Origin of the sequence: Microvirga sp. 2TAF3 (assembly GCF_052114965.1) — a bacterium.
Classification (GTDB): domain Bacteria; phylum Pseudomonadota; class Alphaproteobacteria; order Rhizobiales; family Beijerinckiaceae; genus Microvirga.
In genome coordinates this window covers 114,327-159,276 of record NZ_JBFRFT010000010.1, presented here as the reverse complement: position 1 = coordinate 159,276, position 44,950 = coordinate 114,327, and the positions used below count along the sequence as shown (strand labels likewise).

At 61.8% G+C, this 44,950-nt stretch carries 41 protein-coding genes and 4 pseudogenes (1 of these 45 running past the window's edge); 25 read left to right on the top strand and 20 right to left on the bottom strand.

Annotated features, from left to right (window positions below; all coding sequences use genetic code 11):
* Positions 1-437: 437 nt before the first annotated feature.
* Both repB and repA read right to left on the bottom strand, forming a co-directional pair.
* On the bottom strand, positions 438-1,445 hold the full coding sequence (repB, locus tag AB4Y97_RS12345) for a plasmid partitioning protein RepB (RefSeq protein WP_441999333.1): 1,008 nt from the start codon (positions 1,443-1,445) through the stop codon (positions 438-440).
* Positions 1,442-2,641: a plasmid partitioning protein RepA gene (repA, locus tag AB4Y97_RS12340; RefSeq protein ID WP_441999340.1), complete on the bottom strand. Its 1,200-nt coding sequence runs from the start codon at positions 2,639-2,641 to the stop codon at positions 1,442-1,444. Before repA ends, repB begins: the two co-directional genes overlap by 4 nt.
* A gap of 233 nt (positions 2,642-2,874) precedes the next feature.
* On the opposite strand from repA, the gene AB4Y97_RS12335 reads away from it, so the two are divergent.
* Both AB4Y97_RS12335 and AB4Y97_RS12330 read left to right on the top strand, forming a co-directional pair.
* Positions 2,875-3,132, top strand: a complete 258-nt coding sequence (locus AB4Y97_RS12335; protein WP_441999332.1) for a WGR domain-containing protein — start codon at positions 2,875-2,877, stop codon at positions 3,130-3,132.
* Between the two features lie 127 nt (positions 3,133-3,259).
* The gene (locus AB4Y97_RS12330; RefSeq protein ID WP_441999331.1) at positions 3,260-4,357 is read left to right on the top strand and encodes a P1 family peptidase; all 1,098 of its coding nucleotides are present in this window, start codon (positions 3,260-3,262) and stop codon (positions 4,355-4,357) included.
* Between the two features lie 147 nt (positions 4,358-4,504).
* On the opposite strand, the gene AB4Y97_RS12325 is transcribed toward AB4Y97_RS12330, so the two are convergent.
* Both AB4Y97_RS12325 and AB4Y97_RS12320 read right to left on the bottom strand, forming a co-directional pair.
* Entirely contained in the window at positions 4,505-5,425 is a 921-nt protein-coding gene (locus AB4Y97_RS12325) for a recombinase family protein (RefSeq protein ID WP_441999330.1), read from the bottom strand.
* 139 nt (positions 5,426-5,564) lie between these two features.
* The gene (locus AB4Y97_RS12320) at positions 5,565-5,789 is read right to left on the bottom strand and encodes a hypothetical protein (protein WP_441999329.1); all 225 of its coding nucleotides are present in this window, start codon (positions 5,787-5,789) and stop codon (positions 5,565-5,567) included.
* 1,072 nt (positions 5,790-6,861) lie between these two features.
* Between AB4Y97_RS12320 and AB4Y97_RS12315 the strand changes: the two genes are divergently transcribed.
* Together AB4Y97_RS12315 and AB4Y97_RS12310 are read left to right on the top strand one after the other, a co-directional pair.
* Positions 6,862-8,022 (top strand): RHE_PE00001 family protein, encoded by a 1,161-nt coding sequence (locus AB4Y97_RS12315; protein WP_441999328.1) that lies wholly within the window; start codon positions 6,862-6,864, stop codon positions 8,020-8,022.
* A gap of 184 nt (positions 8,023-8,206) precedes the next feature.
* The gene (locus AB4Y97_RS12310) at positions 8,207-9,883 is read left to right on the top strand and encodes an MFS transporter (protein WP_441999327.1); all 1,677 of its coding nucleotides are present in this window, start codon (positions 8,207-8,209) and stop codon (positions 9,881-9,883) included.
* A 77-nt stretch (positions 9,884-9,960) separates the two neighbouring features.
* Here AB4Y97_RS12310 and AB4Y97_RS12305 read toward each other — a convergent pair.
* The 3 genes and pseudogenes from AB4Y97_RS12305 to AB4Y97_RS12295 all read right to left on the bottom strand — a co-directional run.
* Positions 9,961-10,047, bottom strand: a pseudogene (locus tag AB4Y97_RS12305) (IS5/IS1182 family transposase); the annotation flags it as partial.
* A gap of 166 nt (positions 10,048-10,213) precedes the next feature.
* Complete coding sequence (locus AB4Y97_RS12300; RefSeq protein WP_441999326.1) at positions 10,214-11,947, bottom strand: diguanylate cyclase; 1,734 nt, start codon at positions 11,945-11,947, stop codon at positions 10,214-10,216.
* A gap of 968 nt (positions 11,948-12,915) precedes the next feature.
* Entirely contained in the window at positions 12,916-14,766 is a 1,851-nt protein-coding gene (locus AB4Y97_RS12295; protein WP_441999339.1) for a potassium transporter Kup, read from the bottom strand.
* A gap of 717 nt (positions 14,767-15,483) precedes the next feature.
* On the opposite strand from AB4Y97_RS12295, the gene AB4Y97_RS12290 reads away from it, so the two are divergent.
* The 7 genes from AB4Y97_RS12290 (at position 15,484) to AB4Y97_RS12260 (ending at position 20,411) form a co-directional block, all read left to right on the top strand.
* A complete protein-coding gene (locus AB4Y97_RS12290; protein ID WP_441999325.1) occupies positions 15,484-15,999 on the top strand; it encodes a PTS sugar transporter subunit IIA in 516 nt (171 codons plus the stop codon).
* A 602-nt stretch (positions 16,000-16,601) separates the two neighbouring features.
* Complete coding sequence (gene rnk / locus AB4Y97_RS12285) at positions 16,602-17,030, top strand: nucleoside diphosphate kinase regulator (RefSeq protein WP_441999324.1); 429 nt, start codon at positions 16,602-16,604, stop codon at positions 17,028-17,030.
* A gap of 171 nt (positions 17,031-17,201) precedes the next feature.
* The gene (gene speD / locus AB4Y97_RS12280) at positions 17,202-17,720 is read left to right on the top strand and encodes an adenosylmethionine decarboxylase (RefSeq protein ID WP_441999323.1); all 519 of its coding nucleotides are present in this window, start codon (positions 17,202-17,204) and stop codon (positions 17,718-17,720) included.
* On the top strand, positions 17,717-18,601 hold the full coding sequence (speE, locus tag AB4Y97_RS12275; RefSeq protein WP_441999322.1) for a polyamine aminopropyltransferase: 885 nt from the start codon (positions 17,717-17,719) through the stop codon (positions 18,599-18,601). Before speD ends, speE begins: the two co-directional genes overlap by 4 nt.
* Positions 18,602-18,718: 117 nt before the next feature.
* Positions 18,719-19,183 (top strand): RidA family protein, encoded by a 465-nt coding sequence (locus tag AB4Y97_RS12270; RefSeq protein ID WP_441999321.1) that lies wholly within the window; start codon positions 18,719-18,721, stop codon positions 19,181-19,183.
* 48 nt (positions 19,184-19,231) lie between these two features.
* Positions 19,232-19,687 carry a GreA/GreB family elongation factor gene (locus tag AB4Y97_RS12265; protein WP_441999320.1) on the top strand — a complete coding sequence of 152 codons (456 nt, stop codon included), beginning with the start codon at positions 19,232-19,234 and terminating at the stop codon, positions 19,685-19,687.
* Positions 19,671-20,411, top strand: coding sequence for a uroporphyrinogen-III synthase (locus AB4Y97_RS12260; protein WP_441999319.1), 741 nt, complete (start codon positions 19,671-19,673; stop codon positions 20,409-20,411). The genes AB4Y97_RS12265 and AB4Y97_RS12260 overlap by 17 nt, the downstream gene beginning before the upstream one ends.
* 7 nt (positions 20,412-20,418) lie before the next feature.
* Here AB4Y97_RS12260 and AB4Y97_RS12255 read toward each other — a convergent pair whose 3' ends face one another.
* The 8 genes and pseudogenes from AB4Y97_RS12255 to AB4Y97_RS12220 all read right to left on the bottom strand — a co-directional run bounded on the left by AB4Y97_RS12255 (position 20,419) and on the right by AB4Y97_RS12220 (position 29,499).
* Positions 20,419-20,634, bottom strand: a complete 216-nt coding sequence (locus AB4Y97_RS12255) for a GreA/GreB family elongation factor (RefSeq protein ID WP_441999318.1) — start codon at positions 20,632-20,634, stop codon at positions 20,419-20,421.
* A 145-nt stretch (positions 20,635-20,779) separates the two neighbouring features.
* Positions 20,780-21,571 (bottom strand): annotated as a pseudogene (purU, locus tag AB4Y97_RS12250) (formyltetrahydrofolate deformylase); the annotation flags it as partial.
* Between the two features lie 107 nt (positions 21,572-21,678).
* A pseudogene (gene glyA / locus AB4Y97_RS12245) lies at positions 21,679-22,914 on the bottom strand (serine hydroxymethyltransferase); the annotation flags it as partial.
* 74 nt (positions 22,915-22,988) lie between these two features.
* Complete coding sequence (locus tag AB4Y97_RS12240; RefSeq protein ID WP_441999317.1) at positions 22,989-24,347, bottom strand: L-serine ammonia-lyase; 1,359 nt, start codon at positions 24,345-24,347, stop codon at positions 22,989-22,991.
* A 17-nt stretch (positions 24,348-24,364) separates the two neighbouring features.
* Positions 24,365-24,961, bottom strand: a complete 597-nt coding sequence (locus AB4Y97_RS12235) for a sarcosine oxidase subunit gamma (protein WP_441999316.1) — start codon at positions 24,959-24,961, stop codon at positions 24,365-24,367.
* Entirely contained in the window at positions 24,954-27,941 is a 2,988-nt protein-coding gene (locus AB4Y97_RS12230; protein ID WP_441999315.1) for a sarcosine oxidase subunit alpha family protein, read from the bottom strand. The genes AB4Y97_RS12235 and AB4Y97_RS12230 overlap by 8 nt, the downstream gene beginning before the upstream one ends.
* Positions 27,941-28,237, bottom strand: coding sequence for a sarcosine oxidase subunit delta (locus AB4Y97_RS12225; protein WP_441999314.1), 297 nt, complete (start codon positions 28,235-28,237; stop codon positions 27,941-27,943). Before AB4Y97_RS12225 ends, AB4Y97_RS12230 begins: the two co-directional genes overlap by 1 nt.
* Before the next feature lie 8 nt (positions 28,238-28,245).
* The gene (locus AB4Y97_RS12220; RefSeq protein ID WP_441999313.1) at positions 28,246-29,499 is read right to left on the bottom strand and encodes a sarcosine oxidase subunit beta family protein; all 1,254 of its coding nucleotides are present in this window, start codon (positions 29,497-29,499) and stop codon (positions 28,246-28,248) included.
* A 104-nt stretch (positions 29,500-29,603) separates the two neighbouring features.
* Here AB4Y97_RS12220 and AB4Y97_RS12215 point away from each other — a divergent pair, with 104 nt between their 5' ends.
* A complete protein-coding gene (locus AB4Y97_RS12215) occupies positions 29,604-30,674 on the top strand; it encodes a GlxA family transcriptional regulator (RefSeq protein WP_441999312.1) in 1,071 nt (356 codons plus the stop codon).
* A 298-nt stretch (positions 30,675-30,972) separates the two neighbouring features.
* Here the strand turns inward: AB4Y97_RS12215 and AB4Y97_RS12210 are convergent, their stop codons facing one another.
* The 3 genes from AB4Y97_RS12210 to AB4Y97_RS12200 all read right to left on the bottom strand — a co-directional run bounded on the left by AB4Y97_RS12210 (position 30,973) and on the right by AB4Y97_RS12200 (position 33,430).
* A complete protein-coding gene (locus tag AB4Y97_RS12210; RefSeq protein ID WP_441999311.1) occupies positions 30,973-31,641 on the bottom strand; it encodes a trimeric intracellular cation channel family protein in 669 nt (222 codons plus the stop codon).
* A 53-nt stretch (positions 31,642-31,694) separates the two neighbouring features.
* The gene (locus AB4Y97_RS12205) at positions 31,695-32,978 is read right to left on the bottom strand and encodes a M20 family metallopeptidase (protein WP_441999310.1); all 1,284 of its coding nucleotides are present in this window, start codon (positions 32,976-32,978) and stop codon (positions 31,695-31,697) included.
* A gap of 137 nt (positions 32,979-33,115) precedes the next feature.
* Positions 33,116-33,430 carry a hypothetical protein gene (locus tag AB4Y97_RS12200; RefSeq protein WP_441999309.1) on the bottom strand — a complete coding sequence of 105 codons (315 nt, stop codon included), beginning with the start codon at positions 33,428-33,430 and terminating at the stop codon, positions 33,116-33,118.
* A gap of 166 nt (positions 33,431-33,596) precedes the next feature.
* Here AB4Y97_RS12200 and AB4Y97_RS12195 point away from each other — a divergent pair, with 166 nt between their 5' ends.
* The 8 genes from AB4Y97_RS12195 (at position 33,597) to AB4Y97_RS12160 (ending at position 40,084) form a co-directional block, all read left to right on the top strand.
* On the top strand, positions 33,597-34,952 hold the full coding sequence (locus tag AB4Y97_RS12195) for a PQQ-dependent sugar dehydrogenase (RefSeq protein WP_441999308.1): 1,356 nt from the start codon (positions 33,597-33,599) through the stop codon (positions 34,950-34,952).
* Between the two features lie 194 nt (positions 34,953-35,146).
* The gene (locus AB4Y97_RS12190; RefSeq protein ID WP_441999307.1) at positions 35,147-35,488 is read left to right on the top strand and encodes a hypothetical protein; all 342 of its coding nucleotides are present in this window, start codon (positions 35,147-35,149) and stop codon (positions 35,486-35,488) included.
* A gap of 242 nt (positions 35,489-35,730) precedes the next feature.
* The gene (locus tag AB4Y97_RS12185; protein ID WP_441999338.1) at positions 35,731-37,038 is read left to right on the top strand and encodes an MFS family transporter; all 1,308 of its coding nucleotides are present in this window, start codon (positions 35,731-35,733) and stop codon (positions 37,036-37,038) included.
* A gap of 649 nt (positions 37,039-37,687) precedes the next feature.
* Positions 37,688-38,245, top strand: coding sequence for a GreA/GreB family elongation factor (locus tag AB4Y97_RS12180; RefSeq protein WP_441999306.1), 558 nt, complete (start codon positions 37,688-37,690; stop codon positions 38,243-38,245).
* A complete protein-coding gene (locus AB4Y97_RS12175) occupies positions 38,181-38,459 on the top strand; it encodes a GreA/GreB family elongation factor (protein ID WP_441999305.1) in 279 nt (92 codons plus the stop codon). The genes AB4Y97_RS12180 and AB4Y97_RS12175 overlap by 65 nt, the downstream gene beginning before the upstream one ends.
* 58 nt (positions 38,460-38,517) lie before the next feature.
* Positions 38,518-38,670, top strand: a complete 153-nt coding sequence (locus AB4Y97_RS12170; RefSeq protein WP_441999304.1) for a hypothetical protein — start codon at positions 38,518-38,520, stop codon at positions 38,668-38,670.
* 40 nt (positions 38,671-38,710) lie between these two features.
* Positions 38,711-39,565: a universal stress protein gene (locus AB4Y97_RS12165; RefSeq protein WP_441999303.1), complete on the top strand. Its 855-nt coding sequence runs from the start codon at positions 38,711-38,713 to the stop codon at positions 39,563-39,565.
* Between the two features lie 300 nt (positions 39,566-39,865).
* Positions 39,866-40,084 carry a hypothetical protein gene (locus tag AB4Y97_RS12160; RefSeq protein ID WP_441999302.1) on the top strand — a complete coding sequence of 73 codons (219 nt, stop codon included), beginning with the start codon at positions 39,866-39,868 and terminating at the stop codon, positions 40,082-40,084.
* 89 nt (positions 40,085-40,173) lie between these two features.
* Here AB4Y97_RS12160 and AB4Y97_RS12155 read toward each other — a convergent pair whose 3' ends face one another.
* On the bottom strand, positions 40,174-40,749 hold the full coding sequence (locus AB4Y97_RS12155) for a hypothetical protein (RefSeq protein WP_441999301.1): 576 nt from the start codon (positions 40,747-40,749) through the stop codon (positions 40,174-40,176).
* Positions 40,750-40,797: 48 nt separating this feature from the next.
* Between AB4Y97_RS12155 and AB4Y97_RS12150 the strand changes: the two are divergent.
* Positions 40,798-41,142: pseudogene (locus tag AB4Y97_RS12150) on the top strand (DDE-type integrase/transposase/recombinase); the annotation flags it as partial.
* Here the strand turns inward: AB4Y97_RS12150 and AB4Y97_RS12145 are convergent.
* Positions 41,126-41,410, bottom strand: coding sequence for a DUF6665 family protein (locus AB4Y97_RS12145; RefSeq protein ID WP_441999300.1), 285 nt, complete (start codon positions 41,408-41,410; stop codon positions 41,126-41,128). The pseudogene AB4Y97_RS12150 and the gene AB4Y97_RS12145 overlap by 17 nt on opposite strands.
* Before the next feature lie 199 nt (positions 41,411-41,609).
* Here AB4Y97_RS12145 and AB4Y97_RS12140 point away from each other — a divergent pair, with 199 nt between their 5' ends.
* The 4 genes from AB4Y97_RS12140 to AB4Y97_RS12125 form a co-directional block, all read left to right on the top strand.
* Positions 41,610-42,245 (top strand): TetR/AcrR family transcriptional regulator, encoded by a 636-nt coding sequence (locus AB4Y97_RS12140; RefSeq protein WP_441999299.1) that lies wholly within the window; start codon positions 41,610-41,612, stop codon positions 42,243-42,245.
* Between the two features lie 85 nt (positions 42,246-42,330).
* On the top strand, positions 42,331-43,647 hold the full coding sequence (locus AB4Y97_RS12135; RefSeq protein WP_441999298.1) for an MFS transporter: 1,317 nt from the start codon (positions 42,331-42,333) through the stop codon (positions 43,645-43,647).
* A gap of 57 nt (positions 43,648-43,704) precedes the next feature.
* The gene (locus tag AB4Y97_RS12130; protein ID WP_441999297.1) at positions 43,705-44,742 is read left to right on the top strand and encodes a histone deacetylase family protein; all 1,038 of its coding nucleotides are present in this window, start codon (positions 43,705-43,707) and stop codon (positions 44,740-44,742) included.
* A gap of 7 nt (positions 44,743-44,749) precedes the next feature.
* Positions 44,750-44,950, top strand: partial view of a succinylglutamate desuccinylase/aspartoacylase family protein gene (locus tag AB4Y97_RS12125; RefSeq protein WP_441999296.1) — the beginning only. It continues 738 nt past the right edge of the window; the window shows 201 of its 939 coding nt (coding positions 1-201); its start codon is at positions 44,750-44,752; its stop codon lies beyond the right edge, outside the window.

Below are 44,950 nucleotides of genomic sequence, written 5' to 3'. Positions count from 1 at the left end.
AAGAGCGGCTCAAGGCGAGAGCTGCCCGCAGCCTCGAAGCCTTGGAAGCAGAACTCAAACCAGCCCTCGACGCCATCACTGCAAAAGATGCCCGAGGCTGGATCAGGCACGCCGGCTATGTCCTACACTGAAACCAAAAGCGCTTTAGGCGATCCGTTGTTTGTTTCTTTGTGCTGGGCTCTGAGTCTTCCATTGCCCGTTTTGTAGAAAGTTTCTTCAACGAGGCTCCTCAGGCCTTGCTAGTCCTGTGATAGCCTTGCAGGCAGGGTCGCTGTCGACCGCGCCGGCGTCCGCATCATTAGACCCTTGTAGCGACTTCCCTCTTCCGACCGTCGGGACAATCAACTGGAGATCGGGCGGCGGCTGAGAATGCGCCGGATCGCCCGCCCCGTGAGACCAGTGGCGCTCCGATGGCCTTTTGCTTTGCCGCAGCTACATCACGTAGCCCCCTCCTCTCTCGCTTTAGCAAATGCCTCTGCGAGACCTGGAAGTTGCTCGACAAGGAACGACGCGAACTCGACGCCGAATCCTGGGTCGACACTGATTTTCAGATCGCAGCCGGTCTTGCTGACCGTAGCGACCTTCTGACCTGAAGCCATGGCAATCATCTTTGCAGCTGGCTTTGCAATCTCTGAAGTCTTCGTCGATGCCGCTGCCAGCACGCGAGCAAACCGGCCGTCAGTATCGAGGCTTGCGAAGGCAGGATCAGTGATTGCTTTCTCAGCTGACTTCTTGGCCTGTGCAGTCTCAAGTGCTTCGACGAGAGCAAGCCAACGCGCCCTGCCCGCTTTTGGTGCCGGGCCAATGGCGGTCGCGATGTATTCCGGGATCGCCTTCGCTACCGCCAGATATCGACTCAGGTCGCTCTTCTCGGTCGATAGAGCCTGCATGATGACGGCACGGTCAAACTTGAGGCTCTCGAGGTGAAGCGCAAAAAATGCCTTCTCGATGAATGAGAGATCCCGGCGATCCAGGTTTTCCTTGCCCTGCGCGACGACAAGTTCCTGATCCGTTAGATTGCGAATGACAGCGCGGACTTTGATCCCGAGTCGCATCGCCGCTTTCACGCGGCGATGGCCGTAGGCGACCTGATAGCGCTTCTCGTCTTTTGGGCTCACTCTGACGAGAATTGGGACCTGCTGGCCGCTTTCACGGATGCTTTCCACCAAAGCGCCAATAGTCGTGTCCGAGGCATCGGCGATGCGGTCAGACACGAACGAGCTGTCGATCAAAGCCGGATCCAACTCGATGATTGCGGAGCCTGCCTCAACCTGGTCCGCGATCCTGGCGCTCTCTGTCAACTGCTGGAGTGACGCCCCCATGGCTGCAATTGCGCCACTGCGAAGCCGGGGCGGAACAACCGGCTGGGGGGAGGAGTTGGGAGTTCCCAACTTTTCAGAAGGCTTCGCCGAGAAGATGGCGTCCATTGCGGTCTTGCGGCTCATGCTGCACGCCCCCAAGAGTTGCGGACCATTGCTTCGAGTTCTCCGTTGACGGCATCCAGCGCTTCGATCGCACGGTCGTAGGTTTGCCGGTTCATCGTCTCTCGACCAACCTCATACAGGGTTTGCTTGGTCAGGCCGGCATCTGAAACGGCCGAGGACTTTACCATCGGGCTTGTAAGGACCGCCTCACCGAAGAGATTGCGGAGGAGCGCAGTGATGCGGGTTTGCGGCCCGTCTTGGGGTTCGTACCGGGTGATGAGGTAACGGAGAGCGTCATACCGAATCTGTCCACCGGCACCGCGCACGACCTCTAGCAGGTCATCCGTCATGGCAAGGAACTGCGACATCGACGCAATGTCGAGCATTTGTGGGTGAACAGTAATGAGAAGTGACGTCGCCGCGCAAAGGGCGGAAAGCGTCAGGAACCCGAGCTGCGGCGGGCAGTCAATGACAACCACATCATACTGGTCGGAGACGGTATCGAGGGCCTGTGCGACGCGGGTGAAGAACATCTGATCCCGTTGGCGGGACGCAAGGGCTTTCGGCGTTTCGTGCTCGAACTCCATAAGTTCGAGGTTGCCGGGCACGATGTCGAGGCCCGTGAAATAGGTGGGCCGAATGATGTCGGCTAGAGGACGACGGCTGGCATCATACCGGATCGCGCCATAGAGCGTATCCCCAGGGCCGACATCGATCTCGGGCTGGACACCGTGCAGGGCGGACAAGCTGGCCTGCGGGTCGAGGTCGACGGCCAGGACACGATAGCCTTTGAGAACTAGATATTGGGCGAGATGCGCCGATGTCGTTGTCTTTCCGCTACCGCCTTTGAAATTGACGACGGAAATAACCTGCAGGTGTTCGTCGGTTTGGCGACGGGGCAAAAATTTCCGGCCGGACTTAGTGGTCTCGTCGAAGTAAGCACGGAGCGCATGAATGTCGGCGAGAGAATATGACCGCCGCCCGTACTGGGTGATCTCTGGCTGTGGGCCATGTCCTTCGATTGATAGCTGCCGTAACCGGCTATCAGAAATTCCAAGCATCTTGGCTGCCTCACCGGATGAGAATCGGCGGAGGCTCTTTGCAGCACTTGGAGGATAGAAGGCAGCTGCCATTGCTTGCAGCTGCGAACGAAGGATCGCAGCGTGCTCGCCAATGGCAGAGCCGGATTCGGGAGACGGCATTGCAGCGTCAATCATTGCAGCGTGCTGGTTCACGGCAGCCCTTTCGTTTACGGCAAATCGACATATACACACCTATTGCCGTAAAGGTTAAGGGATTCTTCAACTCGGAGAATTTGTCGGCTCGGTTGGGAGCTCCCAACCCGATTCAATTGCTGAGAACCAGCACCCATCAATCGCATGAATCTGTTGCCATGAACCGATTCCTTATTTGAATTGGATCGGCTTACGCGCTTGCGCAACACTAAGGCATGCCGCAATCCAAGATCCAATATCTGGTCCTCGACCGCCGTGATCCTGACGCCAACATGGCCCGCTTCTACGCCCTCTCGCTCGAGGAAAGTCTCTTCGGCGACGTTGCCCTAATTCGCGAATGGGGCCGGATCGGTACCACGGGAAAGCGCAGGATCGAGTTGCACGAGAACGAGAGCAGGGCTGCCGAAGCTCTTGAGGTGTGGTTGCGCCGAAAGCAGAGGCGAGGGTACGTAACGCGGCCCGATCGAAGTTAGAACTTTACCTGGCGCCCTCGATCCCATCCAATCAACTCCTGTCCTTGGGTGCCGATCTTCCCTCGGTGCGTCATCCGTGGTGGAACGCTTAGGCGAAAGGCCCCCCAAACAAATTCATGAGGCCGCAATGAAACGTAGAACCTTCACCCGGTCCATGCTGGCCCTTTCCGCGGCTCCTCTCCTTGTCCATCGAACGAGCGCCCCTGCCGCTGCAGCTACTGAGCAAACTGATCCGCCCCTCATGGGTGGCAGCATCACGGACGTTCCTGGAATCAAGATCGGCCATCACACCCTTACCCGCCGGCCGACGGGCTGCACGGTCATTCTGTGTGAGGACGGCGCTGTGGGCGGCGTGGATGTGCGCGGCTCCGCCCCCGGCACCCGCGAGACCGACCTGCTCAATCCAACCAACGCCGTCCAGCAGGTCCAAGCTATCCTGCTCTCCGGTGGCAGTGCCTATGGGCTCGACGCCGCCACCGGGGTGATGCGCTATCTCGAGGAGCGCAAGCTCGGATTCAAGTTGCGCGCTGGCGTTGTCCCGATCGTCCCGGCGGCCATTCTGATGGACCTAGGCGTTGGCGACTTCACGATCCGCCCGGATGCCGAGGCTGGATACCAAGCCTGCCTCGCCGCCGCGTCAGGCCCAACCCCCGAGGGAAATGTCGGGGCAGGGGCGGGGGCAACGGTGGGCAAGATGTTCGGCTCTGCCTTCGCCATGAAGGGTGGCCTCGGCACCGCCAGCCACCACGTTCCTGGCACGGATATCGTCGTTGGCGCCATTGTCGCCGTGAATGCAGTCGGTGACGTCTATCATCCCGAAACACGCCAAATTCTTGCCGGAGCACGGAGCGAGAAGGGGCGGGGCTTCCGTGATGCCATGGCGGCGATCCTGGGCGGCTACCGAGTCGTCACGTCCACAGGCGGTAATACGACCATCGGGGCAGTTGCGACCAATGTCCCATTCAATAAGGCCGAGATGACCAAGATCGCCCAGATGGCCCATGACGGTTTCGCACGCAGCATTAACCCCGTGCACACCATGTCCGACGGCGATACGATCTTTGCGTTGTCCACGGGCAAGGCTTCGTCTGTCCGTGCCGATGTGTCTGCGATCGGCGCGATCGCCGCAACCGTGATGGCCCAGGCCGTGGCCCGTGCGGTGGTTCAAGCGGAGAGCCTGATGGAGCATCAACTCCCCGCCCATCGGGACTACGTAAAGGGTTGATGGAAATGCACAGCCCACCTCAGTAAGTGGGGAGGGGAGCCCATAGGGCGAGTTTCCAGCTCCAGGTGATTAGCTTTCCGGTCCGTCGACCGGGGTCGGCTCTCTGCCTCGGACCTGACCAGTGAATTCCATTGGCCCGCGAGGCTGCTAGACCGTGCTTTGCCGTGAGGCCGGCAAGGCCAGTCCGAGTTTCCTGGCACGATCGAGCTGCTGCTTCACAGACGAGGCTGACCATCTGACGCCACCTCGCGGCGTTCGCTCACGCATCCGTTCAAGCTGCGCGCCGATCTCGCGCAGGGACAATTCCGGATCGGCCATGGCGATGCCGGCAACCAGGGTCAACAGCCGATCGTCCGGGGTGCGACGAGGAGCGCGTCCGATCAGAGCCGGATCAACTATCCGCTCCTTGACCAGGCGACGCACGGACCGCCTCAGCCTCTCGACCGACCAGCGCTGGCCCTTGTTGTTGAGCACCTGCACGACGTCCTCCCAGCTGTGCTGGGGACGCATCTGCCGGACCGTGGGCAAGAAGGCGTTGGCTGTCGTCAGCAGGTCACTGAGATAGACCTTGTCGCGGGCGAGGGCGACCTTGCGGATGGCTTCAGGCCGACGCTCCCGCAGGCCTGGATTGCCGGACTTCTTGCCACGGGCATGGGCTGCCTTGATGCCAGCCTTGGTCCGCTCGGAAATGAGGGACCGCTCGAGCTGGGCGACAGCGCCGAGGACCTGCAGCGAGAACATGCCTTGCGGCGTGGACGTGTCGATTGGATCGCGGAGCGAACGGAAATGAGCTCCCTTGGCCTCAAGGGCCTCGATTACCTCGAGGAGATGGCTGACGGAGCGGGCAAGGCGATCAAGCCTAACGACCACCAGGACCTCATCCTTGCCGATATCCCGCAGCAGACCGGAGAGAACCGGCCGGGCGCGGGCCGCACCCGATCCGTGCTCCTGGTGGATGACCTCGCAGCCGGCCGCTTTGAGTTCGTCGAGCTGGGCCTCGGTTGCCTGGTCCTCCGTGGAGACGCGGGCGTAGCCGATGAGGCGTTTTTTGGAAGGGGAGGGGGCCACCTTGTGGGAATCCTGGTCCACAGACTTGGTCGAGTTAGACGCGCCTTCGGATTTACCCCAAGCACCCGCTGAATTCCATAATGCCCGTTCCGCGAAAAACTTAGGGCAGCTTCACACGGCACCCACAGACCTGAAACAGTTATCGATGGAATGGCAGATCCGATAGGCTGAACACGCCTCTATAGAGGAAGAATGCCCATCCCATTGCAATACCAATTGCCAGAATGGCCACGTACTGCAGAAGGTACTTGAATCTATCCGATAGACTTTTCGCCTTGATAACTTTGTCGAAGGCGAACTTCGCGAATACCATTAGAGCAAAGAAAGCAATAAATACCGCGAGTGCCCCATAATCCACGATCATATACTCTTCCCCGAGCTTTTTGGGTGAGCACGTAGGCCAGCCGTCCCGTCGCCAGCCCCCGGGGATTGGCTTCCTCAAGAAGCTGGATCTGCATGCAATTATCTTACGATTTTGACGCTACCAGACTGGATTTGTCTAGGAAGCATTGTTGAGTATTCGGGCTCCAGCCAAGAGCGTCCGCGGAGATGGTTAGACTGGCTCTTTACTCAATCTCAGCCCCGGCCGCTTTTTAATTCTTCCGAACACCTCAAAAAGACACCCTATCCGATTTCATAAAGGGCTTATCGGAAATTCGGAGCGATCTAATCACTCCCTGTTTACCGCCCATTATCCATCTCGATTGATCGACAAACCTGGCCGATCGGACATAAGGCGACATCAGCGGTTCTCACCCAGGCAGGACGACCCGTTTCTTGGAGTGCGCAGAAGCTCGAGTCTCGAACATAGCGGTCGTAGGTCGTCGGTCCTGTGTGCAACACGACCGCGCCCTGAGAGGTCACGATCCCTCTGGCGTGGGCACAGGTCATGCTCAGGGTCGTGGGTCCTGACTGAGCCATGGCACCGGCTGGGAGGCTCACAATGACAAGGAGCACAAAGATCGATTTCATGCGGAAGCTCTCCTCCGGCCGATCTCAGATCCCTAGCAACAAGCCCGGCTTTCTTCCGTTCCCTCAGTTTTCTCAAAACGGGGACATTGTAGCGCCAGCGCTTGCCCTAGAAGCTGGCACCCCAATGTCATGCAGAAAAGCATTTTGTACAAATATTGATGTTATTAATAAACGATCGTTTGATGACGTGGATTGAGGCTTTTGCTTAACCAGTCGGCCGGAGAGGGGCTTCCCTCCGGTACGCAAAAATGGCTTAAAACAGGGCTTTTCGGCTCATGCGGCGCCGTTGCTGAGCGCTGAAGCGCTGTCGAAAAGCGCGCGCTTGAGCATCGGTCTCGATCTCCGAGGATGCCGCTTTCCAAAGGTCTGATTTCTCTCATACCTCATGGTAGTCATGCCTTGCTTCACTTCCTCTTGCCACGCTATAGCTCGATACATCAACGGTTTAGCTTGAGGATCACAGCGTGGCTTTCGGCGGCAGGGCAGGGGAGTTTGACGACGAGCCGTTCCTGGTGCCGCGCACCTATGCTCTGCCCGAGCTGCCATGGGAGAGCATCGCCGGGCGGCTCGAGCAGATCACGATCCGCATCCTGCGCTTCGAGGCCCGGCTGGACGCTTCCGGGCTCTCGGCCGGCTGGCAGGCGCGCTGCGACATGACCGAGGCCGTGCGCGCCCTGATCCTCGACGGCCACTTGGTCGATGTCGGCGATCTCGTCCTGCACGATGCCGGCATGGACGTGCGCCACCCCACCCACGAGCTGACCCGGGCCGCCGCCGCCCTGCGGGCCAGGCGCATCGCCTTGGCCCGGAAGGCGCCCTGGCCGGTCTCCATCGACGGGCTCGCTGCCCTGCGCGGCATCGGTGGTGTGGCTGAGGCGGCGTCCGTCAGGTCGAAGGGCAGGAAGCCCGATCCCGACGATGACGCAGCCTACCCGCCCTATGCCACCGATGCCGATCCGTGGCAGGCGCACTTTGCCGCCATCGATGCCCTGCTCGACCGCACCAGCCAGGTGCTCGCCGGTGAGACCCCAATCCCGAAGAGCCGCTCACACCTGGTCTATGATCCTGATCAGGACGAGGGTGAGGCGGAAGACCTGTGGCTCGAGGTCGTCCAGCGCACCGGCCACTGGCCGGCCATTGCGGCCGCCGCCGTGGCGTGGAACGCGTGGCTCGACCTCAACCTGTACCCGCGCCTGCCCTGGCTCGGCCTGGTCCTGGCCGCCGCCCTCCTGCGGAGCAGGGGCCTGACCTCGCATCTGCTGCCGCTCGCCGCCGGGTTCAAGCAATCCAAGTTCCGGCCGCAGGGGAGGGAAGGGGCGCTGGAAAAGCTGCAGGGCTTCTGCACGGTGGTCGAGGAGGCGATTGCGCTCGGCGAAAAGGATCTCGACCGGCTCATCCTGGCGCGCGAGCTGATGAGCCGCGTGACGAACCAATGCCGCGCGAATTCCAGGCTGCCCGCGCTGGTCGAGCTGTTCCTGTCGCGCCCGCTGGTCACCGTGCCGCTCGCCGCCAAGCTGCTCAAGGTCACGCCCAAGGCGGTCGACCTGATGCTGGCCCAGCTCGGCGGCGCGCGACCGCGCGAACTCACCGGCCGCTCCCGCTACCGCGCCTGGGGTATCGTGTAAGGGCCGCCAGACCGCAGAGCTCATCGCCCCACACCATTACATCGCCGACGCCTCATTCGTCTGTTCCGCTACCCGTGCGCCCGTTTTTCCATTTCCCGTGTCGTGCGATGTCTCTGGTGCTCTGGTAGAAATCCGACCAGATCTAACCGACTTGTTGTCCAAATCCCGTGAGGACGAGCCGCCTATGCCGACAGAGCCGAAGACGTTGCACAAGGAAGGATCCCCGCTGTCGCCATTCCGGCATCGCATTTTCCTCGCTGTATGGGTCGCAAGCCTCGCGTCCAACTTAGGAGGATTGATCCAATCGGTTGGGGCCGCTTGGCTGATGGCCTCAATCAGCACATCGGCCGATCTGGTCGCGCTGGTGCAGGCATCAACCACGCTTCCAATCATGCTGTTCTCGCTTGCAGCGGGGGCCATTGCCGACAACTTCGACCGGCGCAAGCTGATGCTCGCGTCGCAGCTCTTTCTGCTGGGCGTGTCCATCGCCCTCACGATGTGCGCCTATTTCGGACTTATGACGCCCTGGCTTCTGCTTGCATTCACCTTCCTAGTCGGCTGCGGAACGGCCTTCAATGGACCGGCCTGGCAGTCGTTGGTCGGGGAGATGGTGCCGCGATCGGATCTCCCAGCCGCGATCGCCCTGAACAGCATGGGCTTCAATATCGCACGAAGTGTCGGACCCGCGATCGGCGGGATGATCGTCGCAACCATCGGCGCCTTCGCCGCCTTCGCCGTCAATGCCATCAGCTATATCGGGCTGATCCTTGTTCTGGTACGGTGGCGGCCCGCAATGCCGCCCAGGGTCCTGCCGCCGGAAACGCTCGGAACCGCGATGGCCGCGGGCATTCGCTATGTTGCGATGTCACCGCACATCGGGGTCGTGCTGTTGCGGGGCGCGGTCTTCGGACTCGCCGCAATCGCGGTTCAAGCCCTGATGCCGCTGATTGCACGCGACCTGATCCACGGCGGTCCTTTCACCTATGGTCTCCTGCTCGGTGCGTTCGGCGCCGGCGCGGTTGGCGGTGCTTTCCTGAGCACCCGCCTGCGGCAGGCTCTATCGCTCGAAGCGCTCGTGCGCCTGGCCTTCATCGGCTTCGCCATCTGCGCGACGGTAGCCGGGTTGAGTGCTTTTCCGCTCCTGACCATCGCCACGATGACCCTCGGGGGTGCGAGCTGGGTGCTGGCGCTCGCGAGCTTCAATGCGACCGTCCAGCTGTCCTCGCCGCGATGGGTCGTCGGTCGTGCCCTCGCGCTCTACCAGATGGCAACGTTCGGCGGGATGGCCGTTGGCAGTTGGATCTGGGGAGCCGCCGCCGAGCGTCTGGGAACGGCCGACGCTCTCCTGATATCCGCCGCCGTGCTGGTCGCAGGCGCAGCGCTCGGCCTGCGGTTTGCCTTGCCCGAGATGAAAACCCTGAACCTCGATCCACTCAATCGTTGGACTGAGCCTGACATCAAGGTCGACATTCGACCACGCAGCGGCCCGATCGTGATCACGATCGAGTACATCATCCGCGAACAGGATGTGGTGGCATTCTTCGCGATCATGGCTGAGCGGAAGCGGATCCGACGCCGCGACGGGGCGCGACACTGGACCCTGCTGCGTGATTTGGAGAATCCTGAGGTATGGATTGAACGCTATCATAGTCCGACTTGGCTGGAATACGTCCGGCACAACCAGCGCATGACACATGCCGACGCGATCGTCAGTGAAAGGCTGCGAGCCCTTCACCAAGGACCCGATCGGCCACGGGTGCGCCGCATGATCGAGCGTCAAACAGGGTGGCCGACCTCGGATATTGTGTCACCGGCGCACCACATTGCTGATCCCCTTACCGATCCGGTTCGGTCATCCTGACGCGGCACTCAGCGAAAGCGAGCGATCGGATCCCAAATCGGCATCGGCCAGGCGCTCGAGCAGGATGCGATGCAGGCGCGCCCACCCTTCGGCTTGGCGGGCGTAGGCGGAAGCAGTGGCCCAATGGTCGCCCAGAGGGTGTCAGGCACAAGAGCTTTGGCCATGCCCAACCAACCCTCATCCCGGTTCTGTTAGGCACCCTAAGGGCATGGCTGAGCGCCGCGCGCTGCTCAACTGGATTGCGAACATCAGCATCAGCAGCTCGACCACTGTGATGCCGCCCGAGAGCCAAGCAAAATGCTCGCTTGGAGTGCGCGAAAAGTCGAAAAGCTATTGCTTGACAAGCGCCATTCGCACGGGTGCGGACTCAACTCTGTTTCGGCCTTCTTGCTTGGCTTGGTACAGAGCCGCATCCGCCATCGTCAGGAGGTCGGCTGGGCTGGATGATGTCTGCGGGATCGAGGCTACGCCCAGCGACGCACTGATGGTAACCCCGTCAGAGGATGAGAGTTCGGAAATGCGCTTGCGGACCTCCTCTGCCTTCGTCTGCGCCGTAGCAAGGTCACTATCCGGCAGCAGGATGATCAGCTCTTCACCGCCGTAGCGGCACGCAATATCGCTTTTGCGTAACGATGCCAGGACGGCGCCCGCCACATCGCGTAGCACGGCGTCGCCTACGGCATGGCCATGTTGGTCGTTGAGTTGCTTGAAATGATCGAGATCGATCATGATGGCGGACATTGGTGAGTTCCGCCGCTCGGCCTGCACGGCAAAGCTCTCAAGCACCTCCTCCATGAAGCGGCGGTTGTAGAGGCCGGTCAGCGGATCGCGCAGGGCTTGATTGCGCAACCGCTCCCGGAGCGCAATGCTCGATAAGGCCAAGGACATGCTGTCAGCCAGAGCGACCGCCAAGGGACGAATGTCCTCCAGATCAGCCCCAGCCAAATCGCGGCTGAAAATCTGCAGGAGACCGTAGATCTCGCCGCGGGCCAGCATCGGGATTTCGAGCGTGCTCTGCCCGTCCAGCGCATGCCCGCATCGCAGGGCGCCGTATGTCCCCCGATTGATATGCGGCTTGCCCCGCTTGAGGGCCCAGCACTGGGATGGAGCGATCATCTGCGGTAATGCTGCACCTGCCTCGTCATGGCCCCAGGTCGTGGAAAGGTCGAGACGATCCCGGGAGTTGTTGAAGATGTAGAGTGCGCCGCTGAGCCCTGATAAAAGCCTCCCGGCTGTAGCGCGCAGCACTGCATTGGCATCCTCATACCCCATGGCGCTTTGCAGCATGTCAGCCATCGAAAGGAGATGCTCGACCTGCTCCCGGCTTTGAACCGCCTCGGCCATCGCCGCCGCCCGGGCCCGAGATTGACCGGCCAGTCCGCGGAAGGCCAGGACCAGCGCCGACAGGATCGCAGTTCCACTAATGATCTGAAGCGCCAGAAGGAGTGTCTGGAGGGCAGCGAGGCTGTCTTCCGTCTGGTTGGCTTTCACGGTCTTCGCAGCCAGGAACTGGTCGATATATTGCCGCAGCGTGTCCATAGCCGCCTTGGTGCCATCGAGATGAGCGCGCTGGATTGCTCCGCTGGCGCTCCCGGACTGCTCCGCCTCGATCATCTTGGCGATCTCGGACCGATAGTGGGCCACGAGGGCCGAGAAGGTTCGGGTTCCCGGTGTGCCGCCGGTCGCCCCAACCACGAATCGGTCCATCATGCCGAGCGTTTCTTTCTGATTGTCGAGAACCTCCAAGCCGACGCTGTAGGGCTGGAGGTACTCTGATCGCGACGAAAGGACGAACCCTCGCGCTCCCGTCTCAATATCGAGAAGCGCCAGTTGGACGATGCGAACGTTCCGGTTGTCGAGACGAAGTGCCAACAGACCCTGCTGCGTCTGAAAGGTATATAGAAACGCTGCGATCGTGGCCGCGATCGTGAGGATGATGACGGACGCAACGAGGATCGACAGCTTCACGGCTGTCGGGAGGCTTGCGTTCTCCGGAAGCCCGACGCTCCTTAAGAGCACCGCTTTCATGCTGGTGGGAACGGGCCTCGGACGTTTCTGTAACATTATTCGAACACTCGGGGAGAAAGGCTCGGCTGGGATGCCTGGCAGGCACCAGAGAGGGTGGTGAACCCAGTTGCTGTGAGAGCCTGTATATCCCACGATTGGGAATAATGGGAACTCGGCTTGTGCCCTTTGATGGGGAGGCAGGAAGTGTGGGGCGGCTGATACAGCCACTCGGCGCAGCGCGCATTCGTGCCGGAACAAACATCGTCCTGCGGCCATGGCCTGTTTCCTCACAGGTCCCAGCCACGGCATGTCCAACGGAAGTGAAGCGTGTGACGAAGCGGCCCTGTTGGATTAAGCAGCTATCTTTCCATGTGTGTCAGTGACCTGAAACAGATAGAAGCCGTTAAACCGTACCCCTGTCTGTGCGGCTCTCTCGTGGAAGCCTGGAGGCAGCATATCCAAAGGACGCAGAGGGCGATCAAAGGTCCATTGCTCGGGGCCAAGGAAGCCAGGGATCGGGTGGTCTTCCGGTACGGCGCAGAGAATTTCGGAGCGTTGCTTGTTCTTGAACAGATTGTAGACACAATTCCTCAGTCCCGGCTGAGCCGGACCTGATCCATGATTGAATTTCAAGATAGCCTCCAAGAGAGCCGGGGAACCCACCTGCATTGCAGCCATCATGGAGAAGGCTGCTGTACTCAGGATTGATTCGGTGCTTCTTCTGAAGGCGTAACGTCTCCGTGCGGCATTTCTGAGACTACGGCGTGACCGCATCCTCGCCCGCTTGAGCGATAGGCGCGGCGTGGTGAAACGGTCTTAGCGGATCAAGCGATTTGGATCAGAGGCTTGATCTGGGCCTTGGTATGTAAAGGGGCCCCTCAGCAAGGCACCATCATATGTGGATCCAGGAAGAAGGGGCAGGGCATGTCGCGCATGAACGAACTTACTTTCCTCTTTGCGGCTCCAGGAAGGATTGGGCCATAGGAACCGTGGACTCACGAAGTCCTCGTGAGGTTTTCGTAAGCTCAAATCTCGATCTCTGTGCCAACCTCCACCACCTGCCGGGCCGGGATCTGGAAGTAGGCGGCCGATCGCTCCGCGTTGCGCTGCATGAACGCGAAAATTGCTTCGCGCCACACCGCCATGCCACGTACCCTTTCGGTCGGGATGATGGTTTCGCGACCAATGTAGTAGGAAAGTTCATCTGGCTCGACCCCGACGAGATGGCCGCGCTCAATCGCCAGACGCACGCCTTCCGGAATGCATGGGGTCTCCATGAAGCCATAATGCAGGACAATGCGGCTGACGTTCGGCGCAATATCCATGACCTCGACCCGGTGCTCGGTCGAAACGCGCGGGACCTCTTCAGAACGAGCGGTGACGAGGAGCAGGCGCTCATGGAGTGCATGATTGTGCCTAAGGAAGTTCGTAAGCGGGAGCGGGATGCCATGGGACGACGAGGTCAGATAGACGGCCGTGCCGGGCAGGCGGATAGGTGGATGCCGATTAAGCACCTCAAGGAACTCGGCCTCAGGCTGGCGCATGTGGGCGCGGGCGGCTTGAACGAGGCGTTGCCCATTGCGCCATGTCAGCATCAGGAATGCCACCGCGGACGCAAGGAGAAGTGGGAACCAGCCGCCCTCGAAGAATTTCGTCGTGTTCGCGGCAAAGAAGATGAAATCGATGAGCAGGAAGAATCCGTTGACCAATACGACGAGCAGCGGATTATAGCCCCACCGCAACGCGATCATAGCCGCGAGCAGGGTCGTGATGGCCATGAGCAGCGAGACTGCAATGCCGTAGGCACCGGCAAGGGCGTCCGATGATCGGAACAAGAACACGGCCCCGAGCGTGGCGGCGGCCAGAAGCCAGTTTACAGCCGGCATGTAAATCTGGCCGATTTCATGGCTCGCCGTGTGCTGAATGTGGAGCCCGGGGCAGAGTCCGAGTTGGATGGCCTGCTGCGTCAGCGAAAACGCTCCTGAAATGATCGCTTGCGAGGCAATGACGGTTGCGACCGTGGCAAAGGCGACGAGTGGGTAATGGGCCCAGTCCGGCGCAAGTTGGTAGAACGGGTTGTCCGCGAATTCCGGGTGGCTGATCAGGAGCGCCGCCTGGCCGAAGTAGTTGAGCGCGAGAGCGGGAAGCGCGATGCAGAACCAGGCGAGCCGGATCGGTACGCAACCGAAGTGGCCCATATCAGCGTACATGGCCTCGCCGCCTGTGACAGCGAGGAATGCCGCCCCGAGGACCGCGAGATCGACAGCCGGTCCCGCGGATACTAGAAAATCGAGGGCGACGAGTGGATTGATAGCGACCAGGACGGAAGGCGCGTTCAGGATTCCGCGAATGCCAAGAACAGCCAGCACGACGAACCACGCCAGCATAATGGGCCCGAAGATCCTTCCGATGAATCCCGTTCCCTTCCGCTGCATCAGGAACAATCCAATGAGCACTGTAGTCGTCAGAGGAAGTACAAGCGGCGCCAAGCTGGGGGCGTCGACTTTCAGGCCTTCGATGGCGCTAAGAACGGAAATCGCCGGAGTGATCGCTCCGTCGCCGTAGAGCAGTGCAGCCCCGACCAGCCCGACGATCAGCAGCATCGCACGCCAGGTGCCAGGCCGGGCGTGCCGAGCATGCAGCAGTGCCAGCATGGCGACAATTCCGCCTTCCCCGCGGTTGTCGGCGCGCAGGATCAAGATTGCGTACTTGGCCGAGATGATGAGGATCAGGGCCCAAAGGATCAGGGATACCACTCCGAGGACTGCATCGGGGAAAACCGTGCCTTCAGGGCTCGCCGCCCTTGCGGCCTCTTTCAGGGCATAAAGCGGACTGGTGCCGATATCGCCGTAGACGACCCCCAGAGCGCCAAGCATGGCGGCCGTGGGTATGGCCGCGCCAGTCTTGGAGGTCGGGATTGCCTTCGCACGACCCATGGTCATTGCCCTCTCACGCCGCCACCCAATCTGCACCTTTAAAGAAAGGCTCCGTTCAAGCTAAACCTTTCTAGGGACGAGAGTTCCAGCCTGACCGTGGAGAGCGGTCGACCATTCGGGTATTTTCGGAGCATCAAGTTTGCGCATCTCGTTCGCCCGATCTTCCGGGGCTTCTAACTGAACCGGAACCTGGCTCCGAAGAGTCAGTGACCAATCTGGCACAATCGAGCTGCAGACGATTTTCTCACAGATCGTGAACCGCCGCATGATCGACCGATCCCCGACCGACCAAAATGCCTGCCCTTGAACACCGCGTCCTCTGCCTCTGAGACCTGCGGTGCAGGAGCGGATATTCGAAAAAAATTTGCGACGGAACTCAAGCGAGCGCATCCAGGCGTGGGGCAGACCTGCACTGTGATGTGCCGCACGAAGGCACTTAAGGATAGCCTCTGATGCGAGCTTGAACTTACCTCGCCGACAAGCGTTGCCATAATGCCATGAACACACGCTTCCTCTTGCACCGCCTGCTGTTCCGGACAGGACTTCTCCAAACGGGCTCATGAGCCCGTGGCGACGCGCCCGCGCCGCCCGGGACGAATGTCTATCCGCGTCCTGTTCCTGAACGTGTGAGATGGCCTGAGATCCGAGCCGGAATTGATGATGGCACCCACCATGATGGCATCCCTGATTTCCCCTACGCGCGTCGTCCCGCGCCTGCGCACTCGTGACGTCCGGCATGTCGTCGACGGGCTCACCCACATCATTGCGGCCGGTCTGGATCATGGCGCTGTCTGCCGCGCGGTTGTCGAGCGCGGCGAGGCGTCTACCTTCGGCTTCGGGCGTGGCGTCGCGATCCCGCACGCTGCAATCCCGGGGCTCGACAGGCCCATCGGCGCCTTCGCGCGTCTTCACCCACCGCAGGACTTCGGCGCTGCGGACGACATCCCAGCCGATCTCGTGTGCCTGCTGCTGAGCCCCGATGGCGATGATCCCACGCATCTGCGGACCCTGGCCTGCGTGGCGCGCCGGCTGCGCGACCGGGATGTTGCGGCGCGTCTCCGGTCAGCGAAGGATGCGGAGGCCATCCATGCGGTGCTGACGAGCGATGCCTGGCGTGAGCCCGAGGGTGGCCTGGGACAGGACATTCCGCCACACCATGCCCGGGCGGTTTGACAAACGGGGCAATGTGCACCAGCTTAGGAGCACTATGTTGAGCTTCGCACCATACCATCGCGGCCTGAATCGGTCAGGCAATCTCATCGCGGGCGAATAGCCCCGAGCTCGACGCGCATCCGCGCCCCGGGTTCGGGGCAGTGCAAGATCCTTACACCCTTGGACATCTTGTGAGGCCGGGTGCTAGCGCATCCGGTGCGGCGGTATGCTTCAACACTTCTTCAGACTCATGTTCCGCGTTGCGGAGCGAAAGCCCGTGCAACCGGCAGGCCGACGGAGCAGCCTGCGGATGGACGGAGCGTGTCCCGCGTCCGAACGTCCCACAGCCGATTTCCTGGCGCAGACGCTCAAGGCAGCACTTGCCCGTGAGCACGCTGAAAGCAGAGGAGGCCGCACCGTGCATCAGTCCCCGAACGAACCGTCATCAAAACCCGCAGTACAAGATGCGGAGCAACCGGATGGAAAGGTTGTCCGGCTGATGCCGCGGCGACGCCCCGCGACGGAGCCGGTCCCGAACCCGCCAACGCAGGACGACGACAATGACCCCGGCCCATCTGCAGCCTGAACTCTGCCATTGTGCCCAACAGAACAGGAACCTTGACATGACCAAGAGAACCACCGGCGGCGCCAAGCCCCGCATCATCCTGACGGCCGCCGACCACGAGAAGCTCTCGATGCTCGCCAATGCGGCCGCGCACACCATGCCCGAGATTGCGTCTGAGCTCGCCGAAGAACTCGACCGCGCGCATGTCCTTCCCAAGGGACGCCATCCCATCGATACCGTCTGCATGGGCTGCGAGGTCGACTTCCGGGACGATATGACGGGGCGGGTGCAGATGGTGACGCTCGTCTACCCGAACGAGGCCGACATCTCGAAGGGGCGGATTTCGGTGCTCACGCCTATCGGCACCGCCCTGATCGGACTCCTCGTCGGCAAGTCGATTGATTGGACCACGCGCACCGGGGAGTCGAAGCGGCTGACGGTGCTGCAGGTACGCGAACCTGCCGTCGCGGAACTCCAGCCCGCCTAGAGCATCGTGCGCAAAAGTGGACCCGGTTTGGCGGCCACACGATGCTCTCATCCGATGCTTTAGGCGCGCGTGCCGCGTGCACGCCACGAGAGCGAGAAGCCACGCGGCCTTTGCCGGCCGCGCGGCCCCCTTGCATCCTAACCGGCAGAAGCCCTGTCAACGGAGAACTGAATGGCCGAAACGAACCGTCTCAGCGTGATTGCAACCCCCGACCTGCGCCCACCGGCGCATGGTTTCGAGAGCCGCTCGCGTCATGCCGACCGGACAACACCTCGCGCGATCCTGCCTTCAACCAATGCGCCGCCCGACGACGGACGCCTCGATCACTTCGTCAAACGCGACGGAATGCTGTTCGCCGGAACTCACCTGATCGTCGACCTCTGGCACGCGACGAACCTCGACGACCTGCCGGTCATCGAGAAGGGGCTGCGGAATGCCGCCGCCCGCGCTGGCGCGACGCTGCTCAACATCGACCTGCACCACTTCACGCCAAACGGCGGCATCTCCGGCGTCGCGGTCCTCGCCGAGAGCCACATCTCGATTCACACCTGGCCCGAGATCTCCTACGCGGCCGTCGATGTGTTCATGTGCGGTAACGCGCAGCCTCACAAGGCCATCGAGGTCCTTCGAGGCGTGTTCATGCCAGGGCTGGTGACGCTCGCCGAGCACAAGAGAGGAGTCATTCTGTGAAGTGGTTCCAGGAAAAGCTCTACAAGGACTACACGCAGATGTTTTCAGTCGAGACTCTGCTGCATTTGGGCCGGACAATGTACCAGGACGTGATGATCTTCGAGAATGCCGTCTTCGGAAAAGTGCTGGTGCTGGACGGCGTTGTCCAGCTGACTGAACGGGACAATCACGTCTATCACGAAATGATCGCTCATGTGCCACTGTTGGCTCATGGTTCTGCACGAAACGTGCTCATCATCGGAGGCGGCGACGGCGGCACTCTGAAGGAGGTTCTGAAGCATCCCATCGAGCGGGCCACGCTCGTCGAACTCGACGGCGAGGTGATCGGCCTGTCGCGGCGCTATCTTCCCACGGTGTCTGGAGGAGCCTTCGACGATCCTCGGACGAACGTGCTGGTCATGGATGGGACGCAATATGTCGCCCATGCCAAGGAACAGTTCGACGTCATTATCATCGACTCGACGGATCCGACGGGGCCAGGAGAGTCGCTCTTCACGGAGGCCTTTTACGCGGCATGCCGGAGTCGTCTTCGTTCCGGTGGAGTCATTGCGGTCCAAAGCGGTGCCCCTTTCTTCCAACCAAGGGAACTGCAGATGGTGTGCGAGCGCCTCTCTGGTTCCTTTGCCGGAGTGCGGCCCTACCTGGCCCCCGTGCCGACCTATGCCGGCGGCATGCTCGCGCTCGTCACGGCTGGTGAGACCTGCGATGCGCTGCGCCCGCCGCGCAAGGTCCTGCGGGAGCGTTTCGCCCCGCTGCAGGGGCGGACCCGCTACTACACGCCCGAAGTGCACCTGGCCGCGTTCACGCTTGCTCCCTCGTTCGAGCCGCCCTCGTTGGGCGAGGATCCGATGCCCGCAGGTTACCTGAAAACAGGATCCTGATCCCCGTGGGCCGTGGCCGCCGCTGAGGCGCCGACATCCCAGGGGCATTAGCGGGCTGCAATTCGGATCATTATGGCTCCGCCCTTCCTGCACTGCGGAGCCCGACAGGAGGACACCATGACCATCGTTCCGCCACCCATGGCACCCCCGCTCTGGAGCATCGACCCGGCCAAGTGGCCGAGCCCGCGCGGCTATTCGCACGCGATGGCCGGCACGGGTACGTTCGTCTTCATCAGCGGGCAAATCGCCACCGACAACGCGGGGAGGGTGACGTCCATCGGGCTCATCCCCCAGGTCCGGCAGGCTCTGCGGAATGTGCGTACGGTGCTCGCGGAGGCGGGCGGAAGGCCAGAGCACATCGCGCAGATGACGTGGTACGTGCTCGACATCGACCACTACCGGGCCCGGCTCAGGGAGCTCGGCGTGGTCTACCGCGAGATCATAGGGAGCCACTATCCGGCGATGGCGCTGGTGGAGGTCTCCGGATTGGTCAATCCGGACGCCGTCGTCGAGGTCGCGGCAACGGCGATCCTTCCGATTGAGTGTCCATCTTCGCCCGTGGGCAATCATCCCGCCCCGTAGGTTTGTCCCTTTGACACAGCAGTCGAGATGTTCCGAATGAGGATCACCATGAGCGCCCATCTGCCACCCATCATCGTTACGGCGCGCGACCATCAGCGGCTGATGCACACGGCGGAAAGCTTTGCCCGGCAGAGCCACCCACTCGCGGCGCCGCTGCTGCATGAGTTGCGCAGGGCCAACCTGTGCGCGCCGGACGAGCTCCCGGACGACGTCGTCACGCTGGACATGTTCGTAACCTATCGGCTCGCGGGCGAAGAGAACCTGGAAAAGCGCATGCTGATCCACCCGGACGACCGCATGTGGCCACCGGCCGAGCTGTCGGTGCTGACCCCGGTCGGGCTGTCCCTCCTCGGATTGCGTGCCGGAGACCGGATGCCGTTGCTCGGTTCGGACGGGGCAGCGGATGCGTGCGTCGAGGTCGAGGCCGTCGGGCCGCGGGTGACCGGAGCCTTCGTGCCGCGTAGGACGGCATCCCCGGATGGCGCCGATGACAGGAGGTGTTGATGCGGTTCTGCTCACGCGCCCGCAGGCACAGTCCGAGGAGCTTGGAGCCATTCTCAAGGCGTGTGGCGTCGAGTGGCTGGGCGAACCGCTGCTGAAGATTGTTCCTGTTCCCTGGGACATACGCGTCCTCGCGGGGAGGGCGGCCATCCTGCTTACCTCTGCTAACGCCTCTCGCGAACTGCTCCGGGTGCCTGGCATTCCTCGAGACATGCCGATCTTTGCCGTCGGGCCGGGCACAGCTGCTCCTTTGTGTGCGGCCGGTTTCTCGAATGTGCGGGCCGCAGGAGGAACCGCGCTGGACCTCATTGCCCACGTGTGCCGTCACGCCGATCCCCAGGCGGGACGGCTACTCTATCTCAGTGGCCTTGACATCACCCTCGACATTGCCGCTGGCCTCGCACCGGCCAGGTTCTCAGTCGACCGGGTGGTGGTCTACAAGGCCTGCGCAGTGGAGCGTCTGAGCGCAGGGGTGATGCGGGAACTCTCCCAAAACAAGGTTGATGCGGCCATCTTCATGTCTGCCCGAACGGCAGCGGTGTTCTGCAGTCTGGTGATCGGGTCTGGTATCGTGGATTCCTGCGCAAGCATGACAGCCATCGCAATCAGCCGAAAGGTGGGAGAGGCACTGCGGCCCGCCAGCTTCCAGCGGGTGGCGATCGCCTCCTCGCCAAGCCTTGACGGCGTCCGCGAGGCGGTTCTTCAGGTTCGGGACGCGACCGATTAGGTGATCGTCATGAGACTTCCCTCCATGGCTCGACGAATCGTCCATAAGGACGCGCAGCAATGTCAGCCTGCTGCCATCCCTTCGGCGTCCGCCATGTAATCGATTGGCCCTCGCGCAGCCCGATCAACGCCGCCCCGACCGGAGTGAGCACGGAGACCCTGTCCGCCTCCCCATCCGTTTCGCTGAGATAGACAAGGTGCCGCAGTAAACGCCCAGGTGACATCGTTCCGGAACCCCAGCCGCGAATGCATCGTGGCTGCGGAGCGAGCCTGTGAGCTTTCCATGCCAAGTATCGCAATCCAGACAAGACGATCATAGTCAGTCACCGAGAATGTCACTGGCGGTATATGGAACTTGACCGCACGGGACAGGGCGAGGCTCTCGACATCGCGACCGATGGCGGTCAAGTCGTCCGGCGAGTGCTCATGGCTCACGCGCTGCACCTCCTGCTCGATGATCGGGCCTTCATCAAGCTCCGGGGTCACGTAGTGAGCGGTCGCGCCGATCAGTTTGACGCCACGGATATATGCCTGGGTGTAGGGCGCAGCACCCTTGAAGCTTGGGAGGAATGAGTGGTGGATGTTAATGGCCCGGCCTGACAGATATTGGCACATTTCGTCGGATAGCACCTGCATGTAGCGGGCCAGCACGACCAGATCCGCGCCGGCGGTTTCGATGATGTCCCGCAGCCGCGCCTCCTGCTGCGCCTTGGTCTCTTTCGTTACAGGCAGATAGTGAAACGGGATGTTGCGGTTTGTTCCGAGATCCTCGAAGTCGCGATGATTGGAGACGATGCCGACTACGTCCATGTTCAAGGCGGCGATGCGTTGGCGATACAGAAGATCGTTCAGGCAATGACCGAAACGCGAGGCCATGAGCAGCACCTTCGCCCGGGTGCTTGTCTCGTGCAGGCTCCAATCCATCCCGTAGCGCTCTGCAATCGGCTTGAAGAGCCCCTCAAGCGTCGAGCGCTCCGTCCGCGGATCAATTGGCGTGAAGGCTACGCGCATGAAGAAGCGTTCGGTATCACGGTCACCGAACTGCGAGCTCGTGATGATATTGCATCTGTTTTGAGCCAGAAAACTCGAAATAGCCTGGATGATGCCGATTGTGTCGCAGCACGAGAACTTCAGAACATAACGTGGATCTTCGAGCTTCATCCCTTCTGCCTCGGTCAAACGTTAAGCTTTTGATGTGGATTTGGCCTACAGACGGCAGAGGTTTGCACCCGCCGTTTGTTCTGGCCTTCCATGACCGATGACATCCATTACCTGTAGATCGGATGCTGGTCGCAGAGCACCTTGACCTCCTGACGGACTTGCTTCTCCGTTACCGTGTTCCCGGGCTCACCGTTCTGAGCGAGCCCAATCAGCACGCGCGCGATCCAGTCACCGACCCCCTCGAATTCGTTGATGCCAAATCCGCGAGAGGTGGCGGCCGGTGTTCCGAGACGGATACCCGACGTCACGGCGGGCTTCTCGGGATCAAACGGAATGCCGTTCTTGTTGCATGTAAGCCCGGCCCGCTCGAGGGCTGCTTCGGCGGCCTTGCCGGTCACACCAATAGGACGCAGATCGACCAGGACGACATGGCTGTCCGTGCCACCGGACACGATAGCGGCGCCGCGCTCTACCAGACGAGTGGCCAGCGCGCGGGCATTCTCCACCACGGCGGTCGCGTAGGCTTTGAACGGAGGCTCCAGCGCCTCGCCAAAGGCAACTGCTTTAGCCGCAATGACATGCATCAGCGGACCGCCCTGGATGCCGGGAAACACCGCGGAATTGATCTTTTTGGCGATGGCCTCATCATTGGTGAGGATCATGCCGCCGCGCGGGCCACGCAGAGTCTTGTGCGTTGTGGTTGAGACCACATGAGCATGTGGGAACGGCGATGGGTAGACGTCTGCGGCCACGAGCCCGGCGAAATGTGCCATATCAACGAACAGATAGGCGCCGACTGCATCTGCGATTGAGCGGAAGCGTGCGAAGTCGATGACACGGGGATAGCTGGAGCCCCCGGCGATGATCAATTTTGGCCGATGCTCCTGTGCCAGTCTCTCGACCTCGTCATAGTCGATCCGCGCATCCTCCCGGCGAACGCCGTAGCTGACAGCCTTGAACCACTTGCCCGACATGGTCGGCGGGGCTCCATGGGTCAGATGACCGCCGGCGGACAGGGCCATGCCCAGAATCGTGTCGCCGGGCTTTAACAGGGCCATAAACACGGCGCCATTGGCTTGGGCGCCCGAGTGTGGCTGCACATTGGCAAAGCCGCATCCGAACAGCTTGCAGGCGCGCCCGATCGCAATTGCCTCCACGGTATCGGCATGCTCGCAACCGCCGTAGTAGCGACGCCCTGGATAGCCCTCAGCGTACTTGTTGGTGAAGACCGAGCCCTGAGCTGCGAGAACTGCTTCCGACACGATGTTCTCGGACGCGATCAGCTCGATCTGATCCTGCTGCCGTTGCAGTTCGGCGCGTATCGCGTCGAAGACTGCCTTGTCATGCAGAGCTGCTCCCGGCAGGACGCTGTTCACAAGAGGGATAGCAAGCGGATGCGTAAACATATGGTCCTCCCTTAACATTCGGCAACATTGACCGCGAGCCCGCCCAGAGACGTCTCCTTGTACTTCGACTGCATGTCCGAACCGGTCTGGCGCATCGTCTCGATCACTTGATCGAGGGAAACACGATGTGTCCCGTCCCCCCGAAGTGCCAGAGAAGCTGCTGTTATGGCCTTGTTCGCGCCACATGCATTCCGCTCGATGCAAGGGATCTGCACCAATCCTCCGATGGGATCGCAGGTCATGCCAAGATGGTGCTCGATGGCGATCTCCGCGGCGTTCTCCACCTGGGCGGGCGTGGCGCCCAGCACCGCCGCCAGCCCGGCGGACGCCATCGAGGCGGCCGATCCCACTTCGCCTTGACAGCCAACCTCGGCGCCCGAGATAGAGGCATTGCGCTTGATCAGGCTGCCGATCGCGGCGGCAGTCAGCAGGAACGTGCGGCTACCCTCAGGCGTGTACTCGGAGCAGAAATCGCGGCAGTAACGCAGGACGGCCGGGATGATGCCGGCAGCGCCGTTCGTGGGGGCCGTGACCACTCGGCCGCCGGAGGCATTCTCCTCGTTGACTGCGATGGCGTAGGTGCTGATCCAGTCCATCACCTCATGCGGGGTGCGATGGTTCTTATTGCGCCCCTTCTGCAGCTCTTCGTAGAGGCCCTTCGCCCGACGCTTGACCCGAAGACCGCCGGGCAGTTCGCCCTCCATGCACAGCCCCCGGTCGATGCAAGCGAACATGGCGTCACGAATGGCGTCCAGGCGCTGATCGATCTCCTCGCGGGAGCGCACGGCCAGCTCGTTGGTAAGTTGTACCTCACCGATTGTCAGATTCTCTTTCGCGCAGATGCACAGCAGCTCTTCGGCCGTGCGGAACGGGTACGGCACGGGCGCGACCTTGCCGTCCTCCGCCTCGCCCTCGAGCACGACGAACCCGCCGCCGATCGAATAATAGATCCTTTCGGAGATGACGGAGCCATCCGCGTCGAGGGCGGAAAAGCGCATGCCGTTCGAATGCCCTGGCAACACATCCTTCATGTTGAAGACAATGTCCCGGGCCGGATTGAACTCGGCCATGACATTGTTGCCGATCAGAACCCGCTTTGTCTCCTGAACATCATGGACGAGGTCCGCGACCCTGTTCGGGTCGACTGTGGCCGGTGCCTCTCGGAGAAGGCCAAGGCAAATCGCCGTATCGGTTCCATGCCCGCGACCGGTCCAGGCCAGCGATCCGTAAATCTCGGCCACGATCCGGCTCGGATCGAGGCCATCACGCTTCAGCTCTTCGATGAAGCGCTCCGCGGCCACCATGGGGCCGACCGTATGCGAGCTTGATGGCCCGATACCGATTTTGAAGAGTTCAAAAGCACTGGTCACGGGAGCTTCGCTCTGGATCAGGCGATGGAAGGTTCGAACTCACGGGCTGCTTCGACTAGGTAGTCGCGCACGTAGGTCGAGAACGACCTCCAGCACTCGACCTGATAGGTCGGCGTGTCATCGAGCTTCATGAGCACGATCTCGGCCTTGCCCATCAACGTGCGGGTCGCCATACCTGTTGGAAAAGCGGCTTCCGCGAGATCCAACGGGCAGCCGCTGTTGAGCACCTCGGCCGCGCGACGGCCGGAGACGGTGATCCCAACGTTGCGGTGGCTGATATCCACGAGGGTGTAGAAGCGACCCCTGAGCCCCGCATCGATCTGGCCCACGATGACCTCCGCATCGCCGTAGGGCCCGGTCAGAATCCACTCGTTGGGGCCGAGGCGAATCGAGGACAGCTCGGCCGAACCCGAGCGGGTATTGACCGGAATGTCGAGTTTGAACCCCGCGGCAGTCCCGGCACTTGCCACCTCGGTCTCGTTCAACCGAAGCGAGAAGCGAGCCTGGGCAGGGAGCGATCGGATCGCGACCCGCGCCATTGCCTCAGGGCTCGCGACGGGTTGCCGGGTCGACAGTGACATATCACGGCGGGCGGCTTGGCTAGCCTTAAGCATTGACGCGCTCCCCTGCAGGATCAAAGAACACCGGCTCACAAACTTTCGCGGTCGTGAAGCCCGTCGGTGTCGTTACATAGATGCGGCTCCCGACGCGTGAGCGTCCACCGGACAGCAACGCAAGCGCGATGGAGCGATCACAGTTTGAGCTCCAATAGCTGGAGGTCACGTGTCCCACCATGCGCATGGGAATCGCCTGGTTAGGATCCGTCACGATTTGAGCTCCCTCTTCGAGCACCTCGCCCGGATCATCGGTCATGAGCCCTACAAGCTGCTTGCGCCCTGCGCCGATGATGTCCGGCCGCGAAAGTGAACGCTTGCCGACGAAGTCCGGCTTCGTTTTCGCGATAAGCCCCGACAATCCGAGATCGTCCGGCGTCACCGTGCCGTCCGTTTCCTGACCGACGATGATGAACCCCTTCTCGGCGCGCAGCACGTGCATGGTCTCGGTGCCGTAGGGCGTAATGCCGTGGGACTTGCCGCGCTCGAGGAGTGCCTCCCATACGGATCGCCCATAGTCGGAAGGCACGTTGACCTCGAAGCCAAGTTCGCCAGTGAACGACACCCGGAACAGACGGCAGGGAACGCCACAGATGAAGCCGGCGCGCACGGACATGTGCGGGAATGCATCGGGCGACAGATCGATGTCGGTCACCAGCGGCTCGATCACCTCGCGCGCCTTCGGCCCTTGGAGCGCAATGACCGCATATTGCTCGGTGATCGAGGTGAGAAAGACCTTGAGATCGGGCCACTCGGTCTGGAGGTAATCCTCCATATGGGCCAGCACCCGTGGCGCGCCACCCGTGGTTGTGGTCACATGGAAGCGGTCATGGGCGAGGCGCGCAACGACACCGTCATCCATGATGTAGCCGTCTTCTTTCAGCATGAGACCGTAGCGGCACTTGCCGGGCTCGAGCTTCAGCCACGCATTGGTGTATATGCGGTTCATGAATTCGGCGGCATCCGGGCCCACGACCTCGATCTTGCCAAGCGTCGAGGCATCGAAGATGCCGACGCTCGTGCGCGCGGCCTTGCACTCGCGCGCCACGGCGGCATGCATATCCTCGCCCGCCTTCGGGAAGTACCAGGCACGCTTCCACAGCCCGACATTCTCGAACTCGGCACCCTGGGCGGCGGCCCATTCGTGAATCGGCGTCGTGCGGATCGGATCGAACAGGTGATGGCGGCTCGGGCCGACGAATGCGCCGAAGGTGGTCGGCGTATAGGGCAGCCGGAAGGTGGTGGTGCCGACCGCCGGAATGGGACGATCGAGGATACCGGCCACCAGACCGAGCGCGTTCATGTTCGATGTCTTGCCCTGGTCCGTCGCCATGCCGGTAGTGGTGTAACGTTTGACGTGCTCGATGGACTCGAAACCTTCGCGCACCGCGAGCTTGATGTCCTTCGCCGTCACGTCATTCTGGAAATCGATAAAGGCGCGCACGCGCTTCGGATTAGCGTTCGTCGGCAGCACTTGCACCGGCCTGAAGGCGGTGAGGCTGTTCGTGGCGCCGAACGTTCGCTCAGTCGCATGCTCCGCCGCCTCGGCACCGGCCGCCCAACCCAGCGACAGACATTCCCAAAGCTGGTATGCCCCCTTGGCCGCGCCGGCCGAGCGCTCAGCCTGCACCGACGTGCCCGGCACGAAGGCGTCCAGCGAGGGTTCGTAGCGGGCCTTGCCGCGTGACTGGGAGAACAGGTGAATGGCGGGTGTCCAGCCGCCGGACATGCCCACGCAGTCGCAGGGCAGCGTGCGACGCGCGCCAACCCGTCCATCGGCACTGACTGGAGCCACGATGAGGCCAGTGACGCGCTTGCGCCCCCGGGAGCCGACAACGGTGTGGCCCGTCAGCACCTCGCAGCCCATAGACCGCAACTGCGCGACCTCCGGCCCACACTCCGCCTCACTGCGGAAATCGACCACGGAGACGGCGAGCCCCGCCGCCTTGGCATCGGTGGCCGCCGTGTAAGCGGAGGCGCCGCTGGTGGCGAACACGATCTGCCGTCCGGGCGCGACGCCATAGCGGTTGATGAAGGCGCGGACGCTCTCTGCCAGCATGATACCCGGCCTGTCGTTATCGGCGAACACGAGCGGCCGTTCATGGGAGCCAGTGGCGAGCACCACCTGTTTGGTGCGCACCTGCCAGAGTCGCTCGCGCGGAAGATTGGATGACGGGTCGACGAGGTGATCCGTCACGCGCTCCGCCAAGGCGATGTGATTGTGGTTGTAATAGCCGAAGGCCGTCGTGCGCGGCAGAACCACCACGTTGGCGCAAGCATCCAGCGTATCGACCGCCGTCCGGACCCAGTCCTGCGCCGTGATGCCGTCAATCAGCGAGGTCACGTCGTGCAACAGAGAACCACCGAGCTCCGCTTGCTCGTCAACAAGGATGACGCGCTTGCCGCTTTCGGAGGCAGCCAGCGCCGCAGCAAGACCCGCCGGGCCGGAGCCGACGACGAGCACGTCACAATGGGCGTGGCGATACTGGTAGCGATCCGGGTCGGGGATCGTCGGCGCGCGGCCGAGCCCGGCGGCGGCGCGGATGCGCGGCTCGTAGACCTTGGTCCAGAACGAGCGCGGCCACATAAAGGTCTTGTAGTAAAACCCGGAAACGATAATCGGCGAGAGAAGATCGTTCACCTCGCCGACGTCGAAATCGAGCGACGGCCAATGGTTCTGCGAGGCGACGGTCAGGCCATTGAAGACTTCCACCACCGTGGCGCGGTTGTTCGGATCGGCCCGTCCGCGCCCACGATCGACGTCGAGGAGCGCGTTCGGCTCGTCCGATCCATGGCCGACGATGCCTCGCGGGCGGTGATATTTGAAGGAACGGGCGACGAGATGAATGCCGCTGGCGAGCAGCGCGGAAGCGACGGTGTCGCCCGCATAGGCCTGCACGGGCTGCCCATTGAAACTGAACGAGACAGGTTTCGTGCGATCGATACGGCCGCCCTTGGGGAGTCGGTGAGCCTGGGTCATCAGAGCCTCTCCTGCCTGGGTGCACGGTCAGGCCGTTGTTCACCTATTTTGTAGGTTTCGATGAACCGGTCGCTTGCCGTGTCGCGGAGCGCGTTGAACCAGCGCTGGCAGCCATGGGCATGATTCCAGCGCTCGGCAAAGACACCCTTCGCGTTGGTGCGGACGAACAAGAATTCCGCCCATTCCTTATCGCTGAGCTTCGAAGGCTCGGCCGGGCGTGCAATATGGGCCTCGCCGCCGCACCGGAATTCGATCTCCGGGCGGGGGCCGCAATAGGGGCAGGTCACAAGCAGCATGGTGTGCCTCAGTGTGCAACGGCCGCCGCCGCCGCCTCATCGATGAGGCGGCCGGTACGGAAGCGGTCCATGGTGAAGGGGGCGGCGATTGGATGGGGCTCGCCCTTGGCGATGGTGTGGGCAAAGACGTGGCCGGAACCGGGCGTGGCCTTGAAGCCACCGGTGCCCCAGCCGCAATTGACGAACAGGCCCGGCACCGGGGTCTTGCCGATAATGGGAGAGCGGTCCGGGGTCACGTCGACGATGCCGCCCCAGTTGCGCAGCATACGCATGCGGGTGAATTGCGGGAACAGTTCGCAGATCGCATCGAGGGTGTGCGCCGCGATGTGGATGCCGCCCTGCTGGCTGTAGGACACGTATTGGTCCGTGCCTGCGCCGATGACGAGCTCGCCCTTGTCCGATTGCGAGATGTAGGCATGGACCGCGTTCGACATGACCACGCAGGGAAAGACCGGCTTGACCGGCTCGGAAACAAGCGCCTGGAGCGGGAAGCTCTCCAACGGCATGCGAACACCGGCCTTTTCCATGATCACGCTGGTGTGGCCCGCCGCGACGACGCCGACACGCGGTGTGCGGATGAAGCCCTTCGTCGTTTCCACGCCCTCGACCGCGCCGCTGAGACCGCGGCGAATGCCCGTCACCTCGCAGTTCTGGATGATGTCGACGCCGAGCGCGTCAGCGCCGCGGGCATAGCCCCAGGCGACGGCGTCGTGGCGAGCCGTGCCGCCGCGACGTTGCAGGGCTGCGCCCATGACGGGGTAGCGCAGGTCCCTTGAGATGTTCAGCGGCGGGCAGAATTCCTTGGCCTCCTCCGGCGTCAGCCACTCGTTGTCGATGCCGTTGAGGCGGTTCGCGTAGACGTGGCGCCTGAAGCTCTGCACGTCCTGGACGTTGTGGGCCAGCATCATGACGCCGCGGGCCGAATACATGACATTGTAATTCAGCTCCTGGGACAGGCCCTCCCAGAGCTTGAGCGCATGCTCGTAGATCGCGGCGCTCTCGTCATAGAGGTAGTTCGAGCGGATGATGGTGGTATTGCGGCCGGTATTGCCGCCGCCGATCCATCCCTTTTCGAGCACCGCGATGTTCCGCATGCCGTGTTCTTTCGCCAGGTAATAGGCCGTGGCGAGACCGTGCCCGCCGCCCCCTACGATGACGGCGTCGTAGCCGACCTTCGGCTCCGGGGCGCGCCACTGACGCCCCCATCCCTGGTGAGCATTCGTCGCCTCATTCAGAAGCGTGAGGAGCGAAAATCGGCGCATCGGAACAACCTCGTGCTGTCCGTCTGTTATGCCGTACATTGGCCATTGGACTTCGTATTTGCGCGACATTGGAGTAGAATGGATGCGACAGGAGATGGAAGAAAATGGCGCAAACCGGTCGCAAGCTGAAAGTCGGCTTCGTGCTCATGCCGAAGTTCACCCTGACGGCCTTCTCGACTTTCCTGGACGTGCTGCGCCTAGCGGCGGACGAGGGGGACCTCAGTCGACCGATCGCCTGTGCATGGGAGGTCATGAGTCCGCAGCGCCGGCCAGTCCGGTCCAGCAGCGGGATCGACATTCAGCCATCCTCGGATTTCATCGACCCGAAGGCGTTCGACTACCTGGTGATCGTGGGGGGGCTGTTACATGGCGCTCACGGGCTCCCTCCCGAGATTGCTCAATACCTGAGAGCCGCAGCCCAGGCCGGCGTGACGCTCATCGGAGTCTGCACCGGCAGCTTCGTCCTATGCCGCCTGGGCTTGATGACCGATCGCAAGTGCTGCGTCAGTTGGTACCACTACCGGGACTTTCTGGAGGAATTTCCGGACCTCGTTCCGATCGCCGACCGCCTTTACGTGATCGATCGTGACCGTATTACATGCTCCGGTGGGGCCGGCGTGGCCGATCTCGCGGCTCGCCTGGTCAGTGACCATCTGGGCCCGGCTCAGGCTTATAAGGCTCTGCACATCCTCCTGGTTGAGCGGCCCCGTTCAGGAGACACCGCACAGCCCGCCCCGTTTGTTGCCGCGGCAAAGAATGACCGCCTTGTCTCGCGGGCCCTGCTCCTCATGGAGCAGAATCTGATGGAGCCGCTCTCCATCCAGGATCTCGCTGGGGCGCTCTCATTGAGCGTGCGGCAGCTTGAGCGTCACTTCCGTGACCACTTGGGCGAGAGCCCACAGGAGAGCTACATGGCCCTGCGCCTCAAGCATGCGCGCTGGATGCTTGAGCACAGCGCCCTTCCGGCCGTCCTGATCGCAGCGGAACTCGGCTTTTCCGACAGCTCCCATTTCGGTCGGAGTTTCAAGGCACGCTACGGGATGACCCCTGCCCAATTTCGCCGGATCAGCCGTCGCAGTGACACGAAACCAGTCAGCCGGCCATCGGCGAGTGCACACGATGGCGACAACGTCGATCGCCGGGTCTTCGACCAAGATTATGCGTCGGGCGCATGAGCGGAGAGACAAGTCTCTGCGCGGCCCGGAGACAGCTTGCTTCTGGATGAAGTGTTTGTCAGCATCCGGGGCAAACTGCACGACCTCTGGCGAGCCGTTGAAGGGCTTGTGCTACGTGCCCAGGGTGATCGTAACCGATAAACTCGGGTCTTACTCAGGCTGTAGGCGAAATCCCACCGCACGCACAGCAGGATCATGGATTGATCGAAATGCCTGCCCTTGAACGTCGCGTCCTCCACTACTGAGATTTCAGCCTCAGTAGGCTTCATTCAGAAACAAAATATTGCGACGCGGCGGCTCAGGATGCGTCGTTGTCATCCGAAGTGTCTGCTTCGGGTGGCCTCCGGCCGGCGCGACGTGCGATCGGCAGATGCCAGCCATGCCTGATGGCCATGAAGCGAAGACCGAAACACAACACCGCTCCAGCCAGAGCCGAGACGCCGTAAGAGAAGCCGAGTATATCACCAATGACGACGCCGGATGCGCCGGCGAGCGCGGCAACGGCGTAGAGGTCCGACCGCAACACCTGCGGAATCTCAGTGAGAAGAACATCGCGTGTTATGCCGCCACCGATCCCGGTCAGCATGCCAAGAAGGGCGGCCATGATCGGGTTCAGTCCGAATTCGATCGCCTTTTGAGCGCCCGTGACCGCAAAGAGCGACAAGCCGGCCGCATCGAACAGCAGGACGGGGCTGCGCAGCTTGTCGACGCCGGCGTACCAGAAAAAGGTGATAAGCCCGGCCAGGACCGAAACCAGTAGATATCGCCCGTCGGTCAGGGCTGCCGGCGGCACCGCGCCGATCAGCACGTCGCGGGTAATTCCACCGAAGTTCCCGGCAACGAAGGACAGAACCAGAATGCCGAAAACGTCGAGGCGGCGATTGACCGCCGCAACCGCTCCGCTGATCGCAAAGACGAAGGTGCCGGCAAGGTCGAGAATGCGCACGAAGACGTCAATGGTGATCATGTTGGCCCGTCGGTGAAAGCTGGAACTTCGCGGCCATCCCTGCCCGGTACCCTTCAGCTCTTGTCTGCGCCAAGCCAGGCCAGCGCGCCGACGACCAGCGCCGCGATGCCCGTTTCCAGGGTTGGATGCAGGACCGGCGCGAATTGCGGGCTGTGATTGACCGGCAGCTCATTCAGTTTGCCCGCCGCCTTGGCCTTTGCATAGACCGCCGGATCAGTGCCGCCGACGAACCAGAACACCGAGGGCACCTGCCATGCGGTGCCGAAACAGCCGAAATCCTCGCTGGCCGGTGCGGGGCCTGTATGTTTCACTCGGTCGGACGAAAAGTAGCCGCGAAAAGCCTCAGCGATGCGGTTGCTCGCCGTCTCGTCATTCACATTCAATGGGTAGCGGTCGAGAGGCGTGATCTCCGGCTTGCGCGGGGCACCCGAGGCTTCGGCCTCGGCATTGACGATCCGCTCGATTGCCTCAAGCACATGCTTGCGCACGCCAGCATCGAATGTCCGCACATTGAGCTTGATGATCGCATCGTCAGGAATGACGTTTTCCTTCGTGCCGGCTTGCAGGACGCCAATCGTCACCACCGCCGCATCGGTAGCGGCGACCTCGCGGGACACGATGGTCTGGAGCCTCAGGACAGTGGATGCGGCCATCACGACGGGATCGATGCTGGCTTGCGGCATCGATCCATGCGCACCCCGCCCGAACAGGCGGATTTGCAGACTGTCCGCCGCCGAGGTGATCGGGCCGGCACTTCCGGCGACCGAACCGGCGGGACCGACCATGACGTGCTGGCCGAGCACGACATTCGGCATGGGGAAGCGCTTGAGAAGGCCGTCATCGATCATTGCCTGCGCGCCTTGCGCGGTTTCTTCCCCCGGCTGGAAGACGGCCATCAACGTGCCCTTCCAAGTATTGCGCGCCTGTGACAGCAAGGTCGCCGCACCGGCCAACCAGGTGACATGCATGTCGTGGCCGCACATATGACCGACCGGCACGGTGTTTCCGTCGGCATCCGTCGCCATGACCTTGCTGGCATAGGGAAGGCCTGTGTTCTCGGCGATCGGAAGCGCATCCATGTCGGCACGCAGCATCACCGTTGGTCCATCGCCATTGCGGAGCAGTCCCACGACACCTGTCTTGCCGACGCCGGTCGTCACTTCATAGCCGGCTTTCTTGAGCCGATCGGCGGCGAGGCCTGCCGTCCGTGTCTCCTGCATCGACAGTTCGGGATGGGAATGGATGTCCTTGTAGAGGGCCTCCAGATCAGACAACAACGTGCCCATATTCGCCAGAATCGAGGATGCGCCGTTTTGGGTGGTGTGTTCAGCCATCATGATCTCCTAATGATGGTCATCGCCAGCGTCGTGCACTTCTCATGGGTGTAGGGGGCCGGCCCGAGCAGTTCCAACGGGGCGTCCTTACGCACCTCGATGACATAGCGTTCGTTGATGAAAGCATAGGCGCCGGACGCTCATTGCAGGATGTCGTAGGATCCATGCCGATACACGCGGCCTGCCTTCATCACGAAGTCCACCTTCGTCGTAACCGAGATGTCGGCCAGCGGCAGCCCGGCGGCCACCATCGCCTGGAACTCGAGGATGCCATGGCTGAACGGGAACATGCCGCAGTCCGTGCCATGATCGATGACTGGCGCACCTTCTGGTCGCCCAACCGACTCGGAGACCTCGGCGATGGCGTCGTCCTCGATCAGAATCTCCGTGGGCCCACGGAGCGTGTCGCCGAGGCCGTCGAAGATCTTGCCGCAGATCAGCACCGTCTTGGCCATCGATCGTCTCCGCGATCGCGCCAACGCGCCAGCGCCATCATCGGTTCCCGTCTGCGCCAATGAGAACGAGCCGGCCTTATCATCTGTGCCTACCTCCCTGCGGAACCAAAAACTGACGGCACCCGTTTGCCAACACTGGGCAGGGGAGCTTTTTCGGGAGGCAGTGATGCGCGCCGCAGCGATCCTGACGAGTCTTCCACTGGCCTTCGTTTTGCTGGCACCCGGGCACGCCCAGGAGGTAAGGATCGGCGCCGCGGCGTTCGGCACCTGGGAGAGCGACGCCCCCGGCGTCAGTCGGCACATCAGGCCCGCCGACCTGCCGCCGCCGAGCCTTGCTCAAAACGACCCCGAAGCGCCGGATTTCGAGAACATGGCCAACGTCGTCCCGGCGCCGGAAGGCAAGTTGCCGGCGGTACCGCAGGGCTTCAAGGTACAGGTGTTCGCCAGGGATCAGAACCAGCCCCGCGTCATCCGGATCGCCCCGAACGGCGACATCTTCGTAGCGGAAAGCGGAAGCGGACGCGTCCTGGTCTTCCCCGCCGAGGCGGCCAAAGGCGCGTCGGCGAAGCCCGAGGTCTTCAGCGAGGGGATGCAGAAGCCCTTTGGCATCGTGTTCTATCCGCCGGCCGAACCCCGATATGTCTATGTGGGGGCGACCAACCAGGTCGTTCGCTACCCGTACCGTGTCGGCGACCGCAAGGCGACCGGGCCGGCAGAGGTCATCATTCCGGACATTCCCACCAAGCGGCATTGGACGCGCGACCTGGCGGCCTCGCGCGACGGCCAACGCCTCTTCGTCTCCATTGGCTCATCGACCAATGTCGCCCCCAACATGCCGACGAAGACACCTGAAGAGATCCGCGCGTACGAAAAGACGCACGGGGTCGGCGCTGCCTGGGGCGACGAAGAGAACCGCGCCGTGGTGCGCGTGTTCGACCCGGAAGGCGAGAGCGTCCGCAACTTTGCGACCGGCCTGCGCAACTGCTCCGGCATGACCATTCAACCCGGCACCGACACCCTGTGGTGCACGGGCAACGAGCGCGACCACCTCGGTGCCAATCTGGTGCCCGATTTCCTGACCACCGTGCAGAAGGGCGGATTCTACGGCTGGCCCTGGTACTACACGGGCGGCAACGAGGACCCGGCCCATGCCGGCGAGCGCCCCGATCTGAAGGACAAGGTCCTCGTGCCCGATGTCCTGCTCCAGGCGCATTCGTCCACCCTCCAGCTCGTCTTCTACGACGCGGACGCGTTTCCGGCCGAGTACCGGGGCGACGCCTTCGCGACCATGCACGGGTCCTGGAACCGGGAAGAAAGGACCGGTTACAAGGTGGTCCGCGCCCGCATGAAGGACGGCAAGCCGACCGGCGTCTATGAGGACTTCATGACCGGGTTCGTGCTGGATGCAAAAACGGTCTGGGGCCGGCCCGCTGGCATCGCCGTTGCGCGGGACGGCGCCCTGCTGATCAGCGATGACGCCAACGGCACGATCTTCCGGGTAGCGTACGAAGGATCCAAGTAGCCGACACGGCTGCGGCCGGATGCAGGACCTTTGGGAGGCAGGCCGGGTCAGAATCCGCACGTCCGGATCGGCGCCTCTAGGCCGCTGCGAGACCTGAAGTGACAGCCATCCAGATCTGCCCCGGAGAGGGATTTGAAGCGTTATAGGTCCGCACGGTGTCTGCCTCTGAACGTCGTCGCGAACAGGAGCAATCCATGCCAAGCTCTCCGTCCGAACCATCACAGATCACCGACCGGCACAAGCTCGCCGCGTTCGCGCGGGAGCTGCCGACGCGACTTGCCGCGGCTTACATGCAGGAGCGCAAGCAGGCCCATAATCTCCGTGCGGATCAGCACGACGAAGCCATTGGACGGATGATCGACCGTCTCGTCGAGATGTGGGCGGGCTTGGCCGCCGCCTATCCGGCGGGACATTTCGGCGGGAAGGCCCCGGAGGTGTTCTTCAGGGATTACCTCGCCGAGAGGCTCAGATGGCGTTGTCACATCAGGCAGGTAAAGGCTATCTTGGCTGTGTGTCTCGGCAGTCTAAGCCATTGAAAATGCCTAATCCGGCATTCACTCGAGGGCAGTATAGGCAAGTAAAACCCATTGGTGTGACAACGCCGCCAAATGGCTCATTCGTGCATCGCCGCAGCTGCCAAGCCTCAACCGGCAAAATTCGGCACTCTCTGGCCGAACTTTTTGCATCCGCGCGGGATTCCACTTACGCGTTCAATCGTAGGATCAAGGGGCCTCCGCCGATGGTTAACCCCAGCCATGCCGATACTGCCATCACCCCCATGGGGACCGCCCCGCTCGGGTCCGCAATGGACAACCGCGCACGCGTCAAGGCCATCATCGCCAGCTCGTCCGGCAACTTGGTGGAGTGGTATGACTTCTACGCCTACGCCTTCACCGCGCTCTATTTCAAAGATGCTTTCTTTCCCGGAACGGATCCAACTGTTCAGCTTCTCAACACAGCAGCGGTTTTTGCGATTGGGTTTCTGATGCGGCCCATCGGCGGCTGGGTCTTCGGCCGTTTGGCCGACAAGCACGGGCGTCGCACCTCCATGGTTATTTCCGTCATCATGATGTGCGCAGGATCATTGTTTATCGCTCTCATGCCCACATACGCCTCGATTGGCATTCTCGCTCCGATTCTGTTGTTGTTGGCACGTATGCTTCAGGGCCTCTCGGTAGGAGGCGAGTACGGCACGACCGCCACCTACATGAGTGAAGTGGCCTTGGCCGGCAAACGGGGTTTTTACAGCTCGTTCCAGTACGTGACGCTGATTGGTGGGCAGCTGTTGGCTTCGTTGGTCGTGCTGCTGGTCCAACTCGCGCTCAGCCCGGACGATCTCCGTGCTTGGGGCTGGCGCATCCCGTTCCTCATTGGTGCCGCAACCGCTGTTGTCGCGCTCTACCTGCGCCGAACCTTGCCCGAAACCTCGACGGCTGAGACGCGCTCCCGCAGGGAGGCCGGAACGATCCACGGGCTCTGGAACCATCACCGCCGAGCATTTCTGACTGTGCTTGGATTCACGGCGGGTGGCTCGCTCATCTTCTACACCTTCACCACGTATATGCAGAAATATCTGGTCAACACGGCTCAGATGAACGACCGCACCGCCAATATCGTTATGACGGCCGTGCTGTTTACCTACATGGTAATCCAGCCTCTTTTCGGCGCCCTCTCGGATCGCATCGGGCGTCGGAACGCCATGTTGGCCTTCGGCGTTTTGTCGACGATCTGCACAGTCCCGCTGCTACACGCGATCGGTGGTGTCACGAACCCGGTTGCGGCGTATTTTCTTGTTATGGCAGCCTTGGCGATTGTATCGTTCTACACCTCCATCAGCGGGCTTGTGAAAGCCGAAATGTTTCCGGCGGAGGTGAGGGCGCTTGGGGTCGGTCTCGCCTATGCCATTGCCAATGCGGTTTTCGGGGGCTCTGCTGAATACATGGCCCTACTCTTCAAAGACTACGGCGTCGAGAGCTATTTCTTCTGGTATGTGACGGCCCTGTGCGCAGTGGCGCTTCTATCCGCGTTTTCAATGCCCGACAGCCGAAAGCACGGTTATCTCCAGGGGCAAGGCACATCGGACTAAAAGTACCTAACAAACGGCTTTGTTGCACGAATGGGCGATTTGGCGGCCGAAGCTGGAGGGCATAAGAGACTGCGCCCTCCTGATCTTGGACCTCTGCCGTGCCGTTCAAAGCCAATGATGCAACTGCTCAGTGGAACGAGGATCGTATCCGAACGAACAGCGATCGGCGGCAATCGTCTACCCTTGCTGATATCAGCCCGCCGATCGACGTGCCCCACGAAACCTCATGCTCCCTCCCCATTTGAGTTCTTGTTTCGCCCATATAACAATATAGTTTTACGATAAAACTAGAAAATGATTGATGCAATAAACTTCTATTGCGCGTTTTGCTTTTGGATTCGTCCCTATGAAGGAGATTTGGGGCAGATAATTTCTTCGTGAAAGTGGCGGTCTTGAATCCTGATGTTTAATACTTACGTTAACATTGTCATGATTACATCGCGTCACATCCTCATCCTCCGCGGGGGCCGCCTCCTCGCAGGCCGCTGAACCCCGAATTCGGGCGGGCGCCTCGCGCCGCCGTCGTTCGGGGTCATGACCAATCTTGCAATTTTGAAGTCAGCAAACCCGATCCCGGGTGAGCCCTGCCGTCCATCTGGACGAAGCGCGGTCACGATTCCCGGATCGGTCCTGCCAGGAGGATCATCTCATGAACACAACCGTTGACTTGCCGCCAATCATGATCGCGACGCACGATTACAACCGCCTCATGTCTGCCGCTGCCATGAACCGCCATCGGCGCAGGTCCCGTCGCGAGTTTCTGATGTCGGAGCTGCGGCGGGCCTCGCTCTGTCATCCCGACGCGTTGCCGGAGGACGTGGTCTCGACCAACGCGAAGGTCACGTACCGGCTCAACGGCACCGGACGGCCGATGGCGCATGTCCTGGTCTATCCGGAGGACCTGCTCTGGCCGGGGGCGGAACTGTCCGTGCTGACGCCCTTGGGGATCGCCCTGCTCGGCCTTCGCGTGGGCGACCGCATGCCCTTCCGGACGAACCCGGATGGGCCAGTGCACGAGGTCGTGGTGGAGGATGTCCGGTTCAAGCTCCTGCCGGATGAAACGGCCCCCGCCCGGAATGTCCCCGATCCGTCAGGCAAGGGGGATAGGAACTCGCGGGACGATCTCGACCGTCGGCTTGACGATGCCCTGCAGGAGACCTTCCCGGCCAGCGATCCGGTCTCGGTCATCGTCTGCGGATGGTCCTGATACGAAGAGCCAAAATGCCAGTCCGCTGTCGTGGCCGGGCGAGGAGGATCTGGATGCCGGACGGATTTCGGTCCTAACGCAGGTCGGTGCGGCCCTCATAGGTTTGGCGGAAGAACACTCGATCGAGTGGCAAGGGCCAACGGGCGGACGGCTTGGGCTGACGGTGCAACGGGTGCATTTCCAGCCCGAGCGGATGGCTGGCCTCAGCGCCTGAGCCCACAACGAAAACACACTGCTAGGCACCTGCCCAAAGCAGCCAAGGAGAAGAAGAAATGAAAACTGAAAACAAAATCCCAATGACCAAGAAATCACAACGTCCCCGGCAAACTGAGCGAAAGGTGCACGCGGTACCGACGTGGACGCCTCAACCCTACACTCTGACCCGCGAGGAGATCCGGAAGATCGTGATCGACCAGATCGGCTAGCGGAAGCAAGACTGCCGCCGAACCCACAGGAGACGAATCCATGCACATCCTCGCAGCGACGGACTTCTCGACCCGATCGCAACGGGCTTTGCGGCGCGCTGGCTTGCTGGCGCGGGACAGCTCTGCCGAACTCACCCTCATGCACGTCGTGGACGATGATCGGCCACCGGATCTGGTCGGGCTCGAAAGGCGCGAGGCCGAGCGGATTCTCGGCGAGCAGATCGGTGCGATCGCTGAGTTGCGTGGACTCCGGTCACGCGCCCTCGTCGTTACCGGCGACCCGTTCGACGGCATCCTTCGCGCCGCCGCGTCGACGAGGGCGGATCTCGTCGTCATGGGAGCCCACCGTAAGCAGCTCCTGCGTGATATCCTTGTCGGAACGACCATCGAGCGCGTGATCCGCACGGGTCCGTTCCCGGTCCTGATGGTGAACAAGGAGGTGGATCGGCCCTACCGGACAGCCCTGGCCGCCGTCGACATGTCCGAGCCGTCTGTGAACGCCATCAGAACCGGCATGGCCCTGGGATTGCCCGGCAGCGCCCGGCCTGCGGTCGTTCATGCCTTCCTGCCGCTGGCGAAAGGGAAGATGTTTTATGCCGGGCTCAGCCGGGACACCATTGACGGCTACGTGGCCGACGCGCGTGAACGGGCCACCAAGGAGCTGGTCGCGTTCCTGGAGGCGAACGGGCTCGATGATCACGGGCGCTCGGTGCGCGTCGAGGAGGGTGCCCCGTTCGCGGTGATCTCCAAGGCGGTGGCGCAATTGAAGCCCGATGTCCTGATCATGGGGACGCACGGCCGTTCGGGGATCGCCAAGGCGCTCCTGGGGAGCGTGACCGAGGAGGTCCTGCGGTCCCTCGCCGTCGACATCCTCGCCGTCCCGCCGCTCCGATGAGAGGGGCAATGGCCCCATTGCTTCACCGGGTTTCGCAGGAGAGCCGATCATGTCCGACAGCAAACCTGAACTGCTGAAATTCTATCGCAGTGAAATCAAATACCAGAGCGATCTCCTGTCGAGCCGCCTCAACTCCTTGCTCACCTCGCAGTCGTTCCTGCTCATCGGCTATGAGCGGGCTTGTCGGCTCATGGCAGGGTCCTTTCACCTTGGTGTTCCCGCCCGTCCTGGCGGTTCTCGGCCCTATCCTGTCCTTCCAGGCCTGACCCGTGATCCGCTGCGGGGTATGCGGCCATCGCCATGTGGCACCGGAAGGAGCGCAAGCTGCTCGCCCATGCGGACGATCTCAATGCATTCGACTACCTTCCTGCCCCGCGCGAGACAACCGGCGAGCCGGACCGATGGATCAACGAGCCTTCCAGGGAAGGGGCACTGTTCACAAAGCAGGCTCCCTTGGTTTTCATCGTTGCATGGTGCTATTTCGCAGGCTTGCCTTTCGTGATGGACAGCTTCGCGTAAGTGGTGAAGCCAATCTTGACCGATGGGGGATTTCCCTCGTGCAATCTAGGGAATAGGCAAGCCCAAACAGGAAGCGAGCTTTCCGGCCGTCAGCCCGTGCCTTTCGCATGAAGGTAGTGCCTGAACTGATCGTAATGGTTGATCACGTCGGCGATCACCTGGGTGGTCTCATACCCGTAGATGTCGTATCCGCGCCCACCCTGGATCAGGAACACCTCCGCCCGAAAGTAGAGATTCCGCTCCCCCTCGCGCCGCGCCGCATCGGTCAACGCGAAAGCCGGAACCGGATAACCTACCGCCCGCACCGCATACACGAAATCAGGCGCGCCATCGCCGTGACGGACGGTCAGTTGCAGACCGTCCCCCACGCGCTCGACCTCGGCCTCCAAGTTGCGCTTCCCGAGTTCGGCCACGACCGTCTTCAAGGCGCTTGAGACGGTCGTGCCGATGTAGCTCAGAACCTGTCGCTTGGACGGATGACTGACGATGGCACCCAGCCGGCGGCGCCAGAAGGCCGCTCCCTCCGCTTGGATGGGAGGCGCCGACGGCAACTGTCCGCTGGCCCGCAGGAAGACCTCGTCGCTCAACGCCTTCCAGATCCCGTAGCAGGTCAGGAGCATCACCACGGCCAGCGGCAAAGCCGCGATGACCGCGGCCTTCTGCACGGTTGCCAGTTGTTCGCCTGCTCGAAAAGCGTGGTGGCCTGCTGCGGGGCGCTGAAGCAGCCGCACACCGTCAATCCGCGGACCATCACGATCGTCAAGAATGCCGCTTACCCAATCGCGGCAAAAGTCATGAAACGGGATGGAGAACTCTGGCGTTTCGCCAAACTCCGGCCCGTGAAGGTCTTGACTAACATCGTCGAGCAGGATCACCGGCGCATCGAGCGGTTGGTCCGGCCCGGGCTGGGCTTCAAGAGCTTTGCGACGGCCTTACGGACGATAGCGGGCTACGAGGTCGTGGCGATGATCCGCAAGGGACAGGTTGTAAGTGCACCAGCAAGCGGCATGAGGGCTCAGAGTAGCTTTATTGCGCCTCTGTTTAGCGCTGCCGCTTGACTATGGCAGGCTTGCGCCTGACTTGCCCGACCCGGTTCAGCACCTCAGGTGGAATGCTGTAATCCTTCACCACAGCATCCCAGTTCCGCAGCCCACACAGCTCCCGTTGGATTATGAAGGCCCGTAATGCCGCAAGAGCCTGCTCGACTTGGTCGCTCAGGGTCCCCAACGTATGTGCCATTTGCTCGCGGAACTTGCAATCGAGCACGCTCCAGCAGGTTTCCTGCTCGAGGCCGGCCGATAGGTTCTGGGATGGGCGAATTGCCATTTCGGGTCTCCGCAACGCGTGACACTCCGATAGAGATGATATCGCGGTCCGCATGTGAATGTGGCACCCTTGCGCATCCTTCGATGCGGAAGACCGGAGTCTTTTTTCAGCACGATCTGCTTGAGGATAGCGCGAGCCTAGCTATTGACAGGGGGTCTGGATTTTACATACTGACTGATATGTATGTAAGTTGGCATGAATGACGGCAGTCCCAATTCGCAGGCGCAGCCAGGTTGACCGTAGCGCAGAAACACGGGCGGTCCTGATCCGCTCGACCATCGAGCTCCTCCAGACCGTGGGCTTTGCAGGCACCACGACGGCACACATCGCCAAGCGGGCAGGGGTTACGACCGGCGCTCTTCACCATCATTTTGCGACGAAGGACGAACTCATGTTCGGCGTGCTCGATCACGCCTCCGAGCGTGTTCGTGCCCGCCTTGAGCAGGAAGAGCACATCTCCTCGGGCGGCACGCTGAATCTCTCGGACGTCGTACGCCACCTTTGGGAGGTCTACGGTGACCCTGAATACTGGGCGATCTGGGAAGTCATCATCGGCACCCGATCCGATCCCGCCATGCATCCGCGCGTCGTCGCGCATCGTTTGGAAACCATGCGCACGGTTCTGCATCCCTGGCTGGAACGCCACACGTCCGGGGAGGGCACTCGCCCCGAGGTGATCGCACTCTTCGAATTCATGCTGATCGCGGTCCGCGGCCTGAGCCTCGAGCGCTTCCTGGACAAGGACGATGCGTATTTCGATCGCAATCTCAAGATCCTGGCCGATCTCGTCGGCCAGCGGCTCGAAGCCCTCGCACAGCACGACTTCGTCCGCTGACGGCGGCCGAGGGCGGAAGAACGGGGCACGGCACCAAAAGTCGAACGAAATGGCCGCAAAGGCCGCAGAGAAATGGGAGGATAGAATGAGTGAAAGTGTGCAAGCCTATCGAGGCCCTACGACCTTGGGGGGCAGCGCGACACCAAGCCGGCTGAAAACGATATTCGGCGGCTCGATCGGCCATTTCATCGAATGGTACGAGTGGTCAATCTATGGTCTTCTGGCAGGCATCTTCGCAAGCCAGATGTTCCCGGCCAACGACGCGCTCGTCTCGCTGATTGCCAGCTTTTCGGTTTTCGCCATCGGCTTTGCCGCCCGGCCGATCGGCGCCTTGGTACTCTCCCCCATGGCCGACAAGTATGGTCGGCGCACGATGCTCTCCGCGACGATCATCATGGCGGGTCTCGGTAGCCTGATCATCGCTCTTTGCCCGACATACGCGCAGATCGGCATCCTGGCGCCTGTTATCATGGTTCTGGCGCGACTGCTTCAGGGCTTCTCGGCCGGCGGCGAGTTCCAGATCGCCGTCACCTTCCTGAATGAGCATGCCTCGGACCGCAACCGTGCGTTCAACGCATCGCCGCAAATGGTGTCGATCGGCCTCTCGGTGCTGATCGCAACAGCGGTTGCGGGCCTGACAACCCGTTTCATCCCGGCGGATGCCTTGGCTTCATGGGGGTGGCGCGTTCCCTTCCTGATCGGAGCGCTCATGTCCCTCTACGGCCTGTACATGCGTCGCGGCCTCAATGAGACGCCAGCCTTCGAGAAAGGCAAGCACGCGCAGAAACTCAGCCTCGGCGGCATCATCGCCTCGCTCGCCAAGTACCCGAAAGAGGCCTTCATCGTCTTCGTCGTGCAGATGAACGGTGTGCAGTATTATCTCTGGCTGATCTTCCTGCCGACTTACGCGAACCTCGTCGGCGGCCTCGACCGGTCGGCCGGATTCGCCGGCAACATCGCTGCAACCGCTGCCTATTGCATCGGCGTCCCCACATTCGCCTATCTGTCGGATCGCATCGGTCGCAAGCCGTTCCTGATCGGCTCGGCGGCATGCTTCCTGCTCTTTACGTACCCCCTCCTTTCGATGCTCGTCGGAAGCGTTAGTTTCGGAACGTTCGTGTTCGTCGCCGTGGTCGGGGCACTGTTCATCGCGCTCAACAACTCCGTTATCGGAACGGTCTTTTCCGAACTCTTTCCAACGAAGATCCGTACGTCCGGGATCGGCATTCCCTATGCCGTCTGCGCCGCCATCTTCGGAGGCACGGCGCCCTTGCTTGCGACGTGGCTCCATGGGCTTGGAGGCCCCTTCTACATCGCGCTCTATGTGGGGGTGATCTGCGCGATCACGCTCGCGACCCATTTCTTCCTGACACCCGAGACGCGGGGGCGGCCGCTCGACTGAGCGGCCAATTCGCCGGCAGAATCCAACACAATCAAGCAAGAACAAGGACGGTTATTTATGCTTGTCGTTCACCATCCGGACCAAGCCCTCCATGATCCAGAATTCGTCTTTCGAACCGGCAAGTTCATCGACCAGCCGGACCGGGCAGAGCGATGCCGGATCTTTCTGGATATCGTGAAGGAAGACGGTCATCAGATCGTTCAGGCCCCACTCGGGAATCTTGATCCCATCTTCGAGATTCACGATAGGGACTATGTGGAGTTCCTGAAGACCGTCCACAAACGCTGGGCGGCCAATCCGGACTTTGGACCGGAAGTCATCCCGAACGTGCACCCAACGCACCGGATGTATCGGAAGCCCACGGAACTCCTCGGTGAACTGGGCTGGTACTCAAACTCGACTTCCTGCCCGATAACCGAAGGCACGTGGCCTGCCGTCTATGCCAGCGCCCAGACCGCAATCCATGGGGCTGACCGCCTCTCCGAGGCGCACGGCCCAGTCTATGCCCTCTGCCGTCCCCCGGGTCACCACGCCTATCCCGATCTGATGACGGGTGTGTGTTTCCTGAACAATGCCGCGATCGCGGCTCACCGTCTCACGAAGAAGTACGGGAAGGTCGCGCTCGTCGATATTGACGTCCATCACGGGAACGGTACGCAGTTCATCTTCTATGAGCGTGCAGACGTTCTCTTCTGCTCGATCCATATCGATCCGCGCCTTTCTGCGCCATATTACGCAGGCTATGCCGATGAAATCGGTGAGGGAGCCGGACGGGGGCTCAACTTCAACCAGCCGCTGCCGTGGGCGACGCCGGACCCAATCTGGCTCGATGCGGTCGATGCGGCGCTGGCAAGGGTAAGCGAGTTCGCACCGGGAGCGGTTGTCGTCTCGCTGGGCTTTGATGCATCCGAGCACGATCCCGTTGCGACCTTCAAGATCACCAATGACGGCTTCGCTCAGGCCGGCCGCAAGTTTGCCGCGCTCAACCTACCGACCTTGCTGGTGCAGGAAGGCGGTTACCTGAGTCCTCATCTCGGTGGGTATCTGCGCAGCTTCCTGCGTGCAGTCGAAGCCCCGCAACCTGCATTCTCCTGATCGGACCATGACCATGAATACGCTCCCGCCCTTCCGCACCGGAAAATCCCGCCTTGAGCAGGGCTATATCCAGCCGATCGATGGTATCGAGATTCCTTTCGGCATCATCGAGGGCTCGGAGCCTGGCCCATGCCTGCTCGTCACGGCAGGCGTCCATGGCTCCGAGTACTGCTCGATCGAGACCGCCGTCCGTCTTCTCAAGAAAAAG

Coding starts and splice junctions, on each gene's coding strand:
- AB4Y97_RS12255 (WP_441999318.1), bottom strand. CDS start 20,634: ATGTCACCTGGGCGTTTACTGCGGCACCTTGTCTATCTCAGCGAAACG.
- AB4Y97_RS12320 (WP_441999329.1), bottom strand. CDS start 5,789: ATGATCGTGGATTATGGGGCACTCGCGGTATTTATTGCTTTCTTTGCT.
- AB4Y97_RS12135 (WP_441999298.1), top strand. CDS start 42,331: ATGAGTGAAAGTGTGCAAGCCTATCGAGGCCCTACGACCTTGGGGGGC.
- AB4Y97_RS12260 (WP_441999319.1), top strand. CDS start 19,671: ATGACAGGAGGTGTTGATGCGGTTCTGCTCACGCGCCCGCAGGCACAG.
- AB4Y97_RS12195 (WP_441999308.1), top strand. CDS start 33,597: ATGCGCGCCGCAGCGATCCTGACGAGTCTTCCACTGGCCTTCGTTTTG.
- repA (WP_441999340.1), bottom strand. CDS start 2,641: ATGATTGACGCTGCAATGCCGTCTCCCGAATCCGGCTCTGCCATTGGC.
- rnk (WP_441999324.1), top strand. CDS start 16,602: ATGACCAAGAGAACCACCGGCGGCGCCAAGCCCCGCATCATCCTGACG.
- AB4Y97_RS12235 (WP_441999316.1), bottom strand. CDS start 24,961: ATGCTTAAGGCTAGCCAAGCCGCCCGCCGTGATATGTCACTGTCGACC.
- AB4Y97_RS12175 (WP_441999305.1), top strand. CDS start 38,181: ATGCCCTGCAGGAGACCTTCCCGGCCAGCGATCCGGTCTCGGTCATCG.
- AB4Y97_RS12160 (WP_441999302.1), top strand. CDS start 39,866: ATGTGGCACCGGAAGGAGCGCAAGCTGCTCGCCCATGCGGACGATCTC.
- AB4Y97_RS12205 (WP_441999310.1), bottom strand. CDS start 32,978: ATGATGGCTGAACACACCACCCAAAACGGCGCATCCTCGATTCTGGCG.
- AB4Y97_RS12330 (WP_441999331.1), top strand. CDS start 3,260: ATGAAACGTAGAACCTTCACCCGGTCCATGCTGGCCCTTTCCGCGGCT.
- AB4Y97_RS12130 (WP_441999297.1), top strand. CDS start 43,705: ATGCTTGTCGTTCACCATCCGGACCAAGCCCTCCATGATCCAGAATTC.
- AB4Y97_RS12215 (WP_441999312.1), top strand. CDS start 29,604: ATGGCGCAAACCGGTCGCAAGCTGAAAGTCGGCTTCGTGCTCATGCCG.
- AB4Y97_RS12200 (WP_441999309.1), bottom strand. CDS start 33,430: ATGGCCAAGACGGTGCTGATCTGCGGCAAGATCTTCGACGGCCTCGGC.
- AB4Y97_RS12290 (WP_441999325.1), top strand. CDS start 15,484: ATGATGGCACCCACCATGATGGCATCCCTGATTTCCCCTACGCGCGTC.
- repB (WP_441999333.1), bottom strand. CDS start 1,445: ATGAGCCGCAAGACCGCAATGGACGCCATCTTCTCGGCGAAGCCTTCT.
- AB4Y97_RS12225 (WP_441999314.1), bottom strand. CDS start 28,237: ATGCTGCTTGTGACCTGCCCCTATTGCGGCCCCCGCCCGGAGATCGAA.
- AB4Y97_RS12300 (WP_441999326.1), bottom strand. CDS start 11,947: ATGTTACAGAAACGTCCGAGGCCCGTTCCCACCAGCATGAAAGCGGTG.
- AB4Y97_RS12230 (WP_441999315.1), bottom strand. CDS start 27,941: ATGACCCAGGCTCACCGACTCCCCAAGGGCGGCCGTATCGATCGCACG.
- AB4Y97_RS12185 (WP_441999338.1), top strand. CDS start 35,731: ATGGGGACCGCCCCGCTCGGGTCCGCAATGGACAACCGCGCACGCGTC.
- AB4Y97_RS12190 (WP_441999307.1), top strand. CDS start 35,147: ATGCCAAGCTCTCCGTCCGAACCATCACAGATCACCGACCGGCACAAG.
- AB4Y97_RS12170 (WP_441999304.1), top strand. CDS start 38,518: ATGAAAACTGAAAACAAAATCCCAATGACCAAGAAATCACAACGTCCC.
- AB4Y97_RS12145 (WP_441999300.1), bottom strand. CDS start 41,410: ATGGCAATTCGCCCATCCCAGAACCTATCGGCCGGCCTCGAGCAGGAA.
- AB4Y97_RS12220 (WP_441999313.1), bottom strand. CDS start 29,499: ATGCGCCGATTTTCGCTCCTCACGCTTCTGAATGAGGCGACGAATGCT.
- AB4Y97_RS12140 (WP_441999299.1), top strand. CDS start 41,610: ATGACGGCAGTCCCAATTCGCAGGCGCAGCCAGGTTGACCGTAGCGCA.
- speD (WP_441999323.1), top strand. CDS start 17,202: ATGGCCGAAACGAACCGTCTCAGCGTGATTGCAACCCCCGACCTGCGC.
- AB4Y97_RS12295 (WP_441999339.1), bottom strand. CDS start 14,766: ATGCTTGGCGCTCTGGGGGTCGTCTACGGCGATATCGGCACCAGTCCG.
- AB4Y97_RS12265 (WP_441999320.1), top strand. CDS start 19,232: ATGAGCGCCCATCTGCCACCCATCATCGTTACGGCGCGCGACCATCAG.
- AB4Y97_RS12180 (WP_441999306.1), top strand. CDS start 37,688: ATGAACACAACCGTTGACTTGCCGCCAATCATGATCGCGACGCACGAT.
- AB4Y97_RS12310 (WP_441999327.1), top strand. CDS start 8,207: ATGCCGACAGAGCCGAAGACGTTGCACAAGGAAGGATCCCCGCTGTCG.
- AB4Y97_RS12165 (WP_441999303.1), top strand. CDS start 38,711: ATGCACATCCTCGCAGCGACGGACTTCTCGACCCGATCGCAACGGGCT.
- AB4Y97_RS12210 (WP_441999311.1), bottom strand. CDS start 31,641: ATGATCACCATTGACGTCTTCGTGCGCATTCTCGACCTTGCCGGCACC.
- AB4Y97_RS12270 (WP_441999321.1), top strand. CDS start 18,719: ATGACCATCGTTCCGCCACCCATGGCACCCCCGCTCTGGAGCATCGAC.
- AB4Y97_RS12335 (WP_441999332.1), top strand. CDS start 2,875: ATGCCGCAATCCAAGATCCAATATCTGGTCCTCGACCGCCGTGATCCT.